Here is a 55,787-nt window from a genome sequence, read left to right as displayed (position 1 = left end):
CTCCTGGAGCTCGCGGAAGCCCTGGGTGGCGATGTTCGAGTAGTGGGCGAAGACGTCGGCGCCGCCGCCGTCCTGCTCGATGAAGCCGAAGCCCTTTTCGCTGTTGAACCACTTCACGGTGCCAGTAGCCATGTCCGTCTCCTTCACGGGGCAGTGTCCGGGACCGCACTGCGCGATCCCCGAGTCGCCGCGATGATTGCCCCGTCCGGAAAAAGCACCGGAAACAAGAAAGTGCGCCCACGGCACGGAATGCCGGTGGGAGCACTTGTAAGTCTTTGGGAACCACAACTGCAACTGAGATCGACAGTAGCACGGGGGAAGCGGCGGCGGGCGGAGGAATATCCGGCCCTCCCCGCACGGCGCCGCGCAGCCTCCGCGGACCGCCGGATTGTTCCTCTCCCCGCCACAGCAGATATCCGCACCCGCGCACCGGAGCACTCCCGGGCGCGGCACCGGACCGCCCCGGACCCGGCGGTCAGGAGCCGGCGGACCGGTCGGAAGCCGGCCCCGACCGGCGCAGCTCCTCGTTGATCCGCAGGGCCTCCTCCAGCTGGTCCTCCAGGATCACGATGCGGCAGGCGGCCTCGATCGGATTGCCCTGGTCGACGAGCTCACGGGCGCGCGCGGCGATGCGCAGCTGGTAGCGGGAGTAGCGGCGGTGCCCGCCCTCGGACCGCAGCGGAGTGATGAGCCCGGCCTCCCCCACGGCCCGCAGGAAGGCCGGAGTGGCACCGATCATCTCCGCGGCACGGCCCATGGTGTAGGCGGGGAAGTCGTCGTCATCGAGCCGGTCGGCGGTGTTCGGTCGGTTCTTCGCAGGCACCTGCACCTCTTGTCATCGGACGCACCGAAAGAGCCCTGGCGCCGTACGGCACCAGGGCTCTGGGAGTTTCAACACCATCTGCCGGCGCCGTACGCCGGCTTCCTGTTGTCCGCCCGGCCGCCGGTGGGGCGGAGGAGCGGGGATCGCGGATGTGTGACCGGGGACCACCTGCCAATTCCGGGGTCTGCGGTACCCGAGCGGTCAGGCGGCCGCCCAGGCGATCCTGATGGCGTCTGCTCCTCTCTGTCGGTTCTCTCCGGGTACTCCTCGCGGCGGTCCGCGTCTGTTCTGCCGCGCATCTCGGACTTCACTGGCTACGACGGAAATGGTAGGCCCGATGCATCCGGATGTCTACCGTGGACACGGTAGGTTTTCGGGTTCCGAGGAGACAGGATCACGTCGGGTGCCCCAAGTGGCCCTCACGCGCGGTGGACCCGGAGCCGGCCGAGGACGTCGGCGAGGGGGTCCTCCGGGGGCCGGTGTCCGAACCGACGCCAGGGCGGGCCGTACGCGGAGCCGGCCGGGGCGGTCGCCGGGACGGCGTCGCCATGGCCGGCACGGCCGTCCGCGCGGTCGGCTGCGGCGGGGAAGGGGTCCGGGGGCACGGCAGCCCGTCTGCAGCCCGTCCGTACCGCCGGCGGGAAACGGATCGTTCCCGCACGCCCTGGCGCAGAACGTCCCCTCCTGGGAGTGCCCCGAACGTTCTCTGCTTTTGACAACGGAACGGGAGTGAAGGACAAAAGACAAGACGAGGCCTCCTCCGGCCCGTGCGGCGGAGACGGACGGATGCGACCTCCGTGGTCGGCCACGCGTCGGCAGGACTCGCCGGAAGGCCCCGCGAGCAGGCACGCGGTGGTGTTCCGCACCGTCACGGGAGAAGCCCAGGGAGGAAGACCCGTCGCCATGACCACGCACACCACCTCCCCCCGCACGCCCGGCAGCGACTTCGCCCGGCTGTCGAAGAAGATCGCCGACGCCGGTCTCATGGAGCGCCGCCCCGGCTACTACGCCGTCCGGATCACGGCGGTGGCCGCGCTCTACGCCGCCGGCTGGGTCGCCTTCGTGCTCGTCGGCCCCAGTTGGTGGACCCTGGCCGTCGCCGCCCTCCTCGCCCTGGCCTTCGGCCAGGTCGCCCTGCTCGCGCACGACATGGCCCACCGCCAGGTGTTCCGTCTGCGCAGGCCCAGCGAGACGGCCGGGCGGATCGCCGGAGCGTGCATCGGAATGAGCTACGGGTGGTGGCAGGACAAGCACACCCGTCACCACGCCAACCCCAACCACGCGGGACTCGACCCCGACATCGCCCCCGACCTGCTGATCTGGTCCCAGGACCAGGCCCGCGCCGCCAGGGGGCTGCCCCGCCTGATCGGCCGCTGGCAGGCTTTCCTGTTCTTCCCGCTGCTCACGCTGGAGGGTCTGAACCTGCACGTGGCGAGCGCGCGGGCGCTGGCGAACCGCTCCCTGAGGAATCGCGCCTGGGAGGGAACGCTGCTGTTCGCGCACTTCGCGGTCTACCTGACCGCGTTGTTCCGGACGCTGCCGCCCGGCATGGCGGTCGCCTTCCTCGCCGTCCACCAGGGGCTGTTCGGTGTCTACCTCGGCTCCATCTTCGCCCCCAACCACAAAGGCATGCCGATCCTGACCGGCGAGGACCGACCGGACTTCCTGCGCCGCCAGGTCCTCACCTCCCGCAACGTCCGCGGCGGCCGGTTCGCCGACGTCGTGCTGGGCGGGTTGAACCACCAGATCGAGCACCACCTGTTCCCCAGCATGCCCAGCCCCAACCTGCGCAGGGCCCGTCCCATCGTCCGCCGGCACTGCGAGGAACTGGGAGTGGCCTACCTGGAGACCGGCCTGCTCACCTCCTACCGGCAGGCGCTCGCCGGCCTCCACCGGGCCGGAACCCCGATCCGCAGCACCCGCTCCCCCGGTTAGGCCGTCTTCTTCGGATCATCCGATCGTTGGTCGACGTGTGTCGTTGGCTGACGCCGCCGGGCACGCGTCGAGCCGTTGCGGCCGGACCGGACTCCGCAGCGGGGCACCCGGCCCGCGCCCGCGTACTGGCGCCTGGCGCAGGCCCCGGACCGCACCCCGGAGCCGCGCCCCCGGCGGGGGTCTCACGGAAGGGCGCGCTCGGCCCAGACCGCCTTCCGCGGCACGAGCCCCAGCCGTACCCCCGCTTCCCCGGCGGCATCTCGACGGCAACGGCCCGCTCCCGACTGCGACGGGGACCCGATCGCCCCGGTGTCCGTCACCTCGGCACGGGGGGCGGTGTCCGAATGGCCGGCCCCTCCGCCCTGCCGGCGGGGGAACCCCGCCCGCCGGGGGGCTGTTTTCGGCCTTTCACGTCCCGGCCGTCCCCGGGCACCGCGGGCAGGATCTCCCACCCCTTATGATTCTACAGCCGTGTAGAAAACACGAGAGGTGACCATGCCTTACCGGCCGTTCGCGGGCGCGTCCCGCGCAGAGGGGCACGGCGCGACGGGCGGCGTCCCCGGCCGGGGAGGCGGCGGGGCGACCGGTCAACGTACCGGCCGATCGCCCCGTTCCCCGGGACCGGCCGCCGTACCCGGCCGCGGGCGGGGCCGCGCAGCCGCACCGCGGTTCCGGCCCGGTCGCCTCGCTCACACACCATCAGCCTGGGAGGGCATGCGTGGCTTCGATCGACCTGGACAAGGTGCTGGACAAGGCGTGGGCGGACAAGGCCCTGCCGGAGATACTCCAGGCGCCCGTCTCCGCCCTGAAGGGCGTCTCGGACCGTGACGGCGAGCTGCTGGACGAGGCGTTCGGCGTGAAGACGGTGGCCGACCTGGCCGAGTTGAAGTACGTCCGCTGGGCCCAGGCCCTGGCCGCGCTGGACACCACGGCCAGGTAACCCGGCGGGGACCGATGCGGTGCCGCGCCGGCGCCCCCCTTCCGCCGGCGCGGCGCCACCCCCCTTTCGCACGCACACACAGAGGTAAGGAGAACGCCACGATGGTGTTCAAAAGGCTGCTCGGCTCGCTCGGCGTGGGCGGCCCCACGGTGGACACGGTCCTCGACCCCGGCCCGTTCCTGCCCGGCGGCGCCCTCACCGGGCAGGTCCACCTCCGAGGCGGCAGCGCCGACTTCGACATCGACCACATCGCCCTGGAACTGGTCGCCCGCGTCGAGGTCGAGCACGGGGAGGGCGAGTCCGAGGGCGGGGTCGTCTTCGACCGCTTCGTCGTCGGCGGCGGCTTCCGCCTGGCCGAGGGAGAGCAGCGCAGCGTTCCGTTCGCCGTGACGCTGCCGTGGGAGACCCCCGTCACGGAACTGCACGGCCGGCCGCTGGGCATCGTGCTCGGGGTGCGCACCGGGCTGGCGGTGGCCGGCGCGAGGGACAAGGGCGACCTCGACCCGCTGACCGTCGGTCCGCTCCCGGCGCAGGAGGCGATCCTGGAGGCGCTGGGGCACCTCGGATTCGGCTTCAAGTCGGCCGACCTGGAGTACGGGCACATCGGCGGCACCGGCCAGACCCTCCCCTTCTACCAGGAGATCGAGCTCACCCCCGCTCCGCAGTACGCGCACGCGGTGAACGAGGTCGAGGTGACCTTCCTGGCGAACCCCGGCGGGCTGGAGGTGGTGCTGGAGGCGGACAAGCGGGGCGGCCTCTTCGGCGGCCACGACGCCCTCACCCGCTTCACCGTCGGCCACCGGGACGCCCGCGACTGGAACGCCGAGGTCGACGCCTGGGTGCGGCAGCTCGTCGAACACCGCGCCGCGCACGGCACCACGGCCCCCTACGGGCACTACGCCTCTGGTGGCGAGGGGTACGCGCACAGGGACGGCCACAGCCACGACGGCCACGGGGACCACCACGGCGGTCACCGCTCCGGCCCCGGCATGGGCACCGCCATCGCCGCGGGCGCTGCCGGACTCGCCGTCGGTGTCGTCGGCGGCATGGTCGCCGCCGAGGTCGTCGACGAGATCGGCGACGCCTTCGAGGACGGAGGCGACGAGGAGGCGTGACGCCCCCGCGGCTCCTCCCGTCGCCGCGGGAACCGGCCCGGGGCCCGGGGCGCGCTTCCGCGCCCCGGGCCCCGGCGGCGGGCGGGGCGGCCGCGGGACCGCGGCAGGGACCGGCCCGGCCGGGCGCCCTTCGGGCCCTACAGCGGGGTGGCCGCCTTCAGCACGAGGAACAGGGTGACGGCGGAGTTGGCCGAGGACAGCGCCGAGACCGTAGTGCCGGCCGCGGCCGTCCAGGCCGCGAGTCCCGCCGTGGTGAACACCGGCGGCCACCTGCGCGCCGCCGGGGCCGGCTCCAGCAGCGCCGCCACGCGCCGCGGCACCGGCCCGGCCGCGGCGAAGTGGGCCGGTGCCGCGGCCGGGCCGGTGCCGCGGGAGACCAGGGCGGCCTTCCCGACCGCCCGGGCCACCACCCGCCGGCTGCCGACCGCGGCCGCCGCGTCCTCGTCCGCCCACCGCTCCGCCGTGTAGGACACCGCGGAACGCAGCGGCCGCAGGAAGGGGTTGGCCCGCGCGGCCAACTGCACGGCCAACAGGAACCGGTGGTGCCGCCCGGCCAGGTGTGCCCGCTCGTGCGCGAACAGCGCCCGCCGTTCCCCGCCCTCCAGACAGGCCAGCATCCCGGTGGACACCACGATCCGGCCCGGGGCGGCGGGCAGCGCGTACGCGTACGGCTCCGGATCGGACAGCACCGCCACCGCCGAGCCGCGCGCGCCCGCCAGCGCCCGCGCCGCCCGGCGCCGCACCCGGCGGCGCACCCACAGCGTCCGCGCACAGGCCGCCAGGACGGCGAGAAGGGCGGGGATGGCCGCCCGGCCCGCGACCTCGTCGTACGGGACCGCCTCGCGCACCTCCGGGTCCGACCAGCCGTCCGGCAGCGGGTTGCCCGGCAACTGCGCGGTGCCCACCACCATCAGCAGGGCCAGGCACAGCGTGCTGCACACCGCCAGCACCCCCGCCGCGACCGACAGCAGAACCGTGGCGGTGCGCGGGTGCAGGTGCTGTTCGGCCAGGCGCGCGATCGGCCAGGCCGTCAGCGGCAGCACCAGCGGCAGGAAGACGAAGACCCCCATGGCCGTGTCAGTCCTCCGGCTCTTCGGCCCGCTCCAGCAACTCCCGCAGCAGCCGCTCGTCCCCTGGCGGCAGCGAGGTCACGAAGCTCGCCAGCACCGCCTGGCGGTCGCTCTCCCCGTCCAGGACCCGCCGCATGCGCAGCGCTGCCAGGCCGGCCTCGTCCGCCGCCGGCGACCACACGAAGGAGCGCCCCGCCTTCTCCCGCGTCACCGCGCCCTTGCCCAGCAGCCGGGTCAGGATGGTGATCACGGTGGTGTACGCCAGGTCGCCGCCGAGCCGCTCCCGCACCCAGGCGGTGTCCACCGGCCCCGGCGCCTCCCGGAGCGCCGACAGCACCTGCACCTCCAGTTCGCCCTGGCCGCGCCGGCGCGCACGGGGTCGCCGGGACCGCCCGGTCGTGTCCTGGTCCACCATGCCGTCTCCTTCCAGCCGTGTCCCGTCGCCTCGGCCGGGTCGGCCGTCATCGTAAGTGAGCGGCGGCCGATCGACGCTCGCAGTCCCTCCCGCAGGCTTGTGGATCCACGGCGGCGTGCGGCGCGGGTGCCCGCTTCGCCGCGCGGGTCAGGCCGGCGCCCCGGCGGACGAGCCCGTCCGGGCCCCCTCCCGTACGACGCGGCGGCGGCGGGTCGGCAGGCCGAGGGTCGGGTTGGCGACGCCCCAGGCCGCGCCCTTGCAGACCAGTTCCTTGTAGACGGCGGCGAGCCGGCCGGTCAGGGCCGCGCCGACGGCCCGGTCGTCGGCGGTGACGTACTGGATCAGGCCTTCCCCGCGGCCCAGCGAGATGCACTGGTTGACGTAGCGGATCGGCACGTTCGGGAGCTTCCCGCCGGTCAGGCGCGCCGCGATGGCGTCGGCGGCCTGCCACGCGGTGGGGACGCCCGAGGCGCACGACATCCGCAGCGGCTTGCCGCCGGGGCCCGTCGCCATGGCCGCGTCACCGACCGCGTACACGTCCGGGTGCGAGACCGAGCGCATGGTCGCGTCGACCACGATCCGGCCCGTGCCGGTGACCTTCAGGGCGGTGGCCCGCGCGATCGGGTGGACCGCGAAGCCGGTGGCCCACACGGTGACCGCAGCCGGGACGGTCCCGCCGTCGGCGGTGGTGACGTGGTCGGCTCCGACGCCGGTGACGGCGGTGTGCTCGTGCACGGTGACGCCGAGCGTGCCGAGGACCTTCCGCAGGTGCCCGCGGCCCCTGTCCGAGAGCCAGTCGCCGAGGGCGCCGCGGGAGGCGAGGGCGACGGCGAGGTCCGGGCGGGCCTCGGCGATCTCGGCGGCGGCCTCCAGACCGGTGAGGCCGCCGCCGACGACGACCACGGGCTGCCCGGCGTCCAGGGCGGCCAGCCGCTCGCGCAGCCGGAGCGCCCCGGGCCGGCTCGCGATCTCGTGGGCGTGCTCGGCGACGCCGGGGACGCCCTGGTCGTCCCAGCCGCTGCCGAGGGCGTACACGAGGGTGTCGTACTCCAGTTCCTCGGTGCCGCCGTCCGCGCCGGTGACGGCGACGGTCCTGCGGTCGGCGTCGATGCCGGTGACCTCCGCGATCCTCAGCCCGACGCCGGTGCCCGCGAACATCTCGGCAAGGGGCCGGGGCCTCAGTTCCCGGCCGGCCGCGAGCTGGTGCATCCGGACGCGCTCGACGAAGCCGGGCCCGGCGTTGACGAGAGGTGATGGCGACGTCGTCGCGGTGCAGCCGCCTGGCGAGGCGGCCGGCCGCAAAGGCTCCGGTGTACCCGGCGCCCAGGACGATGATGCGGTGCTGCATTTCCCTGCTCCCATCTGCGCGGTTCCGCCCGTGTCCGGCGCGGTTTCACCCCTTGAACCGGGCAGTGCGCCGTTTCCTGACGGGAGCGCGGTGTGAGCCGGGCAACACCGGGGCCGGGGTCCCGTGCACCGGGCCGAGGGCCCTCGCGTCGTGGTCAGAAAGCGCGGAACAGGGGTTCCCCGTGGTCGGAGGCCGCCCACACCTCGGTCGCGCGTCCGAGTTTGTCGGGGTTGACCTGGCTGCGGAGCGCGGCGATGCCCTCGGGGGTGACCTCCGGGCAGATGATGCCGACGACCCGGCCGTCGACGACCGCCACGACGGCGGGGCCGCCGTTGGCGCTCGTGAGGTGGATCTCGGGCGAGCCGCCGACCAGGGCGCGCTTGGACCGTGCGGGTTTGAACAGGCCCCGCATGAACCTCGCGACCGCGAGGGCGCCCTCGAACGGCTTGGCGCGGGCCGGGACCTTCCCGCCGCCGTCGCCGATCGAGACGGCGTCGGCGGTGAGCAGCCGCACGAGCGGCTCGGTCCTCCCGCCGGCGGCGGCCGCCAGGAACTCCTCGACGACCCGCCGGGCGGTGGCCCCGTCGACCTCGGTGCGGGCCCTGCCGTCCGCGATGCGCCTCTTGGCGCGGTGGAGGACCTGCTGGCTGGCGGCCTCGGTGAGGCCGAGGATTCCGGCGATCTCCCGGTGCGGGTAGCCGAAGGCCTCCCGCAGCACGTACACCGCCCGCTCGTTGGGGGACAGCCGCTCCATGAGGGTGAGGACCGCGTACGAGACCGACTCGCGCTGCTCGGCGGTGTCGGCCGGGCCGAGCATCGGGTCCCCGTCGAGCAGCGGTTCGGGGAGCCACTGGCCCACGTAGGTCTCGCGCCGCGCGCGGGCCGACGCGAGCTGGTTGAGGCACAGGTTGGTGAGCACCTTCGTCAGCCATGCCTCGGGGACCTCGATGCGCTCGGCGTCGGCGGCCTGCCAGCGCAGGAAGGTCTCCTGCACGGCGTCCTCGGCCTCGCTCGCGGAACCGAGGAGGCGGTAGGCGATGGCCCCCAGGCGGGGTCGCGCGGCCTCGAACCGTTCCACGTCCTTCGCGGTCAGCGGCATGACGGGGATCCTAACGAGTCCGCGCACGGGCGGAGGGACGGGCGCGCTCCGGCCGGGGAGGAGGCCGCGGCGGTTCGCGGCGGCGCGACATCCGGGAGGGGCCGGAAGGAATGGCGGCATGTGTCCGGTTCGCCCGGCGCGTCCTCCGGTCCGGTCGGCCGCAGGCGGTGGACGGGGAGCGCGCGGGCGGCAGAATGGCCCCGTGAACGCTTCGGGCCCCAAGGCCGACCTCCGCTTCTACCTCCAGTCCGCCCGCGACGCCCTGCTGTGGAAGCTCGAGGGGCTCCCGGAGTACGACGTCCGCCGCCCGCTGACGCCGACCGGCACCAACTTGCTGGGCCTGGTGAAGCACGCGGCCAGTGTGGAGCTGGGCTACCTCGGCGACACCTTCGGGCGGCCGTCCGGGGAGCCGCTGCCCTGGTTCGAGGACGGTGCCGAGCCCAACGCGGACATGTGGGCCACCGCCGAGGAGTCGCGCGAGGCCCTCGTGGGGCTCTACCGCCGGGCGTGGGCGCACGCGGACGCGACGATCGACGCGCTGGCGCTGGACACGGTCGGCAGGGTGCCGTGGTGGCCCGACGGCAGGGACGAGGTGACCCTGCACCACGCCGTGGTGCGGGTGATCGCCGACACCCACCGGCACGCCGGCCACGCCGACATCGTCCGGGAGCTCGTGGACGGTGCCGTCGGGATGAACAAGGGCAACGACAGCATGGCGCCGGGCGATCCGGCCTGGTGGGAGGAGTACCGGGGCCGGCTTGAGCGGGTGGCCCGGGAAGCCGGCCGGGGGGCGTAGCCCCAGGAGCGGCTCAGCAGGTGCCGCAGGGTCACGTCCCGCGCCGCGGGCGGCAGTCCGCCGGCGGCGGTGCCGACGGGGCCGTCCGGGCCGAGGTCCCCGTCGGTGACCGGTTGCACGGCCGGCGACCCGGTGAACAGCTCGGGGACCGACGCCAACGGTGCGGGCCGCGGTGGGGAACGCGAATCGTGGCGCCGGCCCCTTGGTAGCCCCTGTCCGCCCAGCAGCGCACCCCGGCCGCGGCCACTGCCCTCACCTCGCCTCGGCGAGGGTCGGAGCCAAAGCGGTCAGGACGGCTCGGACTCGACACGCACCCGTCTGCCAGGAGCCTCTCCACGCCCGGACCCCGCTCCCACCCCAGTGGCACCGCTGCGCACGCAGGTTGAGGAAACCTCAGTGGGTGTTGGCGTGAGGGAGCGCGCGGAAGTGCTCGGCGCCGATCACGAGTGCGGGGCGGTGGCCGGAACGACACCGGTCCCCTTCGTGCCCGCGTCGTGCTCGGCCACCTGCGAGCCGGACGCGGTCGAGCTCGCGGCTCAGGGCTGACTCGAAGCCCCCTCCGGTGTGCTCGGCCGTGCTCGGCGAGGAGCGGTACCGCCCGGGGACTCTCCTTCCAGGAGGGCGAGCAGCCCGGGGAACCTCTTCTCGATGTCCGCGCGTCGTAGCCGGATGCCCTTGCGGTTGCCGTAGTCGATCTCGTCAATGAGACCTGCCTCGCGCAGGACGCGGAAGTGGTGGGTCTGGGTCTGCTTCGAGATCGGAAGATCGAACGAGTTGCAGCCCCGCTCGTCGTCGCTGCGGTCGGCGGCCAACTGCGTCACCACCGAACGACGGTGCTCGTCGGCGAGGGCGCGAAACACCGCACCCAGATCGAGCGCATCGGCCTCCGGGCCGACCAGGTTCTTCCCGGCCACGCGGCACCCCCTTCAGGTACGACTTGAATCGTACCCGAAGGATGTGCTCCACTGAGGTACGAAATATTTCGTACCTTGGTCCGGTTGCGCTGCTCCGCGCCGCCGCGCCCCGAGACCCGGTCCCGGCACTCGCCGGGGACCTGGTCATCGACACTCCGAGAGGTCATCGTCATGAAGAAGCCCGAGGTGCTGATAGTCGGTGCCGGAATCGCAGGGCCCGCACTCGCGTACTGGCTCTCCCGGAACGGCTACCGGCCGACGGTCGTCGAACACGCCCGGCAGCTGCGCTCCGGTGGCAGCGCGATCGTCGTGAAGGGGCCCGCGATCCCGGTCGCCGACCGCATGGGCATCCTCCCGCAGCTCCGCGGGCTCGCCACCCGCAATCGGTCGCTGACCCTGCTCGACCCCAGAGGCAGGCGAATCCTGCAACTCCCGCTCACCTCGGACGAGGCGCCGATGGTCGAGGTGACCCGAGCCGACCTGTCCGAGGTGCTCCACCGGTCGGCGCAGACCGAGGCCGAGTTCTTGTTCGACGACACGGTCACCGCTCTCGACCAGGACGGAGGTGGGGTCGACGTCACCTTCCGGCGGTCCGCGCCACGGCGCTTCGACTTGGTGGTCGGTGCCGACGGGTTGCACTCCACCGTACGGCGCCTGGTATTCGGACCCGAGCGGCAGTTCGCGAGCGACCTGGGCCTGTACGGCGCGACCGTCCCGCTGGAACCCGACGCCATCGAGGACCCGAGCGAGATGACGATGCTGACCGTCCCGAACCGGATGCTGGTCGTCCACCCCTCGCGGACCACTCCGCTCGCGATCTTCACCTTCCGGGCCGCACGGCTGGCGCCCCACGACCGCAAGAACACCGACCTTCACAAGCAGACCGTGGCCGACGCCTACGCCGACGTGCGGTGGCGGGCACCGGAACTCGTGGCGGCGTTCCTCGACCACCCGGCTCCGTTCTTCGACTCCCTGACCACCGTCCGGGTGCCCTCGTGGTCCCGCGGGCGGGTCGTACTGCTCGGGGACGCGGCGGCGGCGACAGCTCTGCTGGGCGACGGGTCCAGCATGGCGATGGCGGGCGCGTACGCCCTCGCGGAAGAGCTCGCCGCCCATCCCGGTGATCACGCTCGCGCCTTCGCCGCCTACGAGTCGCGGCTCCGCCGTGAGGTGGGTCCGCGGCAGCGACGCGTCGGTCTGCTCTCCAGGCTCATGGTGCCCCGCACCCGGCCCGGCCTCGCGGTGCGCAACGCGGTGGGCCGCGCGATCGGTCGCACGGGCCGGATCGCCTCTCGCGGAGCCGCGAACCGGTAGACCGGGTCCGCACCGACCGGTCACCGGTCGGTGCGCAGCTCCGCGGTGGCTCCCAGCCGGGTCGGCGCCGCCATGTCCGACGAGCCCGGCTCGGCGTGGCAGGTCATCGCCGATGCGGCAGGTCGGCTGCTGTCGGCCTCACCCACCGTGCCGTGCGCTCGCCACACATGGGGGCTGCCGGTGGCCACGCCCCCGCGACGCGGCGGTGGAATGCTGGGCGGACAAGGCGCACCAAGGCGCCGGCGGCACCATGCGGGTGCCCCTCCGCGGCCGGCGTCTCAAGCTGACACCAGCACCCACACGAGGATCCGTTGCCTCGGCGAGCGGGCCATGGCCGCCCGCAAAGGCCGGCGCCTCCCGCGGGAACTCCGCTGTAGCAGCAACCGGGTCCCACCGTCGTGAAGATCATCCCCCCTTCGTCGCGCCTCAGCCCGAGGTCGGAGAAAGCTCTGTGATTCCACGGGACTCCACCGCCGCTCGGGCCGGGAGCGCAGGAGAGGACGGAACGAGAATCGGGCGTCCCGCCGGACTGTTCGTCATGGTCGGCGGGGATTCCGACAAGGCGGGACCCGCCGGCCCGAAGCAGGCCGGCACCGGGCCATCCGGGGGGTCGGGGTCGTCACTGACTTCGGCTCGCCAGGGTGAATCTCTGCCAAGCCCCTGATGGGCCTGGAGCGGTGGCTGTGTCCCGTGGTGTGTGAGGTATGCGGACGGGGGTGGGCTGACCGCTGTGGGACGTCGGCGCCGGGAGTCGGTGCGGATGCAGGCGGCCGAGCTGTTCGAGCAGGAGATCGAGCCGTCGGAGGTGGCACGGCGGCTGCGGGTGAGCATGAAGCCGGCTTACCGCCGGCATCGGTTGTGGCGGGGCGGTGGTCGTGAGGCCCCGGCTTCCCGTGGCCCGAGCGGACCCCGCTGTCGGCTGTCCCCGCGCTGCCCGGAGAAACTGGCCGCGTACCTCGATCAGGGCCCGGCCGCCCACGGCTGGGTGGGGGACCAGGTGCGGGCCGCAGCGAGGATGGCCACGCTGATCGACGGTGTCCACCGGCTCGTCGAGGCACCCGTCGTGCTGGTCCGGGACCGTCTGAACACCCATGTCCCCCATGCCATCGACGGCTTCATAGCCGGCACCGGCCTGACTCTCGACGAACCAGCGACACCTTGACGAGCCGAAGCACTGAACGTTCGTTGTTCGCCGTGTCATGCCCGATCTACCGGCCGACCCGCCTGAGTCGCAGGTCTCGGTGGAGGAACCACGCCGTACCTGCGACGACCACCCCGCAGACCGTGGGCACGAACAACCACGGGAGGCCCGTCCACACGGCGGACAGACCCACGACGGCGCAGGTTGCCCCCGTGACGATGAGCAGCCATTTGCCGTACGGGCGCCAGGTGAAGAGTCCGGGGTCGCGCGGCCTGGCCAGATGCATCGCACCGAACATCAGCGCCCACGCTGCCAGCAGCCCCGCGAACGTGCCGACGGCGGCTATCATCTGGGGCTCGTCGCGAGGCGCATCGCTGGAATTCTGCCGGACGTCCCTCTCGGCAACCACCACGACGACGCCGCGCCACACGGTACCGGTGACCCGGTCCCCCCGCTGAAGCCCTCTCAACACCGGCTCCGTGTCGCCGAACGACACGACCATCCTCGAGAAGGGCTCCGGACCGAGCAGGGTCGCCGTTGTCCTCCTGGCGCCAAGCGAGGTGTCCTCAACGGTGAAAGTGATCTCCCGCAGGCAGTCCTCCGCTCTCGGTGTCACGCTGCGGGCGGGGCACGCCTCGGCCGCTTCGTACTCCCGGTACCGGGTGCGATCGCTGGGCAGCCAGCTGGTGAAAACGAAATGGCAGATCAGTACGGCAACCACGGACACGACGATCAGTGCCGCACCCACCAGTAGGTTCTGGCCGACCCTCGGCTGAGGCGGCGGCTGTCCGTCCGCCTCCCATGAGGTGCCGCTTCTCATCGTGGTCATCGCTCGTCTCCCGCCGTTCCCCACCGAAGGCCACCAGTCTTCTCCAGCCGCGATCAAGCAGGCAAGGAGATCGACTGGCAGTCGGAGGTCACTGGTCCTTGCCGTATCCGGGCAACGTGATCCTTGGACACTCTTGGGCTGGGCACACGTCAAACGCAGCCTGGCCAACCTCGCCGTCGTCGCCCTGGACCGGCTCGAGGCCCTCGTGCGCAACCGGCTCAAGCGGCTTCGGTACCGGCCCGACACCCTCGACGGCTTCATAGCCGGCACCGGCCTGACCCTCGATAATCCAGCCTCACCCTGACAAGCCGAAGTCAGTAAGTGAGCGTCTGGTTCTCGGTTGTTCGTTTGGTTTGTCGTTCAGGTGCCGCGCCAGTTGGGGGCGGCTTCGCCGGTGAGGCGGCGGCTCATGAGGTCGATCATCGCGAGGTGGATCATGGCTTCGGAGCGGGTGGGCAGGGTTTCGTAGCCGCGGGCCAGGCGGCGGTGGTGCATGAGCCGGCCCGGAGTGCGTTCGACGACCCAGCGCCAGGGATGCCGGTGCGGTCGACATAGAGGATGGCGTCCATCAGGTCGCGCAGGTCGTGGGTGGGGCGGCGGATGCCGGGCCGGGCCGCTCGCCGGGCTTCCAGGGTGGGGCGGACCAGCTCTCACCGGGCGTCGGGCGAGTCGCTGGGACAGCGTCGTCGCGGCTGCCTACTGCCGGGATACGGCAGGGCTTCGTCGGTGGGCGGGGCGTACGGGACCCGGTGGGGGGATCGGGGCGAGCTGGGGCATCGCTGGATGAGACGGCGTACTCCCGGGCAAAGGATCACGCCCGGCGGGTGGCTGCTCAGCGCCGTCGGCGGCATATCAGCGCAAACCGGATGCGGTCCACCGGGGAACAAGCCCGTGATATCGCAGCAAAGCCTGCGATATGCGAACCAAACACTCACCAAGCGGCAGCCGAACGACCCGGGTCGCCGCAGTGCCGCACGGCATCCGGCCCGCGCGGTGTGCTGGTTTCCGGTGACCGCCCTACTCGCGCAGGCCGATCACCTCCACGGGACGGGACCGCAGCGCCAGTTTCGTCGGCACCAGCACCGCCCCGGCGGCGAGCGCGGACGTGGCCGCGACGATTCCCAGGTACATGAAAGGCGGAATGTACGGGACCGGGGATTCGGTCAGGCCGAAGCTGACCGTGGTCAGCGGCAGCAGCGGGACGAGGGTGCCGACCACGACGGCGATGAGGACCAGCATGCCGGTCTCGGTCCGCATCATCCTCATCACCTGCTTCCGGGTGGCGCCCACCAGCCGGAGCATGGCGAACTCCCGTCCCCGGGCCAGGGTCGTCATCACCAGCGTGTTGGCGACGGCCACCGCGATGTAGCCGAAGACCAGCACGAGCGGCAGGGCGCTGCCGACCAGGCCGGCCACGGCCGTCCGGCGCTGGGCCGAGGAGAGGCCCCCCTCGTCCAGCACCTCGGTCCCGGGGTAGCGCTCGTCGAGCGAGGCCAGCGCGCCGGCGACCTCGTCCCTGTCGGCCCCCTCCGCCAGTCTCACCAGCACGGAGTCGTACATGTGCCGGGAGCTGTGCCGGAGCACCGTCTCGTGCGGGAGCGTGACGTCGCCGAAGCCCAGCCCGCGCGCGTAGACCGCGACGACCTTCGGCGTCACGGTGGCGCCGTCGGGCAGGTGCAGGCGCACCGGGTCCCCCAGGTCGGCGCCGAGCGTGGAGGCGGCGCCGGTGCTGAGCGCCACGGTGCCCGGGGACAGGGCGCCGAGGTCGCCCCGCTGGACGTCGAGGTCGACGACCTGGTCCAGTCCGCCGGGGGACAGGCCCTGGGCCTGGTAGTCGAAGACCTCCGGGGAGTCCAGCAGCTTCCGGGAGGCGAACAGGTCGACGCGCACGGTGCCCGCCGCCGCCGCGACTCCGGGCAGGTCCCGCACGTGCTCGGGGACGTCGACCGGCAGGCCCCCGGCGGCGCCGATGAGGGTGTAGTCGGCGACGACGCCCTGCGCCGCCTGCTGCTCCGCCGCGCGGGAGGTGGTGGTGGGGATGAACAGCTGCACCGAGGCGAAGCCGATGGCCAGGACGAGCGGGCCGATTCCGGCGGCCAGCCGGCGGGAGTCGGCGCGGGTGTTGGCCACGGCCAGGTATCCGAGGTTGCCGAAGCGCCGCTGGAACGGCCGCGCCAGCACACGGGTCATGCGGCCGACCACCGGAGGCGCCAGGACGAGGATCGCGATGACCATGATCAGTCCGCCGCTGCCCGCCCCCGCCGCCGCGAAGACGCTGCCGAAGAACAGGGGCAGCAGCGAGGCGGCCAGTCCCAGTACCAGCAGCAGCACGCCGACGAAGACCCGGACGCGGCCCAGGCGCGGCTCCTCGGTGTGGGACTCGCTCAGCGCCTCCACCGGCCGGATGGCGACCACGCGCCGCGCGACCGCGAACGCGGCCGCCTGGGCCGCCACGACACCGGTGAAGACGGCGGCGATCATCGGCAGCGGCCCGTAGGAGAAGGAGAAGTCCTCCGGCAGCACGCCGATCACGGAGAGCGCCCCGCGCATCACGCCCGCCGCCAGCACGCCGGGCACGCAGCCGAGCACCGAGGCGATCAGCGCGATCACCAGGGCCTCGCCGGCGATCATCTTGTGGATCTGCTTCGGGGTGGCGCCCATGGCCCGCAGCAGGGCGAGCTCCCGGCGCCGCTGGTGGATGTTCAGGGCGAGCGTGCTGCCCACCACCATCATGGTGATGAGGACGACCGTGCCGCCGAGCGAGCCCGCCAGCTCCTTGAGGCTCCCCCGCGCGGAGGCGACGTCGGGGTTCTCCACGCTGCTGCGCCCGTCGCTGGTGTAGAGCTCGACGCGCGCCCCGTCGAGGGCGTCCCCGACCCGGTCGGCCAGCCGCTCCGCGTCCGTGCCCTCGGCGGCGAGCACCCCGATGGCGCTGACCCGGTCGCCGCGGCCGTACAGGGCGCGGGCGTCGCCCTCCGCGAAGAACACCGGCGGCGTGCGCAGCGCGCCCCCGCCGCCGGTGTACGCCACCACGCCGACGACCCGGTAGTCGCCCGCCGGGCGGGTGGAGGCGATCCGCACCGTGTCGCCGGGCCCCACGCCCGCCCGTTCGGCCACCGACTTCTCCAGGGCCACCTCGCCGGCGCGCTCCGGTGCCCGGCCCTCCCGGTCGAACGGCCCGAGCGCGGCGCTGGCCCAGTTGACGCCGACCGACCGGTGGTCGTCCGCTCCCCTGACCAGACGGCCGTCGCCGTCGACGACCTCCGCGGGGAAGCGCAGCACGCCCACCGCCCCGGCCGCGCCCCCGGCCCGCGCCGCCTTGGCGACGAGGTCGGCCGACACCCCCACCGCGTCGTCGAGCGACGTGGTCCTGGTGCTGTCCCCCTCGCGGACGGAGAACGACTTCTCACCGCCGACGACGACCGCCGCGTCCGCGTAGCGCTGGACCGGGACGCCGTCGCCGATGCCCGACTGGAGGATGATCCCGAAGGCCGTGATCAGCACCGAGGCGCCGAAGAGCGCCACGAAGGCGCCGACGAATCCGGACGTGCGCTGTGCGAGGGTCTGCAGAACGAGACGGAACACGCCCTACCACTCCCCCAGCCGCGTCATGCGCTCGGCCACCTGCTCGGGTGTCGGCTGCGTCGTCTCCTCGGCGTAGCGCCCGTCGGCGAGGAAGACCACCCGGTGCGCGTACGAGGCGGCGACCGGGTCGTGGGTGACCATGATCATGGTCTGGCCCGTGCCGTCCACGATGTCCCGCAGCAGTTGCAGCACCTGCCGGGCGGTGCGGGTGTCGAGCGCGCCGGTGGGCTCGTCGGCGAAGACGACCTCGGGCCTGGCGGCCAGGGCGCGGGCGATGGCGACCCGTTGCTGCTGGCCGCCGGAGAGCTGGGCGGGCCGGTGGTCCAGCCGGTCGGCGAGGCCGACCCGACCCACCACGCGGTCCAGCCACTGCGGGTCGGGGCCGCGGTCGGCGAGCATCAGCGGGAGGGTGATGTTGTCCGCCACGGTCAGCGCGGACATGAGGTTGTAGGCCTGGAAGACGAACCCGACGCGCTCGCGGCGCAGGATCGCCAGGTCGGTCTCGCTCAGGGACGCCAGGTCCGTGCCGCCGAGCACGACCGTGCCCGCGTCCGGGCGGTCCAGGCCCGCGGCGCAGTGCAGGAAGGTGCTCTTGCCGGCCCCGGAGGGCCCCATGACGGCCGTGAACGAGCCGCGCGCGAAGGCCAGCGACAGGTCGCGCAGGGCGTGGACCGCGCCCGCGCCCTTGCCGTAGGTCTTGCGCACCCCGTCGAGCCGTACCGCCCAGTGCGCGTCGGGGGGCGGGCCGCTGTCGGCACGGCTGCGGGGAAGCGTGCTCCCCGCCGTGCCCTCGGCGTCCTCGACCCGTCCCGCCCGTCCCCTTCTGCTCACGTCAGGCCCTTCCCCGCGGTGGTGCTTGCTCCGGCTCTCGGGACGGTAGGCGCGCGGGGACGCGGGTGACCACGGCACGCACTGGAGACTCCGGGGTGCAGACAACTACCCCCAGGGCGGTCACACAGAGTGGTAGGGTGGCCACGATGTCGAGTCGGAGGGTTCGAACGGCGGTGCGGGCATCCGGGCTCCCCGCCGCACCACGGCGATTACAACCCGACGTCCGGATCCGGCAGACCGTACTCCGCTTCCCTTCCGCCATCGGCTACATCCTGGTCTGCTTCGGCACCGGTCTGCTCGGCGTGGTGCTGCTGTACCTGGTCGTCGTCGTCTTCGCGCTCTGCCTGGTGGGCATGGGGTTCCTGCTGCTGCCCACCGCCTTGCGCGTGCTGCGCCGCTACGCGGACTTCCACCGCGGCCAGGTCGGCCGGCTGACCGGGCGGGAGGTCCGTACCGCCTACCGCGACCGGGCGGTCCACGCCCCGCCCGACGCCGGACCGTCGCTGCGCGACCCGGCGGTGCGCAAGGACCTCGTGTGGCTGCTCGCCCACAGCAGCCTGGGCACGGCGCTGTGCGTGCTGGCCCTGAGCGTGTGCGGCGGCGTGGTCGACTGGCTGACCGCGCCGGTGTGGTGGAAGCTCGCCCCCGGCGAACGCGACGCGATCATCGCGCTCACCGTCGACTCCTGGGGCAAGGCGATCGCCGCCCTGGGCGTGGGGCTCGGGTACGCCGTGGTGGCCATGGCCGTGACGTGGCTGCTGGCCCGCGTGCACGGCGGCGCCTCCCGCCGGCTGCTGAGTGCGCGGCCGCGGGCCGGGCTGGCGCAGCGGGTCCGCGAGCTGGCGACCACCCGGGCCGAGGCGCTGGACGCCCACGACGCCGAACTGCGGCGCATCGAGCGCGATCTGCACGACGGCGCCCAGGCCGGGATCGTGGCCGTCTCGATGCGGCTGGGCATGATCAAGCGGGCACTCGCCGTGCGGCCCGAGCAGGTGCCGGAGATGCTGGACGCGACGCAGCAGCTGACCGAGCAGGCCCTGCAGTCGCTGCGGCAGCTGGTCCGCGGCATCTACCCGCCCGTGCTCGCCGACCGCGGTCTGGTCGACGCGGTGCGGGCGCTGGCGGGCCTGTGCGAGGTGCCGACGAGGATCGACGTCGACGACGCGGGCGGCCCGCCGCCCCGGGCCCCCGCGGCGGTCGAGGCGGCGGCCTACTTCGTCGTGTCCGAGGCGCTGGCCAACGTCGCCAAGCACAGCGGCGCGCGGACCGCGCTGGTATGGCTGCGCATCACCGAGAACACGGTCTCCATCAGGGTGGAGGACGACGGCCGGGGTGGCGCGTCGGAGGGTGCCGGAGGCGGAGTCCTCGGCCTCCGGCGCCGGGTGGCCGCGTTCGACGGCACCGCGGAGCTGTTCAGCCCGCCCGGCGGGCCGACCGTACTGAAGGTGGAGATTCCATGCGGATCCTGATCGCCGAAGACAACGCCCTCCTGCGGGAGGGGCTGGTGCTGCTCCTCGCCGGCGAGGGGCACGACGTGTGCGCGACCGTCGACAACGCGGACGACCTGCCCGCCGCGCTGCTGGAGCACCGCCCCGACGTGGCCGTGGTGGACGTGCGCCTTCCGCCCGACTTCCGGGACGGCGGTCTGCGGGCGGTGGTGGAGGCCCGCAAGCACCTGCCGGACCTGCCGGTCCTGGTGCTCTCCCAGTACGTCGAACGGGCCTACGCCTCCGAGCTTTTGGCGCAGAGCGCCTCCGGGGTCGGCTACCTCCTCAAGGACCGGGTGGGGCGCACCGACGAGTTCCTGCAGGCCCTGCAGCGCGTCGCCGAGGGCGGGACCGCCCTGGACCCCGAGGTCATCTCGCAGTTGATGGTCCGGAAGGTCGGCGACGATCCGCTCTCCCGCCTGACGCAGCGGGAGCGCGAGGTGCTGGCCCTGATGGCGGAGGGGCACAACAACGGCACCATCGCCGGGATGCTGTTCATCGCGGAGAGCTCCGTGAACAAGCACATCGGGAACATCTTCGCCAAGCTCGGCATGCCCACGCCCGAGAGCGGCCACCGCCGGGTGCTCGCGGTGCTGGCCTATCTGCGGGCATGACCGCGCGGTGCGCCCCGCCGCGCCTTCGAGCAGGCGCCGAACGACCCTGGGCAGCCGGGACGGGGTGCAGAGAACTGCACCCGGAGATCGGACGTCAGCCCCACTGAAGTGCGCGCGTGCGCGGTCCACGATGGAGGGGATGCAGAGCGCAGCGAGCGGTGGGCTGCTCACAGTCTCCCCGGCAGCTCCAGGAGGCAGCATGAACCCGGTGCGGAACCGCGCGTGCGGGACGAGCCGCCGGCGGCGCGCGGCGGCCCTGCCGGCCGCTCGCCACCGTCGCGGTCACGAGCGCGTGCGAGGTGAGCACCGGGACCGCCGACAGGGTACGCACCGCGGAGATCCGCGGTGCGGGAACCCCGCGCACCGTGGCCGGCTGCATCGCCGGACGGAACGACCGCATCAAAGCGCTGCGCCGGACATGCCTCGACCGGGACGGGTATCCGTGACGCGCGCGGTCCTGCACCGGCGCCCCTGACCGGTGCAGGAAACCGGCTTCACAGCCTGTTCCGCCGGCACCCCGTGGCCGAGTCCCCCGCCCGTCCCCCGTCTTTCGCGGGTCCGGCCCCCCGAACCGACATCACTCACCGAGCGAGGAGCAACCATGCCAGATTCCACCGGGTGGAAGCCGGCCGAGGAGCGCCCCATGTGGCCCTGGGTGGTCCTCGTGGTGATCGTGGTCGGCGTCGTCGTCAACGTCTTCCTCACGATCTGAGGACAGGGAGGGATCAGAGATTCCGAACCGGCCCGGCTGCGTCCTCGCGCAGCCGGGCCCGGTTGCGTCCCCGGTCCCGCCTCGGTGCGGAACGGAAACGGCCGGGCCGCCCCCCGGTGCAACCTTCCGGATCCCGCACCGGCGACGGGGAACCGCGGCCACGGGTCCTGCCCGATCCGGGCCTGCCTTCCACGAAGCCGTCGTCCAGCCCTGCCGGGCGCGCTTCTCGGCGCTCCCGGAAGCGGACCGCAGTGCCCGCGCCCCGGTCGCGACGAGCCGTGGGGCCGATCGACCCGGCAACGTCCTCCTCCCGCGCGACGGCAGCCTCGCGGACGCGCTGGGCAGGCCGTCGCCGCGGGGGCATCCCCGAGTGCCCGTGCTCGCCGGGCCGCCACGCCCGGTCCCGACCCGCCCGGGGGGCGGCCCGCACCCGGACACCGGCCCTCGTACGGGTGATGCCGCGGGCACGGCCGTTGCGGTCCCCGCCACCGCCTCCCCGTCCTGCTGGGGTTGGGGCGGGAACACCCCTGTCGCCGCGCGAAGGAACCATGCCCGTGACCATCTTCCCGCACGCGGACCGCGGACCCTCCGGCGGCGCCGGCGGCCTCGGCATCGCCGACCTCCCGTGGACCACCGCCGCGGAGGACGGTGAGCTCGTGCACCGGTTCGGGGAGGCGCTGCGCCGGCGGCGGGAGACCTCGATCGGGTATCCGGTCAACCTGGACGTGGACTACCGCGCGTTCGGCGGCCTGCTGGACGTGCTGTGGAACACCGTGGGGGACCCCGGGCCGGGGGACCCGTTCCGCCCCGACCGGCAGCCGTTCGAGCGCCCCGTGGTGCGCTTCCTCTCCCGCCTGGCGGGAGGCGATCCGGACCGCACGTACGGCTACGTCACCAGCGGCGGCACGGAGGGCAACCTCTTCGGTCTGCACACCGGCCGGGAACGCCTTCCCCGGGCGCCCCTCTACCACAGCGCGGCGGCGCACCACACGGTCGCCAGGGCCGCCGCGCTGCTGCGCATGGAGACCGTGGCCGTTCCCACCCGGCGGGACGGGAGCATGGACGTCCGGGCGCTGCGGGACGCCTGCGGGCGGCACGCCGGGCGGGGAGCCGTCGTGGTCGCCACCGTCGGCACCACCATGCTCGGAGCCGTCGACGACCTGCCCGCGGTGCGCGCGGCGACCGCGCCGGCGGGGGAGTGCCACCTGCACGTCGACGGGGCGCTGGGCGCCCTCGTGGCCGCCTTCGCCCCCAACCCGCCCCCGTGGGGCTTCGACGCGGGCGCCGACACCCTCGCCATCAGCGGGCACAAGCTGATCGGCGCACCCGTGCCGTGCGGTGTGGTCCTGGCCCGGGACCACCTGGTGCCCTTCCCCGGCGCGGCCGGCGAGTACCTGGGCGCCCGCGACGCCACCCTCGCCTGCTCGCGCAACGCACTGGCGGCCGTGTTCCTCTGGTACGCCCTCAGACGGCTGGGACGCGACGGGCTCGCCGCCCGTGCCGCCCACTGCCTGTCCGTCGCCGCGTACGCCGAGAGCCGCATCCTCGCCCTCGGGAGGCGCTGCCTGCGCCACCCGGCCTCGCTCACCGTGGTCTTCGACCGGCCCGCGCCCCACGTCTGCCGCCGGTGGCACCTGGCCGCCGAGGGTCCCCTGGCCCACCTCGTCGCCATGCCGCACGTCACCCACGACACCGTCGACCGTTTCCTGGAGGACCTGGCGCGGTGACCGGGCCCGGGGAGACGGAGAAGGGGTCCCCCGCCCCCACAGGAGGCGGAGAACCCCTCACGGAGCGCCCGGCAGGCCTTGCACCTGCATTTCCCGCCGGTTGGCGGACGTCTTTCCTTGGACCACGGACGCATCGCCCGGTGCCGGGCACCGGAGCTGTCCATGATCATACAGGGTTTCCCGGGGGCCGGCGACCGCCCTGCCGCCTCCCCCGCCGGCGGGGGAGGCGGCGGCCGTCCCGACCACCACCGCACTCCGTCGGGGAAAGAGGGCCGGACGCAACCGCTTCCCACTCCCGGCCCCCTGTACCCCGTGCCGGGGAAATTCCGTGCGACGGCCGGTTCCCCGGGCGGACGCCACCGGGTTTTCACGTCCACGGCTTCTCCCTCGCCGACCGGACGGCGGTGGTGCCCGTCCGGCCGGGGCGGCGGGCCGGGCGGCGGGGACGGCCCCCGCGCCGGAAACCGGCGGGCCAGGAGGCCGGTTGCCCGCCTCGGGCGGAGCGGCCCTCTTGCCGATCCGACCGCCACCGGAAAGTCAGATCGCAATATTCGCCACCGCGCACGGGGGGCGCTTCCACGCCGTCGCCGCCTTCCCCGCACCACCGGATCCGTCGTTCAGGGGGTTTGGCCCCCACGCCGTGTACCGAATTCGGCTTTCCCGTGATTCTGGTCCCGCACCGTCACGCCCCACGGCGGACACCCCCCATCGAAGGAGACGGTCATGTCTTTCGCTCGGAAGACGGCTCTCGGCGGCACGGCACTGCTCGCTCTGGCCTTCGCCGGCCTGGCCGGATTCCCGGCCACCGCCGCGGGACCCGACACGCCGGCCGCCCAGGCGGCCCCGCAGCTCCTGGTCCTGCACACGGTCGAGGACCCCAACCTCGTGGCCGACATGGCCTACGGCTCGCCGAACCCGGGCAACCCGGTCACCCTGTATCCCGCCCACGGCGGGACGAACCAGCAGTGGGAGGTCGTCCCCGTCCAGGGCAACTGGTTCCAGCTGCGGAACGTGGCGTCGGGAACGTGCCTGGTCAACGGCTACCACAGCGTGGAGAACGGTCACAAGCTGGCCGGCTACGGCTGCAACAAGGGCTACGAGGACCAGCTCTGGGCGCGGGTGGGCGTCGAGAACAGCAACCAGTTCACGCTGGTCAACAAGTACAGCGGCAAGTGCATGGACCAGACCTTCGACATCGTCGCGCTCACCCAGCTCACCCAGTGGGACTGCCACGGGCAGGTCCAGCAGCGCTGGACCGCCACAGCGGTCTGACGCGGACACCACCGCCTCCGCACGCCGTCCGGGTCGGCGTCGGCCCGGACGGCGTGCGGACCCCTGTCGCCGGTCGCTCCGGTCGCCGGCGAGGGCACGCGGCAGCGGCCGGTCCGGTCCGGGTCCGTGGCCCCGCCGGCGACCTGGGACCGCCGGTGCGCCGCCTCACTCCCGGGCCGGCTCGGCCGCCCAGCCCTGCGCCCCCGGCGGATGGCCGTACGAGGGGCGCCCCCGGGCACCACTGGTGCGGAACGGCACGCCGCGGTCGTCGATGCGGAGCGTCCCGCCGCGGTCGCCGCTGGACCACTCCAGCTCCAGATACCAGCTGACGTCGTGCGCGTCCGTGCTCGCGGTGACGTACAGCACCTCGGGGTCGCTCTCGCTCACCTTGAGGGGCAGGCCCCGCCCGCCGGACGCGGGGGCGGCGCTCGGGCGGGCGGCGTCCAGGTCCACGGCGAAGTGCCCGGTGGAGACCCCGCCGCCGCAGCCGACGCCCATCGCGTAGTCGTTCCACGGCAGAGGCGCCCCCCTGGCGGCCACGCGGACGTGGAGGTCCCTGAGGACGACCGTCTCCTCACCCGTGCCCTGGACGGCCAGCTCCACGTACTGGCTGCCGGAGGAGACCGCGCCGGTGGCGGCCACCCATCCGGGGGCGTCCTGCTCCATGGGCGGCGGGTCCACCTCGGAGGGCGGCCTGTCGACGAGGTAGTGCTGGCTGCACGGATCCTCCCAAGCGTACGGGCGCACGGAGACGGTCAGCGGGGCGCCGTCGCGCGCGGCGCCGTCGGTCGGCTCCGCCCGGGTCCCCTCCCGTCGCGCCGGGCCGTTCCCGCCGCCCTCCCCGCCGGCCGTGCGCGGTGCGGCGGACGGGCTCGTGCCGCCGGTGCGGGGGGCCGACGGCGGCACCGGTCGGTCCGGCCGGGCCGGCGCGTCCCCCTCGTCCCGACCGCCTCCGGCCGCGGTGGTGGCCGCCGGCCGCTTCGAGGCGGTCTGCTCCCCGCCCGTCGACGGCTGCACGACGAGGGCGGCGGCTCCGGCGACGAGCACGACGGAGACGCCGGTGAGCAGGGCGGTGCGGCGCCTGCCGCGGAGGGGACGGCGGGGGCGGCCGTCGCCGGCGGGGCCGGCGCTCCCGGGCCCCGGCCCGGAGTCGGGCCCCGGACCGGGTTCGGGGTCCGGCCCGGCCCCGGGCCGCGGCCCGGGAGCGGGGGCCGGCGCGCGCTCCCCCGGCTCCGGCTCCGGTTCCGGCGACGCGGCCCGAGCGGTCCCCTTCGCCGCAGGAGTCCTGGTCCGCCGCCCCCGCCGGTCGTCCGCCGCCCGCCACCGCCGGTGGAGTTCCGCCAGTTCCCGCGGCGTCGCCCCGCACGCCCGCGCGAACCGCTCCACGGGCGCGTACTCCACGGGCACCGCCTCGCCCCTGCAGTACCGGTGCAGTGTCGACGTGCTGATGTGCAGTCGTCTGGCGAGCATTCCGTAGCTCAGCCCCGAACGGTCCTTCAACTCCCGCAGCAGTGCCGCGAACTCGGCCGCGCCGTCAGCCGCCTCCACCGCTTCCCCTTCGCCGGATCCGCCCGTGCCGCATCCATCCAAGCACGGCCGTCCGGGCGGGCGGCCCGGATTCCGCGGCCCCCCGGACCCGCCGCGCCGCCTGCGCGAGGGCGGGGGCGTCCCGGGTGGGACGGCGTTTCGGCAGGTCCGGCGGGGGTGGGACATCCCGGCGTCCCGGATGGGCGGGCCGTTGTTGTCCCGGCCGGGGTGGGACGGCCACGGTGGTGGACATGCCGCGGCGATCGCCGCGGAGCCGATTGCGGCGCTCATCCTTCCCACCCGAAAGAGGACAAGCCATGTTCCGTACCCGACGCATGCCCCGGTTCGCCGTCGCCGCCGCGCTCGCCGCCGCCTCCCTGTCCGTGGCCGCGTGCCAGTCCGGCACCGGAGTGGAGCGGAGCGGGGCGCACGCCGAGCGGTCCGCGGCCCCCGCCCAGGGAGCGCCGCGCGGGAGCGCCGCCCCGGAGGGCGCCACTCCGGAGGGTGCCGCCCCGGAGGGGGCCGCCTCGGAGGGGGCCGCCGGTGCGGGCGGCGGCGAGGACGTCCGGGCGGAGCCGGCCGGCCACCGGCAGCAGGACGGCCGCGACGCCCGGGAGCCGCGGGCGGGCGGGGACGGCGCCTCCCTGCCCGGGAGGTGCGGTGCCTCCGACGTCGAGTTCACCCTCCGGTCCGTCCTCCGGCCCATCAACCACATGCTCCTGACGGTCACCAACACCGGTGGCACCGTCTGCGACGTCTACGGCTACCCGTTCCTGCGCTTCGACGGGGCCCAGGCCCCGACCCCTCCGGTGGAGGACAGCATTCCGCAGGCGGTGGTCTCGCTGCGGCCCGGCGAGTCCGCCCACGCGGGCATCACCACCTACACCCCCGACAACGGCGAGGCCGTCGAGGTCACCGGACTCGGCGTCCTCCTCGCCGACCGCGACGGCAGGGCGGTGGAGGGCGACCGTCCGGTGGCGCTCGCCCTGCCCGGCGGCACCGCCGTCAACGCCGGCGCCCGGGTCACGTACTGGCAGACCGACCCGGGCACCGCCCTGCAGTACTGAGGCCCCGCCCCTGCGGTGCCCCGGGTCGCGCCCGCCGCGGCCCGGGGCAGCGGGCCCGGAGCCGGGCACCGCCGGGCCCGGTCCCGTTTCCGTTCCCGTCCGGGACGCGGTGCGCCGCCGCGCGGGGCCCGCCCGGGCGGGCCCCGCGTGACGGGCGCCGAGGGCGCCGGCGAAGGCGGTGTGCACGCGCACTGCGGGGATCCCCACGGACGGCCCTGGGGGTGGCCGGATGGCCCGCCGGCGCGCGCGTCCCTATGGTCGGTCCATGCAGACCACACGACGACGGGCAGTCCGCACGGCGGCGGCGGCCTGCGCCGCCGCGCTCCTCGCCGTGCTCGTCCCCGCCGGTTCCGGGGCGGCCGCGGCCGGTCGGCCCGGGACGCTGCAGCGGGATGCCGACGCACTGCACGAAGCCGGGGTCACCGGGGTGTCGGCCAGGCTGGACGCGCCCCACGGGGTCCGCACCGCCCGCAGCGGGGTCGGCGACCTCCGCACCGGGCGGCCCGTCCCCCCGAACGGGTACGTGCGGATCGGCAGCACCACCAAGGCGTTCGTCGCGACGGTGCTGCTCCAGCTCACCGGCGAGGGGAGGCTGTCGCTGGACGACCCGGTGGAGCGGTGGCTGCCGGGCGCGGTCCGCGGCCGGGGAGGCGACGGCCGCCGGATCACCGTGCGGCAGCTCCTCCAGCACACCAGCGGGCTGCCCGACTACATCGCCGACGCCGTCCCCGAACCCGGCGCAGCCGGCTACCGGGAGAACCGCTGGACCACCCACACGTCCGAGCAGCGCGTGGCCTTCGCCCTGCGGCGCCCTCCCCTCTTCGAGCCCGGGACGGCCTGGGGGTACTCCAACACCGACTACGTCCTCGCGGGCATGGTGGTCGAGGCGGTCACCGGCCGCCCCTGGGAGGAGGAGGTGCGCGGCAGGATCCTGCGCCCGCTGCGGCTGACCCGCACCCTCGTGCCCGGCGACGATCCGCTGCTGCCGCACCCCCACGCCCGCAACCACCAGCAGTTCGAGCCGGGCGGGCCGATGGTCGACACCACCGTCGCCTACCTGCCCTTCGACGGCGACGCCGACGGGACGATGGTCGGCACGGCGGCGGACGTCAACAGGTTCTTCGGCGCGCTGCTGCGCGGTGAGCTGCTGGCCCCCGACCGGCTGGCCGAGATGCAGCGGACCGTCCCCGTGTCCGACGACCACGGCGGCCCTCCGGGTACCCGCTACGGCCTGGGGATCAGCCGGACGCCCCTGTCCTGCGGCGGCGGGTACTGGGGGCACGGCGGCAGCGGCTTCGGCTACGTCGTCCAGCCCGGGGTCGCCGCCGACGGGCGGAGCGCCGTCACCGTCGTCGCGCACAGCCGCCCCGGGGACGCGGCCGGCTCCGCACGGCAGTTCCGCGGCGTCACCGACATGGTCGACCGCGCCCTGTGCGGCACCTGACCCGGCCCTTCCGGGCTCGCGCGAGGGGGCGGCACCCGTCGGCGCGTCACGCGGGCGCGGCCGGGTCCCGGTTCGCCCGGGAGGGGTCCGCAGCGCCGCCGCCCCGGGCCCGCCCGGGGGCGAGGGGCAGGTGGTCGCCCTGCCAGCGGGCGCGCAGGCGGCGGTCGTGGGAGACCAGGACGAGGGTGCCGGAGTACTCCTCCAGCGCCTGCTCCAGCTCCTCGATCAGGGCGGGTGAGAGGTGGTTGGTGGGCTCGTCCAGGAGGAGGACGTCGACGGGGCGGCTGAGCAGGCGTGCCAGGGCCAGGCGCTGGCGCTGCCCGGTGGACAGCTCCGTGACGCGGGCGGTCAGTCTGTCGGGGGTGAACAGGCCGAGGGAGAGCAGGTGTTCGGCGTGCTCCTCGGGGGTGCCGGGGCGGCCCGCGGCGTAGGCCTGCAACAGGGTCTCGCCGGGGCGCCCGGGGTGGGGTTCCTGGGGGAGGTGGCCGATGCGGCCGCGGCGGGTGACGCGGCCGCCGTCGGGGGCGAGGTCGCCGGCCAGGACGCGCAGCAGGGTGCTCTTGCCGGCGCCGTTGCCGCCGGTGATCAGCAGCCGGTCGCCGGCCTTGACGGTGAGGTCGGTGGCGGCGAGACGGCCGGTGACGGTGACCGCGGAGGCGTCCAGGACGGTGCCGTCGAGGCGGCCGGAGCGCAGGTCCGGTGCGAAGCGCAGCGGGTCGGGCGGGGCGGGGACGGGATCGGCGAGGAGGCGGCGGAGGCGTTCCTCGGCGTTGCGCACGCGGCTGGCGAGCGACTGCTGGACGCGGCCCGCCGCGCGGTCGTAGGCCATCTTGTTGCCGTCGGTGATGGCGCGGCCGGGGGCGACGCGGCGGGCGGTGGTCTCGGCGGCCTCGCGCTGGGCGGCCACCTCGTCCTGCCAGCGGGCGTACTGCTGCTCCCAGCGCCGGCGGGCCGCCGCCTTCTCGGCGAGGTAGCCGGCGTAGCCGTTGCCGTAGCGGGTGACGGTGCGGCGGTCGGCGTCGACCTCCAGCAGGGCGGTGGCGACGCGTTCGAGGAAGGTCCGGTCGTGGGAGACGGCCACGGTGGTCCCTCGGCGGGTGCGCAGGTGCTCCTCCAGCCAGGTCAGGGCGTTGTCGTCGAGGTGGTTGGTGGGCTCGTCCAGCAGCAGGACCTCCGGTGCCGCGGCCAGGAGGGCGGCCAGGCGCAGCCGGACCTGCTCTCCGCCGGAGAGGCCGCCGACCGTGCGGTCGCGGGGCAGGTGGGCCAGGCCCAGGCCGTACAGGGCGCGTTCGACGCGGGCGTCGGCCTCGTAGCCGCCGCGCAGTTCGAAGGCGGTCATCAGATCGCCGTACTCGGTCAGCGCGGCCTCGTCGCCGCCGGTCATGTCGGCTTCGAGCCGGCGCATGCGGCTCTCGATGGCGCGCAGGTCGCTCAGCGCGTGGTCGACGACCTGCTGGACGGTGTGGCCGGGCGGGAGTTCGCCGTCCTGGGGGAGGTAGCCGACGCCGCCGTCGGACTGGACGACGACGTCGCCCTGGTCGGGTCGTTCGGCCCCCGCGAGCAGGCGCAGCAGGGTGGACTTGCCCGATCCGTTCTCACCGACGATGCCGGTGCGGTCGCCTGCGGCCAGGGTGCAGGTGACCGCGTCGAGGACGGTTCGGCCGTTGTAGGACTTGGTGACGGCGCGGACGGTGATCTGCGTGGGCATGGGGGTGCTCCGGGGCGTTCGGGGCCGGGGCCGCAGGGTGGGCGCGGTCGCGGGCACCGCCGGTGCGGTCCCCGCGACCGGTGGGTCACAGGTTGTCGCCCCACCCGCTCTGGATCATGGTCTGGAACGCCCAGGTGCCGTCCCTGCGGACGAGGACGTCGGCGTAGTGCATCCGGTGGGTCTGCCCCTCCGCGGTGACGACGGACTCGGTGAAGACCACGGCCATCGAGGCGGAGAGGAAGACGGGGGTGCGGGTGTTGCGGAAGGCGACGTCCTGGCCGCCCCCCATGACGTGGGCCATCGTCTCGACGAACTGCCTGCGGTCCCACTGCGCCGACCTGCCGTTGCCCGCGGAGTCGTCGCTGACCAGGTTGAGCGGGAAGACGGCCATGTCCGCCATGCGCTCGACGTCGTTCTTGGTGCAGTGGGCGTCGTACTCCTCGAACCAGGCGTCGAGGCTCGCGCGGTCCTCGGCGGTGGGGATGTAGCCGGTCTGGAGCAGGGTCACTCGGGCTCCCGTCGTGCCGTTGTCACTCATCAAGTTTGACTAGTCGTTCATGGTAGGACCCCCACGGGCAAGGCGCAAACGAATTCGAAGGAACCGCTGCCCGGCGCGCCCGCGGCGGTCGCCGGGCGCGGGTCTGGAGCGGCAGGCTCCGGGCCGGAGGACCCGGTCAGGCGGCGGCCGCACCTCCCGCCGCGTCGTTGCGCGCCTGCTGCTCCAGGCGCCGCTTGGCGTCGTCCCAGGTGATGGGCAGCTGCCCGGTGTCGACCTCCCAGAAGACGAAGGTGGAGGTGCGCATGGTCGACCGCAGGGACGTCATGATGCCGCGGTGCGGTTCGGTCCTGGCGTAGGCGTACAGGGCGTCCCGGTCCTCCCAGGCGGACAGTGTGTAGAAGACCCGCTTGAGGGGCTGCGCGATCAGCGAGGCGCCGTAGGCGCCGGGGGCGGTGCGCACCTGACGCCAGGTGGCCAGGGAGCGCAGGAAGAAGCGGGGGACGTCCTTGGCCGACCGCACCTCGAAGCGGGACGCCATGACGAACGCCGTACCGTGCGGCGGGGGCTGGTTCGGAGTGGTCCAGGGAAGTGTGGGCACCGTGCTCTCGCCTTCAGCTTTGGTGAGTGGCACTATCCATAATAGACAGCAGAACTATCCACTATCCACTGGAGAGCAGGATCCGGATGCGCATCTCCGAGCTGAGCCGCCACAGCGGGGTCCCCATCCCCACGATCAAGTACTACCTGCGGGACGGGCTCCTGCCGCCCGGGCGGGCCACGGCCGCCAACCAGGCCGACTACGACGAGGGGCATCTGCGCAGGCTGCGGCTGATCCGCGCGCTCATCGGCGTGCGCGGCCTGTCCGTCAGCGCCACCCGGGAGGTACTGGCTGCCGTCGACGAGCGGCAGGATGACCTGCACCTGCTGCTCGGCACCGTGCTCGGCGCCCTGCCGGCCGACCGGGACGCCGCCGACGACGACGACGCCGCCGATGCCGCCGACGACGACGCCAACGCCGCCGCACCGGACCTGACCGACGTCGAGGCGCTGACCGCCCGGATGGGCTGGAAGGTCTCCTCCCGCACCCCCGCGGCGCAGGTCGTCGCCGAGACCCTGGAAACCCTCCGCGTCCTGGGGGTGGAATTCGACTGGCGCTCCCTGCTGCCCTACGCCGAACTCGCCGACCGCACCGCGGAACTGGACCTCGACCAACTCCGGGACGCGGGCGGCCCTCTGCAGCAGGCCGAACGTGCCGTACTGCTGGCCGTCCTGCTGGAACCCGCGCTGCTGGCGCTGCGCCGCCTCGCGCAGGAGCACCACTCGGCGCAGCGGTACGGCGGCTGACGGGGCGGCGGCTGACGGGGCGCACGGGCACACCGCCGGCCGGCCCCGACCGGTACCAGGCGGCCGGTCGCGCGGTTCGCGACCGGCCGCCTGGTACCGGTCGACGACCCGGGGCGGGCTGCGGGGCGCACGGCCGGATGCGGCCGTGGAAGCACGAGCAGCCGGCGCGGGCGGAGCCCGGCGCCCGCGCCGGCTCAGGCGTCGCCGACGAGGTCGGCCAGGGCCTGTGCCGGGTCGGTCGCCGGGGCGCCCGCGGGCCACCAGGCGCCCTCCCGCTCGCGGTAGGGGTACCAGCGGCCGTCGCGTCCCTGGCGGAGCTGGAGGCCGCGGCCGGTCAGCGTCCAGCGGTTGCCCTCGACCGTGAACCGCGGCAGCTCGTCGTCCTCCCAGCCCGCCGCCAGGGCGGTGCGGGCCCGGGCGGTCTCCTGCTCGCCGGGGGCCCAGGGGTCCTCCAGGACCTCCAGGCCCGCCCTGCCGGCCGTGCGCCACGCGGCAGCTGCCCGGTCCAGGTCGCCGGGACGGTCGCAGGTCTCGCGCAGCCGGGCGGGGACGCGCGGGTCGGGATGGGTGGCAGCGATGCGCACGGTGTCCTGCCACAGGTCGAGCGGGGGAGGCGGTTCCGTGCCGCGGCCGAGGGTGTAGGCGAGCAGTTCGCGCGCCCGGACGGCGGCGTCGGACACGAGCCGGTCCAGCGGGTCGGCCTCGATGCCGGTGACGGGCTCCCCGGCGGTGGGCGGCGGCCCGGGCAGCGGGGGCAGGGCGGGCAGCGGGACGGCCGGACGGGCGTAGGCCGCGCGGTTGACGTCGTACGCCGGGCCGTCGCCGTCCTCCTCCTCGGCCCCGTGTTCCTCGTCGTACTCCCCGTCCCCGTCCCCGTCCTCGTGTTCGTCCTCGTCCTCCCCGCCCCCGCCCGTCATCGCCCGCAGCAGCAGGACGGACCGGAGCTCCTCGGCGGCCTCGCCGGCGTCCCGGCCGCGGACGAACGGCAGCAGCCAGGGGTCCTCGTCCAGCAGCCACGACATCTGGTAGCACAGGGCCGTGGCGTGCGGGCACGGGTGGTCGAGCTCGTCGCAGCCGCAGTCCGCGTCGAGGTCGCCGTAGCCGGGCAGCATTCGCACCCGCGCGTCCTCCACCGCTTCCAGCAGGTCCTCCGGCAGCTCGCCCGCCAGCACCGCCTCGGCCTCGGCGGGCCGGTCGGCGGTCCTCTCCCAGAGGCGGTCCCACTCCCCGTCGTCCAACTCCCGGAGGGTGAGGACGGTCGTGTACGTCTCCTCTCCCCCGTACACCTCGGCCGCGATCCGGCCCGGGCTGACGCTGATCGGGCCGATCCGGCCGGTGCGGGAGAAGGACCGGCCCTTCTTCAGGGGCTCCTCCTCCGGCCAGACGTCCTCCACCGCGCCCGTCCAGGCCCTGGCCCAGAAGGACAGGCCGCGGGTGCGGCCGCCGCGGCGCGCCGCGAAGGCGGGAAAGCCCCGTGCTCCGCTCCCCTGTGCCCCGCTCATCCCACGCTCCTCAGTTCCACCAGGTTGGCCAGCTCGTCGTTGGTCAGCTCCGTCAGGGCCTGCTCGCCGGAGCCCAGGACGGCGTCCGCGAGTTCCTTCTTGGCCTCCAGCAGGGCGGCGATGCGGTCCTCGACCGTCCCCTCGGCGATCATCCGGTGCACCTGCACGGCCCTGGTCTGGCCGATGCGGTACGCCCGGTCGGTGGCCTGGGCCTCGACGGCCGGGTTCCACCAGCGGTCGTAGTGCACGACGTGGTCGGCGCGGGTCAGGTTCAGGCCGGTGCCGGCGGCCTTGAGCGACAGCAGGAAGACGGGGGCCTCGCCGTCCTGGAAGCGCCGCACCATCTCCTCGCGCCTGGCCACCGGTGTCCCGCCGTGCAGCAGCAGGGCGGGCACCCCGCGTTCGCGCAGGTGCCGCTCCAGGAGCCGGGCCATCGCCACGTACTGGGTGAACACCAGCGCGGCGCCGCCCTCGGCGGTGATGGTGTCCAGGAGCTCGTCCAGCAGCTCCAGCTTGCCGGAGCGGCCCGCCAGCGGCCCGCCCTCCTCCTTGAGGAACTGGGCCGGGTGGTTGCAGATCTGCTTCAGCCCGGTGAGCAGTTTCAGGACCAGGCCGCTGCGGGCGATGCCGTCCCCGCCGGCGCGGATCTCGGCCATCACCTCCTCGACCTGCCTGCGGTACAGGGCCGTCTGCTCGGCGGTGAGCGCCACCGGGCGGTCGGTCTCGGTCTTGGGCGGCAGCTCGGGCGCGATGCCCGGGTCGGTCTTGCGGCGGCGCAGCAGGAAGGGGCGCACCAGGTCCGCCAGGAGCCGGGCGGTGGGGCGCTCCTCCTCCGGTCCCGCCGCCAGGGCGCGCTCGGCCTCGATGGGCGCGATCCAGCGCCGGCGGAAGTGGCCGTGCCCGCCCAGGAGTCCGGGGGTGGTCCAGTCGAGGATCGCCCACAGCTCCGAGAGGTTGTTCTCCACCGGGGTGCCGGTGAGCGCGATCCGCGCCCGGGCGCCGATCAGCCGCAGCGCCTTCGCGGTGGACGAGTGGGGGTTCTTCACGTGCTGGGCCTCGTCCGCCACCACCAGGCCCCAGGGGTGCGCGCCGAGCCGCTCGGCGTCCAGCCGCATGGTGCCGTACGTGGTCAGCACGAAACCGTCGTCGGCGCCGTCGAGGGTACGGCCCGGCCCGTGGTAGCGGTACACGCGGGTGCCCGGCGCGAAACGTCCCACCTCGCGCTCCCAGTTGCCCAGCAGCGAGGCGGGGCAGACCACGAGTGTGGGGCCCCGGCTCCCCTCGTCCTCCTGGCGCAGCAGGTGCAGCGAAATCAGCTGGACGGTCTTGCCCAGGCCCATGTCGTCGGCGAGGCAGCCGCCCAGGCCGAGCGAGGTCATCCGGTCCATCCAGCGCAGGCCGCGCAGCTGGTAGTCGCGCAGGGTGGCGGCGAGCGCGGCGGGCTGCTCCACCGGTTCGCCCCCGCCGTCGGGGTCGGCCAGGCGGCGGCGCAGGGCGAGCAGCCACTCGCTGGGCGCCACCCGCACCCGCTCCCCGCCGATCTCGGTGTGGCCGGTGAGGGCGACGGCGAGCGCCTCGATGGCGGTGAGCGGTTCGAGGTCGCGCTCGCGGGCCTTGCGGGCCGTCTCGGCATCGACGAGGACCCAGCGGTCCCTGAGCCGCACGGCGGCCCGGCCCTCGGCGACGGTCCCGGCCTCCTCCTCGGTGAGCGGCTCGCCGTCGAGGTGGAGGCGCCAGCGCAGGCCGACGGTGCCGTCGCCGCGGAAGAACGAGCGCAGGTCGCCGGGCGGGACCCGGTCGGCGCCGACGACGGCGCGGGCCGTCAGCGTCCGCGCCGCCTCCTGCGGCCACACCACGTCGACGCCGTGGGCGGCCAGCCGGTCCGCCGCCCCGCCCAGCAGCTCCCTCAGCTCCCGGTCGTCGAGGTCGGTCGCGCCCGGTACGGGCAGCAGCCGCTCCAGCGGCTCCCAGACGCCCGCGGCCCGGCGCACGGCCAGCACCAGGTCGGCCTGGGCGCGCGGCCCGAGCGCGTGGTCGGCGCGCGTGAACAGCTCCGCCGCGTCCAGGGCCAGGGTGGGGTCGGCCAGGCTGTGGGCGCGCGGGACCAGGCGCGGCACGGGCGGGCCGCCCGGCGCCTCGGCGAGTTCGACGCGCAGGGACATCCGCACCCCCGAGTCGAGGCCGGCGGAGATCTCCTCGGCCCAGGCGCGCAGCTGGGGCACGTGCTGGGGTTCGGCGGCCGAGAACGCGGCCCGGCCGGTGGCGGCCTCGGCGGCCGCGGTGCGCGGCAGCGTGTCGGCGACCGCGTCGAGGAAGGGCCGCACCAGCCCGGCCGGGTCCGCGCCGGGCGCGGCGACGGCCTCCGGGGGCGCGGCGGCGGTCAGCTCCCTCAGCCGTTCGACGTCCTCGGGGTCGAGCGGACCGGCCCGCCAGGTGTCGTACCCGGCCGGGGAGACACCGGGCAGCAGCCGCTCGCGGGCGGCCAGGTGCAGCCCGAGCGCGAGGACGCCGCCCCAGAACGCGGCGGCGGGGTGCGGGCGGGGCCCGGCGTCCGCGCCCGGCTCCGCTCCGCCGGCGTGCTCCCGGCGGGCCAGCAGCAGGGCGGGCAGGGCGTCGCCCACCGGGAGGCGCAGGACGGGCAGGGTGCGCAGGGCCACGCCGTCGCCGTCCCGCACGACCAGGTCCGCCTCGCCGCGTTCGCCGAGGGGCAGGTCGGGAGGGGCGCCGCCCGCCGGGTCCCAGAAGGCGATCCGGCCCGCACGGGCCGGATCCCCCGGCTCGAACACGGCCGCGCACCGCGCCAGCAGCACCGCCTGCCCACGCGTCATCCACCCCATGCGTCCCGCCCCTCCTGCCCGTCCCCGGCCGCCCGTCGGCGCGACCGACGGGCGGCCGGGGACGGGCACATCCCGTCGATGATCCACCATGCCGGACGGGCCGTGGTCCGGATCCGGACGAGGACCGGGTGCGCGACGGCCGCCGACCCCGAGGAGCGGTCCGGGACCACGTGCCCTCGGGGCGGGGTGCCGGCCCGCCGGGGGCGCGCCAGGCACCGTTCCCATGCCTCCGCACGCCCCTGCCACGTGTCACAGCGGCAGCGTGATGCCCAGCTCCCGCATGGCCGTCGAGGGCGGCCCGCCCTCGGACCGCTCGGTCTTGTACCCCTTGCAGCCGGGGGCCAGGGTGCGCGGGTCCACGGCCTCCGCCGGGGCTCCCGTGGTGTACAGGCCGTCGGGGTCGGTGTCCCGGTCGTGGGGAAGCAGCCAGAAGACGCGGCGGCGGAAGGTGCCGGAGGAACGGGACGGCTTGGCCTGCGGCCCCAGCAGCGCGTACCCGACCATGCGCCCGTCCCGGTGGTAGGCGGGCCTGCCCCGCCGGGTGGGCAGCCGGTCGAGGCTCTGACGCACGTAGTCGAGCCGGTCGATGTCCTCGAGCCAGACGAACTCGACCTCATGGACGATCTCGTCCTCTGCGATGAGAGCGCTCATGCTGTCTCCTCGTCGACGAGCAGTCCGATCCCCGGGTAGTACTTCCGCTGGTTGGAAAGGATCATCCCCTTGGGCGAGGCCAGTCCCACCACTTCGCGGACCCGGGCCGCGAAGGCACGGGACGAGACAGCCGGGGCCCCCTCATTCTGGCACCAAGTCCTGTAGGCCGCGTAGAGATGTGTTTGTTCCGCCCTGAGATCGGGCTCGATCCTGCAGGACTCGCCCAGGAACCGCCCGGTGTGGTCCTCCGTCTCGGCGTAGACGGTCGTGGCGATGCGGACCCGCTCGGGGCCGGTGAGGTCCCTCTCCCCCGCCAGGTAGCGGCGGGCCCCTTCGATGAGCCAGTTCAGGATGCCCGGGCCCTCCTCGGTGACGAGGATGTCCGCCAGGTTGTCGATCTTGCGGTCGTCGGAGACGACGCGCTCGAAGGGGATGAGGCGCATCCGCCGCCAGAACGCGAAGCCGCCGGTGCCGACTTCGGGCCGGTGGTTGCCCAGCAGCCAGAGTTTGTGCGTCGGCTCGAAGCTGAAGAAGTCCTGGCGCATCCGGCGCGCCTTGATGCGGTCCCCTCCGGTGAGGAGCTTGACCCGGGCCTCGTCGAACTTGTCGCCGGGCTTGACCTCGCTGCACACGATCACCCGGCGGCCGTGCAGCTCGGCCAGGTCGGTGGGGTGGCCCTCGTACGGACGGGCCATCAGGAAGCCGGGCGGAGCCGCGTCGGCGTAGTCGCCCAGCAGCTTCATCAACACGTCCAGCAACACCGACTTGCCGTTCTTGCCCGAGCCGAAGAGGAACGGCATGACCTGCCCGCCGACGTCGCCGGTGACGGAGTAGCCGAGCAGCAGGTGCAGGAAGTCGATCATCTCCGCGCCCTCGGGGCCCTCCCCGAAGGTGTCCGTCAGGAACCGGTTCCAGCGCGGTGTCGGCATGGGCTGCGGGGCGGTGGTGGTGGAACGCGAATGGAAGTCCCTGTCCGGGGAGGGGGTGCGGATCGCCCCGGTGCGCAGGTCCACGATGCCGGCGGGGGTGCACAGCGCGTACGGGTCGGCGTCCAGCCGTGCTGCGTTGAGCACCATGCCCGGGGCCGACTTGGCCTGGGCGAGCATCGCGTTCATGCCGCTGGTACTCAGCGCCCGTCTGCGGTGCTGGTGGAGCGCGGTGTCGGTGTACACGCCGCGCGGATCGGTGGTGGCGATGCTCTCGGCCAGGTCCCCCGCGGCCCACATCACCGTGTCGTCCTCGTCGATCTGCCAGCGGGTGCTGTCCCACCGGAACCAGCCGAGTCCGGGCACGTGGCGGTAGTCGTTGGCGTAGAGCCTGACGAACAGTTTGGCGTTGCCGCGGTCGGTCAGCGTGTCGGGGAGCAGTCCGTCCGCGGTGGCCTCTCCCCCGGTTCCGTCCATCGGTCCCGAACCCCCCTGTCGGGGCTGTGGCACGGGGGCCGCGAGGATCTGCGCGGCGACCGCCCGGGCGTCGAAGAGGGTGTGGTCACGCTCGGGGCTCACGAGCGGCTCCCCAGGGGCAGCGGACGCAGCGATCCGGCGCTCAGGCCGCTGCGGATGATGGCCAGGCTGCGCCTCTCCTGCCCGGGGCGGGCGTGCTCCGCGGCCTCGTTGAGCATCCGCTCGGCATCACGATGAGTCACGTGCCCCGCCGCGACCAGCCCGCCGGCCGTGTACGCGGCGCGGTTGAGCTTCTCGGAGAAGGCCGCTCCCTCGGGCACGGCGGCGCAGGCGGCCACCTCGGCCAGAACGGCACCCAGTACACGCTCCACGGCTCCGCGGCCGCCACCTGCGGCGAGGACGGCCTGACGGGCCCGCGGCGGGACGGGCCTCGGGGTGGGCACGTGAGCGGGCGGCAGGTGTCCGGTGCGCTCCAGTTCCCGGGCGAGCCAGGAAGGCAGCGGGGCGGGCTCGCGCACCGGTCCGACGGGGGTGTAGACGCCGGCCGCGGTCACGGTGCCGGGAGCGACGATGTAGCCGCCGTGGGCCCGCACGTCCACCTGCCAGGCCAGGGCGCGGGAGCCTCCCGCACCCGCGGAGCACTGCCACCGGTGGCCGCGGTGGGCCCGGTACCACACGTGGAGCCCCCCGGAGGGTGTCCGCACGCGCAGCGTCGACTCGTCGTCGGCCGGGCTGATGGCGCCCCGCAGGGCGGCCAGCACAGCGATGGTGTGGAAGCCGTTGGCGAGACCGGTCAGATCGACACCGGCCGGGATGCCGATGCCGGGCAGCAGCCGGTCCCGGTCGGGCAGCGGCCGGTCGTGTGCGTCGATGTCGATGATCACCAGGCCCGCGGGCCCGCAGGCGACTCCGACGCCGAGGTCGGGGTGGGCGCCCCACCACTGCTCGATCCGGGCGAAGTCCAGCGTCGCGGCGTGGAAGCCGTGACACCAGCGACCGGCCCGCGGGCAGCCGCAGCCCTCGCGGGTGTGACCAGGTCTCCGGCACGGCGCGCAGTTGCCCGCCGGGGTCTTGCGTCCTGGTGCCAGGGGATGGACGGGCCATCCTCGGCTCGCACACCACCTTGCGGCTGCCAGAGCGCGGGGGACGTTCATCGGAACATGAGCCCCCCGTCTTAAGTCGCTGTGCGAAACCGGCAGCTCAGAAGCCATACGCATCCCCCGTCAGCGACTGAAGCGACTCAACGACGGACACAGATTAGCGAAGCAGGAGGGATATGGGTGGCGCCTGTGGAAGAAGCTTCGGGAACCCCTGCCACGACGAACCCGCCTTCGCCAGCGACCGAGGCGGTGACGGCCAGCGACTGAGCATCGTTCAGTCGCTGTCTGGACTGTCTGCCAAAGATCCAGGTCAGAGAGGTTTCCTACCCTTCGGCAGCGACTGAAGCGACTCAAGGTCTCTATATATGACGCGCACGCGCATACGCGCACACGCGCGAATGTCCTCATATACCCGGACCTTGCGTCGCTTCAGTCGCTGTTCACCTTCAAAAACACTCCTGACCTGCGGGTTTACACAGCGACCCAAAATTTCGCCAAGAGCGACCCGACTCTGGCTCGGTCGCTGCCCGATCCGCCCGAGGAGCTGAGGCGGCCGCGACCGGGCCGGCTTGCCGTCCAGCGACTCAAGCGACTCAAGCGACTCTGCATCGGGGCTGTACCCGCGTCGAGTACCGCCGATCGGACTTCTCCCCTCGCGAGGAAGGACCGCTGGCGTCTGCGGCCCGGTCGGCAGCAGACCACCTCCTTCCTGAAGCCGGGATCCGGCCGCCCCCGCCACCCGGTGCGGCACGCCACCTGACGAACCGGCGGGTCGGCCGGAAGCGGGGTGCCCAAGGGCGGGGTGCCGAACGGGACAGCCACGGCCCCCCGTTGTCTTCCCCGCGGTCCTGCAAGAGGGCCGCCGGCCTCCGGACCCGGCATGGCTGCTGCTCCCTGTCGGACCGATGACCTGGGGGTGGTGTCACCGGACCCGAGGGACCCCGTCGGAGACGCTGATCAGAGGTCCGACCACCGTCCGGCCGGGCGCAATGCCCGGCTGCTTGCGGCCGGCAGGTCTCCATGACGTGGATGCGTGACGGCCCCGCTGCCGAGGCCGGCACGCATCGACGCATGCGGGGGCACGATGGTCGACATCGACACCGTGCCGCCGCCGGCGAAGTCGCCGGCCCCACGACCAGGCAGTCGGGAAGCTCGATCCACGGCGAACCCCTGAGGCGGGAACCGGCAGCTCAAACGGGCGCTGCTCCTCTCCGCGTTCGCGGCCCTGCACGATCCCGCCCCCCCGTGCCTGCTACGACCGATGCCGGGTCTGCGGCACAACCCACACCCATGCCCTCCTCCGCCTCGCCCGCCACCGCATCAGCATCCTGCTCGCCATGCTCCGCGCTCGCTTGACGAAGGGCATAGAGGCGCCCCCGGCATCCGGGCGCCGACTTCATTACGCCGTAATGAAGAGACGGAGGAGGCGGCCCGCCCGGCGAACCGTCTGGCCTGGGTTGTCATTACGGCGTAATGACAACCCAGGCAAAAGGATGAAACACACCCCCTCCTGCTCCTCCCCCAAGCCGAACGTAAGTATGGTGACGCCATGGCATCTCCGTACCCCGACGGCGACCGGGAAAAGGTAACGTCCAAGCTCCCGGCTGCGCTTCGCCAAGAACTCAAGATCCGAACGGCCGAGCACGGCATCGACATCCAGGACGCGGTCACCGAGGGCATCGACGCCTGGCGCACCGAGGACGGCCCCCACTCCACCGTGGACACCTCGGGAGCCGAGTCCTTCTCCACCTGGCTCCCCGCCGGCCTCTACGACCGCTTCAAGGCCGACTGCTCCGCACGAGGTGTCTCCTACACCCAGGGCCTGGCCCAGTCGGTCCGCCGCTGGCTCGAGACACACCCCTCCCCCGGTCGGCAGTTCCACACCGGGCCCCAGCGCAAGATCGTGTGCAACCAGAAGGGCGGCGTCGGCAAGACCGCCGTCGCCGCGGGCATCGCCCAGGCCTACGCCGAGGACGGCAAGCGCGTCCTCCTGGTGGACTACGACCCCCAGGGGCACCTGAGCGAACAGCTCGGCATCGCCCAGATCCCGCCGGGCCAGGACAGCCTGGTCGCCCACATGTGCGCCGAGGGCAGGGCGGATCTGCGCGCCCTGCTGGTCACCTTCGAGGACGATCGCTTCGGCAAGCGGCTGCAGATACTGCCCGCGTGCTTCGACGGTTTCCTCCTGGATGCCAAGATCGCGACCAACACCCGCATCCGCCGGCGCGAGGCCACCCTCGAAAGGGCCCTGGAACCCCTGGAGACGGACTTCGACGTCGTCGTCATCGACTGCCCGCCCTCTCTGGGCATCGCCATGGACGCCGCCATCTACTACGGCCGTCGCCGCGAGGGCGAACCCGAGGGCGTCTCCGGTGTCATCGTCCCCGTGCTCGCCGAGGACTCCTCCGCCACCGCCTACGCCATGCTCACCGAGCAGATCGAGTCGCTGAAGGAGGACCTGGACCTGGATCTGGACTACCTCGGTCTGGTGGTGAACCTCTACGACTCCCGCCGCGGGTTCGTCGCCACCTCCAGCCTCCAGCAATGGAAGTCCCTGGGTGACCCTCCCGTCCTGGCGGTCATCGGAGACCTCAAGGAACAGCGGGAGGCCGTCCGCATGGGCAGGCCCCTCCTGGTCTACTCGCCCCACTGCGACCAGGCCGAGGCGATGCGCCGGATCGCGAGGGCTGCTTCATGACCAGCAAAGCCGAACGGCTCGGTGCCTCCTCGGCGTTCGGCCGCGCCGGGACCGCGCGCAGCACCCGGGGCCGGGTCACGGAGAAGGTGCTCAGCGGCAGCGACGACGGGCCCACCCGCCTGGCCCTCCACCTGCTCAGTCACAACCCGGACAACCCGCGCGACTCACTGCCGGACGTCACCGACCTCGCCGCGTCCCTGCGGGACCACGGGCAGAAGTCCGCCGTCACGATCATGTCCCGTGAGGCGTATCTGGAGGCCAATCCGGGCCGCGAGGACGAGCTCGAGCCGATGGCCGCCTACGTCGTCATCGACGGCAACTGCCGTCTCGCCGCCGCGCGGCAGGCGGGTCTGTCCTCGCTGCGGGTGATGATGGACGAATCCCTCGGAGGGGATCCGGACGAACTGCTGGAATCCGCCCTCGTCGCCAACATCCACCGTCAGGACCTCGAACCGCTGGACGAGGCCCGTGCGCTGAAGAAGCTCCTGGAGGTGCACGGTACCCAGGAGAAGCTCGCCAAACGCCTCCACCGCTCCCAGGGCTGGGTCTCCCAGCGCCTGGCTCTGCTCTCCTTGACTCCGGAGCTGCAAAAGCGCCTGGAGAGCGGCGAAGAGCCCGTGGAGCTGCTGCGGGCGGTGGGGAAGAAGCCCCCGGAGCGGCAGGAGCAGGAGCTGGCCCGCCTGAAGGAGGAGCGGCTCCACCGGCAGGCCTCCCGGGAGCCTCGCCGACAGGCTTCCGCCCCGCAGGAGACCGGCGGCTCTCATTACGGCGTAATGAAGGAGGCCGCCCCGACAACGGGCGGCGGACAGGCGGCTGCTCGTCCGCGGGCCGCAACCGGCCCCGGCACCGGCGGTGTCCCGACGGTGCCCGCCCAGCCTGCAGCGGTGCCCGCCCAGCCTGCAGCGGTGGCCTCCCAGCCTGCGGCGGTGACATCCCCGGAGGCTCCTCCCACCAGGTCCGCCCCGGTCAGGATGCCCTGGGACGATCCGGGGGCGATGTGCGTGCTCCTGAGGGAGAACATGTCACCGGAGAAGTTGAGGAAGCTGCTGGAGATGCTGCAGCGCAACATCGAGGACAACAAGGTCTGATCTCCGGTCCGGTAGAGGCGGTCCCGTGTTCCCCTCCGGCACGGGACCGTCCGGTCGATCCGGTCACGGCTCCGGGAGGTCGACAGAGCCGAACGCCGGTTCCCCGGCTGGGGACGGGGCACACGCCCCGTCCCCAGCCGGCCAACCGGCTTGCCTCACCCGGGAACGCCGAGAACCTGGGCGGCCGGGTCCTGCACCGGCTGCGGTACCCGGTGCTCGTGTGCGACACGGAGGGCGGCATCCCCCTGCTGCTGTCGGCCCGATCCTGCCAAGTCTGCGTCCGCCGTCTGGAGCGGTACGCCAAGTAGTGCGGTGGGGTCTGCCGACAGCTCACCCGGGTCTCGGAAGCAGCCATGCCGGACTGGAGGTCGGCGGGCTGCTTGCCGCAGTGCGGGGAGGCTTGGTGGGGCAGCACACCGGACGGTACCGGTTCACCCCTCCTGAAACAGTTGCCAGGGTCTCCGGGGGAGGGGGACTCGAAGGACACCGCGAACCCGCTCTTGTCCGCTGGTGTGGACGAGGGTCGGCAGCTCCTCGGCCCTGGCGGGCCTGCGGTGCCCCGACGGAACACGTCCTCGCCACGGGCGTCCGCGGGTGGCGTCGGCTTTCCTCCAGGAACAGGTGGTCGATGCCGTCCCTGGCTGAGGTGACCGGTGGCTGTTCCGGTGAAACCTTCCCTTCCCTGTGGTCGGCCTTCAGTGGTGCGGGTATCGGTGGCGGGGAAAGAGCTGCCGTCGAGTGGGAGCGGGGGCCACGGCTGGAGGATGTGCCCCTGGGCGGTGCGGTCGAGGCAACTCCTGCCCCGCGCAGCTGTTCCGTCGGGTCCCGGAGCACTCGTGTGCCCTGGTTGCCCCCAGGGCCTCTAGTACAAGAGGGCTCCCGGCCCATTATGCCTCTGACCTGCTGTTATGCAGATCGGAGGGTGTCGGCGCCGACACATTAGGGGGTGCGAAATGTTAACGGGGAGCGCACATTTCGAGGGAAAGTCAAGTGTCGGTTGATTTTCTGTTTTCCCAGGTCAGGGGCGCGTCCTGCCGACCGCGGAGGGCGGTGAGGAGCTGCTGAAGCGTGTCGGCAGCAGCAATGTAAGTAAAGCGGTGCTTGATTTATGGGGCATAGGTGCAGCAAAAGGCAAGGGGGAGTGGACTTGCGGCCTCATGCGGCGCGTCGCCGGCGCGGCCCGACACCCGACGCGCGTGGAAGAAGCAAAAGACAAGAACCAGTTGTGTTTTGGAGTAGGGTCTCCCTCGCCTGAGTAGTGAAGGAGGTCCTGTGACATCTGATCCGCCCACCCCGCACCCGGTGGGCCCGCGCGCCGTGAGTCCCCAGGACGGGGGCTTGGGATTCGACGACATCCTCGTCGCCCTCGGCCAACAGCTGGGGGAGACCGTCGAGTCCACCCAGCAGTCCCCCGGAGCCCGCAAGAAGCTCAAGGGGGTCACCTTCGAGTACGAACAAGAACCCCGTACCGTCCACGACATGGCCGGCGACCAGGGCTACAGCATCGCCAGCAACTGGTTCACCCAGTTCCTCGCCCAACTGGCCGTCGCCAACAGCGTCACCAAGTCGGAGATGTGCGTCTTCCTCTACGTCGCCGGAGGACAGATCGCCGGAACCGGCATCGCCCAGTACACCCAGCAGGAGATCACCGACGGCCTCAACAAGGAGGCCAGACGCATCGGCGCCCGCTGCATCACCCGGTCGACCGTCAACCGCGCCATCAAGGCACTGTGCGAGTACGGATGGCTGGAGAAGCACGGCAACGGCAGGATCCGGCTCAACGTCCGGCTGTGGTTCCGCGGCAACAGCGCGGCCCAGCAGGCGGTCCTCGCCGACCTCGACCGCGAGCACGGGCACGACCCCGAGGCCTTCCCCCACCGGATCGGCCCCCACCGCGGTGAGCAGCAGACCCTCGACCTCACCCTGGACGACACACAACCCCCCGCCCGACAGGAGCGCACCGGGTGATAGCACGACGACACCGCGCACCAGGACCCAGCACGACAAGGAGGAACCCCTAGATGGCCGAGGTCATGTCCCCCCTGGTGGGCGAACGCATCTGGGCGCTGCCCATCTCGGGCAGCGCGATCAAGTTCCTGCAGTACCTGCTGTACCGCTCCGAGTTCGGCGGGCACATCCCCGTCAAGCAGAAGGACATGGCCCGCGAGTACCACCAGAAGACTCCGCAGGCCATCAGCGCCCTGATGGCGCCCCTGTGCGACCTGAAGATCGTGCTGCGCCCCCGGAGCGAGGAACGCAACGGCAACAGCTACCGGCTCCACCCCCTGGCCGCCAAGTACGAGAGCCACGAGGCGATGGAGGCCGCCTTCCGCCAGGCGCTCAGGGACATCAAGGCGGGGGACCTGCCCAACCTGCGGCTGCCCGCCTACGTCATCGCCCCGCCGGCGGAGGGCCGCCCCAACCTCCAGGTCGCCGTCTGAGCACCTTTGCCCGGCAAACCGAAGGCCCCGCCGGAAACCGGCGGGGCCTTCGAGCCTGAGTAGAAGGTCGTGGTCCCAATATACCCACTCCGGCCACCGTCACCACCCGCCGCCGGCAACCGGAGGGCTCCGGACGGCCGCCGCGGCCGGCGTGTCAGTCCGCCGGCGGGGCGGGCGCGCTGTTCAGGGAGTCCAGGCGCCGCTGGGCGGTCGGGACATGGCGCGGGTCGAGGGCGGGGAGCTGCCGCAGCAGGGCGATCAGGTCAGGTCCCAGGTTCCGGGCGGCGGTGGCGTCGGTGACGTGCTGCCAGCAGTAGTGGGCCCCTTGCGCGGCGGCCAGCAGTTCGGGGGCGTCGGGCTCCTGGTGGGCGAGGCGGGACCGGGCGGCGGCGATCCACAACCGGGTGGCCAGCGGGTAGTTCTCGGCGATCCGCGCGAGGTCGGCACGGATCTCGGCCCAGTGGATGGCCTCCGCGGAGTTCGGCCCGTGGCGGCGCATCGCGCTCTGCTCCCAGGCGGCGGCCATCGCTGCGGCCTCGTGGTGCCGCCCCTCCTGCGCGGCCTGCCAGATGACCGGGCGCGGGTCGGTCTCGACGGCCGGCTGCGGGAGCACGGCCGTCGACACCGCCGGCGGGGAGCCGGGGCGGGCCGGGGCGGGCCGGGGGGAGTCCTCCGGCCCCTGGCCGGCCGTCCGGTGGGTGGGTGGCGCGGCTGCGCGCGGCACCGACGGGGCCGGCTCATCGGGCCGGGCCGCCCGCCGCTGCCGTACCTGGGCCGGGAGGTGCCGGGCGTCGGCCTGCGGGGCGGCGGGCTCGGGCCCGGGGGCGAGCTGCCCGGTCTGCGGGACCACCAGGGTGCCCGGCGGCAGCGCGGCGACGGCCACCGTCGCCGCGTGCAGGTGGCCGTTTCCGGGCCGGACGGGCTGCTGCCGCAACTGCTCCACCAGGTGCCGGGTGTAGGGGCTGACACCGTCGGAGCCGGCCAGGCCGGGCGGGGTGACGACACCGCAGATCGGCAGGCGCTCGCTGAAGGTGTCGGGCTGCTCCTGCAGCCGTGTCCAGGCGTGCTTGTCGGCCGCGAGGTCGACGAAGACCGCGGTGGTCCCGGCCGGCCGGGTGCACAGCGCGGTACGGAGCCACGCCCAGGGCAGGGCGCTGTAGCGGACGGTCCCCGGGGTGGTGCCGGTCAGGGCCAGGTGCAGTTCGCGCCGGCGCCGGTCGGTGGTGAGGCGCCCGGACAGGTACAGCAGGACCGGTCCGGGGGCGGCGACGGCGGCCCGCAGGCGCAGCAGGACCGAGTTGGGGTCGTGGACGCCGTCGAGGTGCACCAGATCCGTGGGAACGCCGCTGCCCAGCAGCATCGGGGTGGGAACGGTGGCCAGGGCCGCCAGGTTCGCGCTGGGGGTGAGCTGCGGACGACGCCGGTGGGTGGCGCGGTCTCCGGCGATCAGCAGGACGTGCCCGCGTTGTTGCTGCTGGTACCCGTGCGTCTCCGCCCCGTTGACATGCATGGATGCACCGTACGCCTGCGGCGGGGCGGAGGGCGCCGCAGGGCGGGATGTTCGATGGCGGAACTCCGGGACGGGACCGTCCTGTTGCGCAGCGTCCGCACCTGCGTGTCGCACGGTGTGCGTGCCGCGACGGCCCGGTCCCGCCGGTGGAGGCCGGGATCGGGCCGGCAGCGGCGGCTCAGGCCCGCCGGCTCAGCGCGTCGAGCAGCTCGCGCTCGCGTCCGGCGCTGAGACCGGCGCGCCGTGCCCGGCCCAGGCCCTGCTCGCGCTCCCAGCGCAACGTGTCGGCCAGCAGCTCCTCCCGGGGCCGGTGGCGGAGTCCTGCGGCGCGCGCTGCGGAACCGTCCCGGGCCGACCACCCCTCCCAGCCCGGCGTCACCAGCCACATCGGCAGCGACTCGGCCCCCATGTACCCGGCCACACCGTTCGCGAGCAGCCATTCCGAGTCGGCGGCGACGACCGGGCCGGTGTGCCCGCCGGCGGCGCGGGACAGCTCCAGCCACCGTGCGAACGGGACGACCGGTCCGACGGCGTCATAGACGCCGGTGGTCCCTCTCTCTGCCGAGTCGAGCAGCCAGGCGACCAGGTCCCGCACGTCGACCACCTGGGTCGGCAGCTCCGGGGTGTCGGGTACCAGCATCGGTCCCTGCGGATCGCGCGCGGCACGGGCCACCCAGTAGCCGGAGCGTCCGCTGTGGTCGCCCGGACCACCGATGAGGCCGGCGCGTGCGGTGAGGAGACGGTCGCCCACGGCGGCCGCCGACGCCTGCTCACAGGCGACCTTCGCCTCCCCGTACAAGGTGCGGTCGACCTCGTTCCGGTCGGTCGGGGCGAGGAGCGCCGCGGACTCGTCCGCACCCGGCGTGGCGTGGGAGGCGTATGCGCTGCCGGAGGAGACGTAGGTCCAGTGCCCGGCCCTGTCGCCCAGTGCGTCGAGCGCGTCGCGCACGAAACCCGGCTGCCACGACACCTCGACGACCGCGTCCCAGTCGCGGTCGAGCAGTGGTGCGTACGCCGAGGGATCACGCCGGTCGGCGGCCACCAGCGCCGCCCCGTCCGCGGTCCTCCCGCTCTCACCGCGGGCCAGGCACGTCACCCGGTGCCCGCGCTCGATCGCCTGCCGGGACACCTCCCGGCCCACCCAGGCCGTACCACCCAGTACCAGAATCTCCATTCCGCCACCCAAGCACGGCGGCAGCCGGATCCCAGGGGAGTTCGCCGACGGCGGAGCCGGGTACCGTCCCGGGGCGAGGCGGCGCCGGCGCCGGGATCCGGGGCGGTGGTCGCCCAGGGGATCAGATGCGCCAGGCGCGGATGCGGGCGGCGGCCTGGTAGACAGTGGTCTTGCGGTTCTGGATGTCGCGGACCAGGTCCACCAGTGCACCGTAGGGCGGGTCGATGCCCTGGCCGCAGGCGTGCATGTAGGCGGCCGCGACCTGGCAGGCGTACAGGCTGTTGCGGTAGGGCAGCGGCTCCAGCCGTACCAGGGTGTGCAGCAGGGAGGCGGCGCGCCAGGCCGGGTCGGGGTCGGTGGCGTCGGGGTGGGGGATGCGGGTCCTGTGGCGGGCCACGGCGGCGACCAGGGCGGAGTAGTCGGCCACCGACAGGTCCTCGGGCACGGCTTTCTCCTGGACATCCAGCAGCCAGGAGACGTCGATGTACAGCGGGGCCATCAGGCGGCTTCGGCCCCCTCGGCGCGGTCGGCGGGGGGCACCTCGTCGGGGAAGGCCGCGTCGAACTCGGTGCGGTGCTCGTCCCCCCAGGTCAGGGCGTAGCCGACGAACTGCAGGCGCTGCTTCTCGCGCAGGGGGAGGTCGTGCACGTACTGCTTGAGGGACTTGCCCTCGGCGGCAGCGGCGGCACGGACCGCCTCCAGCTCTTCCTCGGTGAAGGTGATGTTCAGCGACGGCATACCCGCATGGTACCTACCAGGTACCTGAGGGGCCAGGGGAACATCCCCGCGGCCCGGCCCCCGCCCGGCCCCCGGCGGGCGCGGGGACGGCCGGACCGGCCGAGCGCGCCCGGCGCGGGACGCCCCGCCCCGACCGCGGGCCCGCCGCACGAGCTGAGCCCCGGACCCTTGCCGCAGGGAGCCGCCTGCCGGTGGCGCGGCCGGGAACGGGCCCGCCGGGGCGCCGCGGAGTGCGCACTCTGGAAGTGGCGACCGCAGAAGCCCGTGCCGAGGATGAGGAGCCCAACCACCCACGTCGGCAAGGGACGGGACGATGCCGCACATCGAGATCACCAACGGCCTTCCCGGCATCAGCGGACTTCTGGCCCAGTACCCCGGCACGGGCGCCGTGCTCTCGCAGCTGGCCGAGACACTGCTGCGCGGCGACGAGTCGCCGATCAGCCGCGGCGAACGCGAGCTGATCGCCGCGTACGTGTCGGAACTCAACCGGACGCGGTTCTGCTCCGACTCGCACAGCGCCTTCGCGGCGGCGCAACTGGAGGGCGGCGAGGAACTGGTGAAGGCCGTTCTCGCCGACGCCGCCGAGGCCCCCGTCACACCGCTGCTCAAGGCGCTGCTGCGGATCGCCGCCGAGGTCCGGGCACAGGCGCGGCCCGTCTCCGAGGAGGCGATCGCGAACGCCCGCGCCGAGGGCGCGACCGACGTGCACATCCACGACACCGTGCTGATCGCGGCGGCCTTCTGCATGTTCAACCGGTACGTCGAGGGTCTGGCCACCGAGCTGCCCTCCGATCCGGGCTACTACGGCTCGTCAGCCGAGCGCATCGTCGAGCACGGATACGGCGCCGCGCGCTGACGCGCGGTCCGCTTCCCACTCCCACAGGAGGCCACGTGGACTGGTCCACGGCGGACATCCCCGGCCAGCAGGGCAGGATCGCGCTGATCACCGGCGGTACCGGCGGGATCGGCCTGGAGACGGCCCGGGTGCTCGCGGCCCGCGGCGCCCGGACCGTCCTCGCCTGCCGGGACGTCGAGCGGGGCCGCGCCGCGGCGGCCGGTCTGGGCGCGGACGCGGACGTCGTGCGGCTCGACCTGGCCTCGCTGGACTCCGTACGGCGGGCCGCGGCCGAGGTGCGCCGCCGGTACGGGCGGCTCGACGTGCTCGTGAACAACGCCGGGGTGATGTTCCCGCCGCACCGGCACACCGAGGATGGCTTCGAGGCCCACTTCGGCGTCAACCACCTGGGGCACTTCGTGCTGACGGTCCTGCTGCTGGACCTGATGCGGCAGGTGCCCGGCTCGCGGATCGTCACGGTCACGAGCCTGGCGCACCGGGTCGCCCGGGGCGGATTCGACGCCGGCGGGGCCCGCTCGGGGGACGGGCGGCGGTCCCTCGCGGCCTACGGGCGCTCCAAACTGGCGAACCTGATGTTCTCCCGCGAACTGCAGCGGCGGCTCGCCGACGAGGGCGCGGCGACCGTCTCGGTCGCGGCCCATCCCGGTCTGTCGGCGACCGGGTTGTGGCACGGCGATGCGCCGGCGCCGCTGCGGCCGGTGAGCCGGGTCGCGCTGCGGTTCCTGGCCCGGCCTCCGGCCCGGGCGGCGGAGCCGGTGCTGCGGGCAGCCACGGACCACCGCGTGCCGGGAGGCACGTACCTGGGCCCGGGAAGGCTCTTCGAGACCCGGGGAGCGCCCGTCCCTGCGCGGTCCGCCCGGAGCTCGCGCAACGCACGCGCGCAGCTCCGGCTGTGGGAGCTGTCGGAGGAACTGACCGGGGTGCGCCACGAGCGCCCCTCCGGCGGGGACCGCCGGGACCGGCCGCCGCGGGTCCCCCGTTCCCCGGGATGAGCGGGTCCGCGCCGCCACTGGGCTGTTCGCCCGACTCCGCGCGGACGGGGGCGCACGGCCGTACGCATTCTGTCGACGCCAGCTCAACAGGGAGGTCTTCCCATGAGAACCAGTGGGGCGGCGAGGCCGCCTTCCGCAGGCCGTGAACCGCACGCCGAGAAGGCGCGGCGCCGTATGCGGCGCGTGCTGGACACCGCCGTGCGCGCCGATCCGTACCCGCTGTGGAACGGTATCCGTGAGCACGGGCCGGTGTGGCTGGACGGCGGCGTCGTGGTGTTCTCCTCCCACGCCCACTGCGCCGAGGTCCTGAGGTCGCCCGCCGCGCACGCCGTCGTGCCGCCCGCAGGCTGCCCCGTGCCGCACGGCCGGACACCCCTCCCGGACGCGCCCGGCGTCCGGGAGGCGTCCGCCCTCGCCCGGCGGGTCCTCACACCGGAGGTCCTCGCCGGCGTGGAGGAGTTCCTGCGGGGCCGCGTCGACGACCTGCTGGACTCGGTGGCGGCCCGCGGCCGCCTTGAGGCGGTGACCGACCTGGCCTACCCCCTGCCGGTGGCCGCGATCTGCCGGCTGTTCGGCCTTCCGCGAACCGAGGAGACGCGACTGCACCGGCTGGCCATGCCGCTGTCCCGGATGTGGGAGCCGCATCCGGCAGTCGACGGCACCGAGGCGCCGGGCGGCGCGGAGCAGCGGCGTGCGCAGGCCGCTCTGGACGGATACGTCGCCGAGCTGGTCGAGCGGCGCGGTGACGATGTCGGGCAGGGCCTGCTCGCACCCGTCCTCGCGTCCCTGCCGCCCGGGAGGCCGACGGCCCGGCAGGTGTGGGAGCTGTTCCGCGAGCTGCTGGTCTCCGGCCACGAGAGCACGGCCGCCCTGCTGTCCAACACGGTGATGGCCCTCCTGCGCGCACCGCACGTGCTGGACGCCGTCCGCCGGGAGCCGGGCTACGCGGAGCAGGTGGTGGAGGAGGTGCTGCGGGCCGACCCGCCCTTCCAGCTGCTGCAGCGCCGTGCCGCGGAGGACCTGGACGTCTGCGGCGTCCGGGTGCCGGCGGGGACGACGATGCTGCTGCTGCTGGCGGCGGCGCACCGGGACCCGGGCCTGCGCCCCGCCGCGGACGTGTTCGCCCCGGGGAGCGGCGCGGACGGAGGGCACCTGGCGTTCGGCCTCGGCGACCGCTTCTGCCCCGGAGCGCCGCTCGCGCGGCTGGCGGGGCGCCTGGTGTGCGTCCGTTTCGCCCAGCGGGTGGCGGCCCCCCGCTTCGCGACCGGCACGCCGTCCTACCGGCCCAACGTCGCCCTGCGCGGGCTGCGCGCGCTGTGGGTCGACGCCGACGGGTTCTCCGGCCGAGACCTGCCCTGGGACCGGCCGCTCCCTCCTCCCCGGACATCGCTCAGCCTCTCCGAGGGCAGGGCGTCGTGACAGCCGTCGACACGGAGGTCCGCAGCTCCGCGCCGCAGTGCGTGTTCGCCCCCCTCAGCGGGGAGGAGGACGCCGCGCCGGCCGCCGGCCGCCAGGTGCTGGGGCGCGTCGACTACGGGTTCCGCTCCGTGCCGCCCGGCCTGAGGGGAGGGGTTCCCGCCATGGGGGTGCACATGGCCTCCGAGGGGGCCGATCCGTTCACCGAGCTGTGGCTGACCGACCGGCCGGTGCGCCCGGGGGAGGACCGGGGGCTGGTGTACGCCGAGGACGGCGAGCACCTGTTCTGCGCAGTGCGCGTCGCGGAGCGCGGCGTGTACCGCGAGGCGGTCCGCCGGGCGTACGCCGCGGCCTTCGCCCTGCTGGTCCGGCGTGGCTACCCCCGGCTGCTGCGCATGTGGAACCTGGTGGGCGCGATCACCGGCGGCAACGCCGAGGGCATGGAGAACTACCGCGACTTCTGCATCGGCCGCGCACGGGCGTTCGACGAGTGGCGCGAGCACATCGGCCGGGTGCCGGCGGCCACCGGCATCGGGGCGCGCGGCCCCGGCATCGGCATGTACTTCCTGGCCCGCCGCGCGGGGGCGCCGCTCCGCCACCTGGAGAACCCGTACCAGACGCCCGCGTACCGCTATCCGCGCAGGTACGGTCCCAAGGCGCCGAGCTTCGCCCGCGCCACGTGGTCGGACGGGACGCTGTACGTGTCGGGCACGGCGAGCATCGTCGGCGACGGCACCGTCCACCGCGGCGACATCGAGCGGCAGTGCGACGTCACGTTCGCCAACATCGGGGCCTTGATCGGTGAGGAGAACCTGGCCCGCCACGGCGTGGCGGGCGGGTTCCGGCTCGGCGACCTGGACCACGTCAAGGTGTACGTCCGCGACGCGGCGCACCTTCCGGCGGTGCGCGCCCGGTGCGCCGAGCTGCTGCACGACCGGGCGGAGGTCCGTTTCCTCAACGTCGACGTCTGCCGCCCCGACCTGCTGGTGGAGATCGAAGGGATATGCCGATGAACGCCACCGCGCTCCGCTCCGCCGGGACGTCCGCCGCCGGCAGGGTCGGCGCCCCGAGCGGCAACCTCGTCGAACTGCTCGAACTGACCGCGCGCGAGCGGGGGTGGCTGGAGCGGCCGGCATACCTGGTCGGCGACCGGGCGTACCGGTTCGAGGACGTCTACCGGGGCGCCGCGCGCGCTGCGGCCGGCCTGCTCGAACGGGGTGTGCGGGCCGGCGACCGGGTGCTGATCGCCTTGCCCGACGGCATCGAGTTCGTCTGGGCGTTCCTGGGGGCGCTGCGGGCGGGGATCGTCGCCGTGCCCGTGAACACCATGCTCCATCCGCGGGAGACGGCCCGCGCCGCCGGGATCGCCGAACCCGCCCTGGTGGTGTCGGCGCCGGAGGCGGCGGGGGACTTCCCCTTTCCCGCGGTCCCCTTCGAGGAGCTGCCGGCGGACCCGGACGGCCTCGGCGCGGATCACGCCCCGTGCACGGCCGGGACCGCGGCGTTCGCGGCGTTCACCTCCGGGACCACCGGCGGCCCGAAATTGTGCTTCCACACCCACGGTGATCCGCCGGTGCTCGACGCTGCCGCCGGGTCCGCCATCGGTGTGCGCGGGGACGACGTCAGCTACTCCGTGCCGCGGATGAACTTCGCGTACGGGCTGGGCAACTCGCTGTTCTTCCCGCTGCTGCGGGGCGGCGCCACCGTGCTGACGCCGCAACGGCTGTCTCCGGGGGAGTCGCTGGCCGTCCTGGAGCGGCACGGTGTGAGCGTGTTCTACAGCCAGCCGACCTTCCTCGCCCACCTGCTGGGGCACCCGGACGCGCCGCGGGTACTGGGCGGTCTGCGGCGGGCGGTGGTGGCCGGCGAGGTCCTGCCCGAGTCCCTGGAGCGGCGGCTGCGCGAGCACCTGGGCGAGCGGCTGGTCAACGTCTACGGGACGACGGAGATCGGCCACGCGGTGCTGGCCAACGTCCCCGGAGAGCAGAAGGAGTTCACACTCGGCCGGGCGCTGCCTCCGTACCGGGTGCGCGTGGTGGACGAGGCCGGCCAACCGGTGCCGGCCGGTGTCGAGGGCCGGCTGGAGGTGTCCGGTCCCACCATCGGCCCCGGCGTCGCCCGGGGCGGCCGGGAGCCGGCCCGTCTGGCGCCCGGCGAGTGGTTCACCACCAGCGACGCCGCCGTCGTGGACGCCGAGGGCTACGTACGCGTCCACGGCAGGCTCGACGACGTCGAGATCGTCGGCGGGGTGAACGTGCACCCTGCCGAGGTCGAGGACTTGCTCCTGGAGCACGCGGCCGTCGAGGAGGCGGCCGTCTGCTCGGTGCGCCAGGACACCGGGGGCACGGTGCTGCGCGCTTTCGTCGTCCTGCGGGACGGTGTCGGGGAGGAGGAGCGCGGCGCGGTGCGCGACGAACTCCTGGCGGCGGCCCGGACCGGGCTGACCTGGTACAAGGTGCCGAAGGACGTCGTCTTCACGACCGAACTGCCCCGCAACCCCACCGGCAAGTTGCTGCGCCGCTCCGTGCGGGCGATGGCCTCCGAGGCGGCCTGAGCGCCCGCCCCGCGCGGGGACCGCCGGTGCGACGGGGCCCGCGGACCACGGGGGCGGCGGCCCGGGCGCCGTGTTCAGGCGCCTTTCTCCGGGATTGCCGTCCTCTGCCCGAGCCGCCGTCCGCTCGGTGAACACTCCTACGGTCGATACATCGTCAGACAACGGCAGAAAGGCCTTCCCCATGCATTCCGTTATGGACAGGACTTCTGGTACGCGGCGCATCCCTCCCGCCTCACCCGGCGACGGCCGGCCGCGCTCGCTCTTCGTCAACGGCCACTTCCCCCGCCGGCGCGGGATGGTCGTCTCCGTCGCCGCGTTGTTCGGGTTCGCGCTGACGGTCGTGTGGTCCCACGAGTTCGTCGACCAGACCATCGGCGCCAACGTCGCCGGCGCGCTGCTGGGCCAGGATGCCGCAACGGCGTCCCTGAGCGGCTCCCTGGTCGGCATCGCGTTCGCCCTGGCCACCGGCGTCGCGGGAACGTTCACGGCCTGCAACGTGGCGGTGTTCAGCGCGGTGGCTCCGCTGGCCGGGCAGGCACAGTCGCGGCGCGGCCGACTGGCCCGGTTGCTCAGGCCGCTGGGGTACCTGGCGGCCGGTTCCGTGGCCGTGTCCGCCGCCTACGGCGTGGTCGTCGCCCTGGTGGGCACCCGCATGCCGCAGTTCCAGCTCGGGTCGCCGGGAACGAGCGGCTTCTCGCCCCCCCTCGTGCAGGCCATGGTGACCTACGGGATCATCGGCGCCGTGCTGGTGTGGCTGGGACTGGCGTCGCTGGGCCTGGTGCCCGACCCGCTGGCGCGCGTGTCCGCGCGCTTCCCGAACGCCCCTCTGGTGGTGATGGGCGCCCTCATCGGCGGTTTCCTCATCGGCCGCCCCTACCCCCTGTTCCGGCGGCTGTTCCACGACGCGGCCGAGAGCGGCAACGTCCTCTACGGCGCGGCGGCCTTCTCGCTGCAGGCACTGGGCAACCTGGTGGTGATGGGCGTGCTGTTCGTCCTGATCTCCCTGGTGGCGGGCGAGCGGCTGCACCGCTGGATGTCGGCGCGCCCCGACCGCGCCTCCGCCGTGATCGCCGGGGCGTTCATCGCGGCGGGGGCCTTCATGGTCCTGTACTGGGACGTGCGCATGCTGGCCCGCCGTGACCTGATCTGGTTCCCCATGGCGCCCTGGGCGTGAGGCGTCCCACCGCCGCCGTCACAGGCCTGCGGCGGTGCGCAGGGCGTCGGTGCGGTCGGTGCGTTCCCAGGTGAAGTCGGGCAGTTCGCGGCCGAAG

General features: G+C 73.9%; 44 protein-coding genes and 6 pseudogenes. 25 read left to right on the top strand and 25 right to left on the bottom strand.

Annotated features, from left to right (window positions below; translation table 11 throughout):
* Together ACFSJS_RS26785 and ACFSJS_RS26780 are read right to left on the bottom strand one after the other, a co-directional pair.
* On the bottom strand, positions 1 to 132 hold a 132-nt coding region (locus tag ACFSJS_RS26785), incomplete at its 3' end, for a cold-shock protein (protein WP_380904876.1).
* Between the two features lie 343 nt (positions 133 to 475).
* Positions 476 to 757, bottom strand: a complete 282-nt coding sequence (locus ACFSJS_RS26780; RefSeq protein WP_380904874.1) for a helix-turn-helix domain-containing protein — start codon at positions 755 to 757, stop codon at positions 476 to 478.
* Positions 758 to 1,726: 969 nt separating this feature from the next.
* On the opposite strand from ACFSJS_RS26780, the gene ACFSJS_RS26775 reads away from it, so the two are divergent.
* The 3 genes from ACFSJS_RS26775 to ACFSJS_RS26765 all read left to right on the top strand — a co-directional run bounded on the left by ACFSJS_RS26775 (position 1,727) and on the right by ACFSJS_RS26765 (position 4,813).
* Complete coding sequence (locus tag ACFSJS_RS26775) at positions 1,727 to 2,758, top strand: fatty acid desaturase family protein (RefSeq protein WP_380904866.1); 1,032 nt, start codon at positions 1,727 to 1,729, stop codon at positions 2,756 to 2,758.
* Between the two features lie 718 nt (positions 2,759 to 3,476).
* Positions 3,477 to 3,698, top strand: coding sequence for a hypothetical protein (locus ACFSJS_RS26770; protein WP_380904864.1), 222 nt, complete (start codon positions 3,477 to 3,479; stop codon positions 3,696 to 3,698).
* Positions 3,699 to 3,799: 101 nt separating this feature from the next.
* Positions 3,800 to 4,813 (top strand): sporulation protein, encoded by a 1,014-nt coding sequence (locus ACFSJS_RS26765; protein WP_380904862.1) that lies wholly within the window; start codon positions 3,800 to 3,802, stop codon positions 4,811 to 4,813.
* A 137-nt stretch (positions 4,814 to 4,950) separates the two neighbouring features.
* On the opposite strand, the gene ACFSJS_RS26760 is transcribed toward ACFSJS_RS26765, so the two are convergent.
* The 4 genes and pseudogenes from ACFSJS_RS26760 to sigJ all read right to left on the bottom strand — a co-directional run bounded on the left by ACFSJS_RS26760 (position 4,951) and on the right by sigJ (position 8,745).
* Positions 4,951 to 5,883 (bottom strand): M56 family metallopeptidase, encoded by a 933-nt coding sequence (locus tag ACFSJS_RS26760; RefSeq protein ID WP_380904860.1) that lies wholly within the window; start codon positions 5,881 to 5,883, stop codon positions 4,951 to 4,953.
* A 7-nt stretch (positions 5,884 to 5,890) separates the two neighbouring features.
* Positions 5,891 to 6,298: a BlaI/MecI/CopY family transcriptional regulator gene (locus ACFSJS_RS26755; protein WP_380904858.1), complete on the bottom strand. Its 408-nt coding sequence runs from the start codon at positions 6,296 to 6,298 to the stop codon at positions 5,891 to 5,893.
* A gap of 147 nt (positions 6,299 to 6,445) precedes the next feature.
* Positions 6,446 to 7,646, bottom strand: a pseudogene (locus tag ACFSJS_RS26750) (NAD(P)/FAD-dependent oxidoreductase).
* Between the two features lie 154 nt (positions 7,647 to 7,800).
* On the bottom strand, positions 7,801 to 8,745 hold the full coding sequence (gene sigJ / locus ACFSJS_RS26745; RefSeq protein WP_380904856.1) for an RNA polymerase sigma factor SigJ: 945 nt from the start codon (positions 8,743 to 8,745) through the stop codon (positions 7,801 to 7,803).
* 202 nt (positions 8,746 to 8,947) lie between these two features.
* On the opposite strand from sigJ, the gene ACFSJS_RS26740 reads away from it, so the two are divergent.
* Positions 8,948 to 9,541, top strand: a complete 594-nt coding sequence (locus ACFSJS_RS26740) for a DinB family protein (RefSeq protein WP_380904854.1) — start codon at positions 8,948 to 8,950, stop codon at positions 9,539 to 9,541.
* A gap of 106 nt (positions 9,542 to 9,647) precedes the next feature.
* On the opposite strand, the pseudogene ACFSJS_RS26735 reads toward ACFSJS_RS26740, so the two are convergent.
* Together ACFSJS_RS26735 and ACFSJS_RS26730 are read right to left on the bottom strand one after the other, a co-directional pair.
* A pseudogene (locus ACFSJS_RS26735) lies at positions 9,648 to 9,803 on the bottom strand (IS5/IS1182 family transposase); the annotation flags it as partial.
* 274 nt (positions 9,804 to 10,077) lie between these two features.
* A complete protein-coding gene (locus ACFSJS_RS26730) occupies positions 10,078 to 10,455 on the bottom strand; it encodes an ArsR/SmtB family transcription factor (protein ID WP_380904853.1) in 378 nt (125 codons plus the stop codon).
* A 171-nt stretch (positions 10,456 to 10,626) separates the two neighbouring features.
* Between ACFSJS_RS26730 and ACFSJS_RS26725 the strand changes: the two genes are divergently transcribed.
* Complete coding sequence (locus ACFSJS_RS26725; protein ID WP_380904852.1) at positions 10,627 to 11,769, top strand: FAD-dependent monooxygenase; 1,143 nt, start codon at positions 10,627 to 10,629, stop codon at positions 11,767 to 11,769.
* Between the two features lie 697 nt (positions 11,770 to 12,466).
* A pseudogene (locus ACFSJS_RS26720) lies at positions 12,467 to 12,799 on the top strand (helix-turn-helix domain-containing protein); the annotation flags it as partial.
* A 178-nt stretch (positions 12,800 to 12,977) separates the two neighbouring features.
* On the opposite strand, the gene ACFSJS_RS26715 reads toward ACFSJS_RS26720, so the two are convergent.
* Entirely contained in the window at positions 12,978 to 13,739 is a 762-nt protein-coding gene (locus tag ACFSJS_RS26715; protein WP_380904850.1) for a hypothetical protein, read from the bottom strand.
* 139 nt (positions 13,740 to 13,878) lie between these two features.
* Between ACFSJS_RS26715 and ACFSJS_RS26710 the strand changes: the two are divergent.
* Positions 13,879 to 14,043, top strand: a pseudogene (locus ACFSJS_RS26710) (IS630 family transposase); the annotation flags it as partial.
* Positions 14,044 to 14,099: 56 nt separating this feature from the next.
* On the opposite strand, the pseudogene ACFSJS_RS26705 reads toward ACFSJS_RS26710, so the two are convergent.
* From ACFSJS_RS26705 to ACFSJS_RS26695, 3 genes and pseudogenes are all read right to left on the bottom strand, one after another.
* Positions 14,100 to 14,267 (bottom strand): annotated as a pseudogene (locus tag ACFSJS_RS26705) (IS5 family transposase); the annotation flags it as partial.
* Positions 14,268 to 14,756: 489 nt separating this feature from the next.
* Entirely contained in the window at positions 14,757 to 17,324 is a 2,568-nt protein-coding gene (locus ACFSJS_RS26700; RefSeq protein WP_380904848.1) for an ABC transporter permease, read from the bottom strand.
* Positions 17,325 to 17,327: 3 nt separating this feature from the next.
* Positions 17,328 to 18,029 (bottom strand): ABC transporter ATP-binding protein, encoded by a 702-nt coding sequence (locus ACFSJS_RS26695; protein ID WP_380904872.1) that lies wholly within the window; start codon positions 18,027 to 18,029, stop codon positions 17,328 to 17,330.
* A gap of 299 nt (positions 18,030 to 18,328) precedes the next feature.
* On the opposite strand from ACFSJS_RS26695, the gene ACFSJS_RS26690 reads away from it, so the two are divergent.
* The 4 genes from ACFSJS_RS26690 (at position 18,329) to ACFSJS_RS26675 (ending at position 23,967) form a co-directional block, all read left to right on the top strand.
* Complete coding sequence (locus ACFSJS_RS26690) at positions 18,329 to 19,624, top strand: sensor histidine kinase (protein ID WP_380904846.1); 1,296 nt, start codon at positions 18,329 to 18,331, stop codon at positions 19,622 to 19,624.
* Positions 19,612 to 20,256 carry a LuxR C-terminal-related transcriptional regulator gene (locus ACFSJS_RS26685; protein ID WP_380904844.1) on the top strand — a complete coding sequence of 215 codons (645 nt, stop codon included), beginning with the start codon at positions 19,612 to 19,614 and terminating at the stop codon, positions 20,254 to 20,256. The genes ACFSJS_RS26690 and ACFSJS_RS26685 overlap by 13 nt, the downstream gene beginning before the upstream one ends.
* A 1,266-nt stretch (positions 20,257 to 21,522) precedes the next feature.
* A complete protein-coding gene (locus ACFSJS_RS26680; protein WP_380904842.1) occupies positions 21,523 to 22,695 on the top strand; it encodes a histidine decarboxylase in 1,173 nt (390 codons plus the stop codon).
* A 723-nt stretch (positions 22,696 to 23,418) separates the two neighbouring features.
* Positions 23,419 to 23,967 (top strand): RICIN domain-containing protein, encoded by a 549-nt coding sequence (locus tag ACFSJS_RS26675; RefSeq protein WP_380904840.1) that lies wholly within the window; start codon positions 23,419 to 23,421, stop codon positions 23,965 to 23,967.
* Positions 23,968 to 24,132: 165 nt separating this feature from the next.
* Here ACFSJS_RS26675 and ACFSJS_RS26670 read toward each other — a convergent pair whose 3' ends face one another.
* Positions 24,133 to 25,515: a helix-turn-helix domain-containing protein gene (locus ACFSJS_RS26670; protein WP_380904838.1), complete on the bottom strand. Its 1,383-nt coding sequence runs from the start codon at positions 25,513 to 25,515 to the stop codon at positions 24,133 to 24,135.
* 296 nt (positions 25,516 to 25,811) lie between these two features.
* Between ACFSJS_RS26670 and ACFSJS_RS26665 the strand changes: the two genes are divergently transcribed.
* A complete protein-coding gene (locus tag ACFSJS_RS26665) occupies positions 25,812 to 26,561 on the top strand; it encodes a DUF4232 domain-containing protein (RefSeq protein WP_380904836.1) in 750 nt (249 codons plus the stop codon).
* 265 nt (positions 26,562 to 26,826) lie between these two features.
* On the top strand, positions 26,827 to 28,005 hold the full coding sequence (locus ACFSJS_RS26660; RefSeq protein ID WP_380904834.1) for a serine hydrolase domain-containing protein: 1,179 nt from the start codon (positions 26,827 to 26,829) through the stop codon (positions 28,003 to 28,005).
* Between the two features lie 46 nt (positions 28,006 to 28,051).
* Here ACFSJS_RS26660 and abc-f read toward each other — a convergent pair whose 3' ends face one another.
* From abc-f to ACFSJS_RS26645, 3 genes are all read right to left on the bottom strand, one after another.
* On the bottom strand, positions 28,052 to 29,713 hold the full coding sequence (gene abc-f / locus ACFSJS_RS26655; protein WP_380904832.1) for a ribosomal protection-like ABC-F family protein: 1,662 nt from the start codon (positions 29,711 to 29,713) through the stop codon (positions 28,052 to 28,054).
* 85 nt (positions 29,714 to 29,798) lie between these two features.
* Positions 29,799 to 30,221, bottom strand: coding sequence for a nuclear transport factor 2 family protein (locus ACFSJS_RS26650; RefSeq protein ID WP_380904830.1), 423 nt, complete (start codon positions 30,219 to 30,221; stop codon positions 29,799 to 29,801).
* Between the two features lie 166 nt (positions 30,222 to 30,387).
* The gene (locus ACFSJS_RS26645) at positions 30,388 to 30,810 is read right to left on the bottom strand and encodes a DUF3291 domain-containing protein (RefSeq protein WP_380904828.1); all 423 of its coding nucleotides are present in this window, start codon (positions 30,808 to 30,810) and stop codon (positions 30,388 to 30,390) included.
* A gap of 86 nt (positions 30,811 to 30,896) precedes the next feature.
* On the opposite strand from ACFSJS_RS26645, the gene ACFSJS_RS26640 reads away from it, so the two are divergent.
* Complete coding sequence (locus ACFSJS_RS26640) at positions 30,897 to 31,556, top strand: MerR family transcriptional regulator (protein ID WP_380904870.1); 660 nt, start codon at positions 30,897 to 30,899, stop codon at positions 31,554 to 31,556.
* Positions 31,557 to 31,750: 194 nt separating this feature from the next.
* Here the strand turns inward: ACFSJS_RS26640 and ACFSJS_RS26635 are convergent, their stop codons facing one another.
* The 5 genes from ACFSJS_RS26635 to ACFSJS_RS26615 form a co-directional block, all read right to left on the bottom strand.
* Positions 31,751 to 33,058 (bottom strand): SWIM zinc finger family protein, encoded by a 1,308-nt coding sequence (locus tag ACFSJS_RS26635; RefSeq protein ID WP_380904826.1) that lies wholly within the window; start codon positions 33,056 to 33,058, stop codon positions 31,751 to 31,753.
* Complete coding sequence (locus ACFSJS_RS26630; protein WP_380904824.1) at positions 33,055 to 35,895, bottom strand: DEAD/DEAH box helicase; 2,841 nt, start codon at positions 35,893 to 35,895, stop codon at positions 33,055 to 33,057. Before ACFSJS_RS26630 ends, ACFSJS_RS26635 begins: the two co-directional genes overlap by 4 nt.
* A 249-nt stretch (positions 35,896 to 36,144) precedes the next feature.
* The gene (locus tag ACFSJS_RS26625) at positions 36,145 to 36,546 is read right to left on the bottom strand and encodes a DUF6009 family protein (RefSeq protein WP_380904822.1); all 402 of its coding nucleotides are present in this window, start codon (positions 36,544 to 36,546) and stop codon (positions 36,145 to 36,147) included.
* Complete coding sequence (locus ACFSJS_RS26620; RefSeq protein WP_380904868.1) at positions 36,543 to 37,949, bottom strand: DNA primase family protein; 1,407 nt, start codon at positions 37,947 to 37,949, stop codon at positions 36,543 to 36,545. Before ACFSJS_RS26620 ends, ACFSJS_RS26625 begins: the two co-directional genes overlap by 4 nt.
* A 98-nt stretch (positions 37,950 to 38,047) precedes the next feature.
* Positions 38,048 to 39,103 carry a bifunctional DNA primase/polymerase gene (locus tag ACFSJS_RS26615; protein WP_380904820.1) on the bottom strand — a complete coding sequence of 352 codons (1,056 nt, stop codon included), beginning with the start codon at positions 39,101 to 39,103 and terminating at the stop codon, positions 38,048 to 38,050.
* A 1,074-nt stretch (positions 39,104 to 40,177) separates the two neighbouring features.
* Between ACFSJS_RS26615 and ACFSJS_RS28020 the strand changes: the two are divergent.
* The 5 genes and pseudogenes from ACFSJS_RS28020 to ACFSJS_RS26590 all read left to right on the top strand — a co-directional run.
* Positions 40,178 to 40,395 (top strand): annotated as a pseudogene (locus ACFSJS_RS28020) (IS110 family transposase); the annotation flags it as partial.
* A 203-nt stretch (positions 40,396 to 40,598) separates the two neighbouring features.
* On the top strand, positions 40,599 to 41,747 hold the full coding sequence (locus ACFSJS_RS26605) for a ParA family protein (RefSeq protein ID WP_380904818.1): 1,149 nt from the start codon (positions 40,599 to 40,601) through the stop codon (positions 41,745 to 41,747).
* The gene (locus ACFSJS_RS26600) at positions 41,744 to 42,835 is read left to right on the top strand and encodes a ParB/RepB/Spo0J family partition protein (protein WP_380904816.1); all 1,092 of its coding nucleotides are present in this window, start codon (positions 41,744 to 41,746) and stop codon (positions 42,833 to 42,835) included. Before ACFSJS_RS26605 ends, ACFSJS_RS26600 begins: the two co-directional genes overlap by 4 nt.
* 1,338 nt (positions 42,836 to 44,173) lie before the next feature.
* Positions 44,174 to 44,803: a hypothetical protein gene (locus ACFSJS_RS26595; RefSeq protein WP_380904814.1), complete on the top strand. Its 630-nt coding sequence runs from the start codon at positions 44,174 to 44,176 to the stop codon at positions 44,801 to 44,803.
* Positions 44,804 to 44,856: 53 nt separating this feature from the next.
* Positions 44,857 to 45,276 (top strand): hypothetical protein, encoded by a 420-nt coding sequence (locus tag ACFSJS_RS26590; protein WP_380904812.1) that lies wholly within the window; start codon positions 44,857 to 44,859, stop codon positions 45,274 to 45,276.
* 154 nt (positions 45,277 to 45,430) lie between these two features.
* Here ACFSJS_RS26590 and ACFSJS_RS26585 read toward each other — a convergent pair whose 3' ends face one another.
* The 4 genes from ACFSJS_RS26585 to ACFSJS_RS26570 all read right to left on the bottom strand — a co-directional run bounded on the left by ACFSJS_RS26585 (position 45,431) and on the right by ACFSJS_RS26570 (position 48,698).
* Positions 45,431 to 46,786 carry a hypothetical protein gene (locus tag ACFSJS_RS26585; protein ID WP_380904810.1) on the bottom strand — a complete coding sequence of 452 codons (1,356 nt, stop codon included), beginning with the start codon at positions 46,784 to 46,786 and terminating at the stop codon, positions 45,431 to 45,433.
* 178 nt (positions 46,787 to 46,964) lie between these two features.
* The gene (locus ACFSJS_RS26580; protein ID WP_380904808.1) at positions 46,965 to 47,960 is read right to left on the bottom strand and encodes an NAD-dependent epimerase/dehydratase family protein; all 996 of its coding nucleotides are present in this window, start codon (positions 47,958 to 47,960) and stop codon (positions 46,965 to 46,967) included.
* 121 nt (positions 47,961 to 48,081) lie between these two features.
* Positions 48,082 to 48,459, bottom strand: coding sequence for a toxin Doc (locus ACFSJS_RS26575; protein WP_380904806.1), 378 nt, complete (start codon positions 48,457 to 48,459; stop codon positions 48,082 to 48,084).
* The gene (locus tag ACFSJS_RS26570) at positions 48,459 to 48,698 is read right to left on the bottom strand and encodes a hypothetical protein (RefSeq protein ID WP_380904804.1); all 240 of its coding nucleotides are present in this window, start codon (positions 48,696 to 48,698) and stop codon (positions 48,459 to 48,461) included. The genes ACFSJS_RS26575 and ACFSJS_RS26570 overlap by 1 nt, the downstream gene beginning before the upstream one ends.
* Before the next feature lie 313 nt (positions 48,699 to 49,011).
* On the opposite strand from ACFSJS_RS26570, the gene ACFSJS_RS26565 reads away from it, so the two are divergent.
* The 6 genes from ACFSJS_RS26565 (at position 49,012) to ACFSJS_RS26540 (ending at position 55,690) form a co-directional block, all read left to right on the top strand.
* On the top strand, positions 49,012 to 49,554 hold the full coding sequence (locus tag ACFSJS_RS26565; RefSeq protein WP_380904802.1) for a carboxymuconolactone decarboxylase family protein: 543 nt from the start codon (positions 49,012 to 49,014) through the stop codon (positions 49,552 to 49,554).
* A gap of 35 nt (positions 49,555 to 49,589) precedes the next feature.
* Entirely contained in the window at positions 49,590 to 50,546 is a 957-nt protein-coding gene (locus tag ACFSJS_RS26560) for an oxidoreductase (protein ID WP_380904800.1), read from the top strand.
* Positions 50,547 to 50,720: 174 nt separating this feature from the next.
* Positions 50,721 to 51,965 (top strand): cytochrome P450, encoded by a 1,245-nt coding sequence (locus tag ACFSJS_RS26555; protein WP_380904798.1) that lies wholly within the window; start codon positions 50,721 to 50,723, stop codon positions 51,963 to 51,965.
* The gene (locus tag ACFSJS_RS26550; protein WP_380904796.1) at positions 51,962 to 52,975 is read left to right on the top strand and encodes an FkbO/Hyg5 family chorismatase; all 1,014 of its coding nucleotides are present in this window, start codon (positions 51,962 to 51,964) and stop codon (positions 52,973 to 52,975) included. The genes ACFSJS_RS26555 and ACFSJS_RS26550 overlap by 4 nt, the downstream gene beginning before the upstream one ends.
* A complete protein-coding gene (locus ACFSJS_RS26545) occupies positions 52,972 to 54,516 on the top strand; it encodes a class I adenylate-forming enzyme family protein (protein ID WP_380904795.1) in 1,545 nt (514 codons plus the stop codon). The genes ACFSJS_RS26550 and ACFSJS_RS26545 overlap by 4 nt, the downstream gene beginning before the upstream one ends.
* Before the next feature lie 181 nt (positions 54,517 to 54,697).
* Complete coding sequence (locus tag ACFSJS_RS26540) at positions 54,698 to 55,690, top strand: hypothetical protein (RefSeq protein ID WP_380904793.1); 993 nt, start codon at positions 54,698 to 54,700, stop codon at positions 55,688 to 55,690.
* The last annotated feature ends 97 nt before the right edge of the window (positions 55,691 to 55,787 follow it).

Origin of the sequence: Streptomyces desertarenae, from assembly GCF_042681365.1 — a bacterium.
Classification (GTDB): Bacteria; Actinomycetota; Actinomycetes; order Streptomycetales; family Streptomycetaceae; genus Streptomyces; species Streptomyces desertarenae.
Note: the sequence above shows the minus strand (reverse complement) of the source record. Positions and strands in the feature narration are given on the sequence as shown.

What these genes read in the sequence shown, in the direction of transcription:
- ACFSJS_RS26640 (WP_380904870.1), top strand. Translation starts at nt 30,897, where the DNA reads ATGCGCATCTCCGAGCTGAGCCGCCACAGCGGGGTCCCCATCCCCACG.
- ACFSJS_RS26775 (WP_380904866.1), top strand. Translation starts at nt 1,727, where the DNA reads ATGACCACGCACACCACCTCCCCCCGCACGCCCGGCAGCGACTTCGCC.
- ACFSJS_RS26685 (WP_380904844.1), top strand. Translation starts at nt 19,612, where the DNA reads ATGCGGATCCTGATCGCCGAAGACAACGCCCTCCTGCGGGAGGGGCTG.
- ACFSJS_RS26660 (WP_380904834.1), top strand. Translation starts at nt 26,827, where the DNA reads ATGCAGACCACACGACGACGGGCAGTCCGCACGGCGGCGGCGGCCTGC.
- ACFSJS_RS26780 (WP_380904874.1), bottom strand. Translation starts at nt 757, where the DNA reads ATGGGCCGTGCCGCGGAGATGATCGGTGCCACTCCGGCCTTCCTGCGG.
- ACFSJS_RS26570 (WP_380904804.1), bottom strand. Translation starts at nt 48,698, where the DNA reads ATGCCGTCGCTGAACATCACCTTCACCGAGGAAGAGCTGGAGGCGGTC.
- ACFSJS_RS26600 (WP_380904816.1), top strand. Translation starts at nt 41,744, where the DNA reads ATGACCAGCAAAGCCGAACGGCTCGGTGCCTCCTCGGCGTTCGGCCGC.
- ACFSJS_RS26635 (WP_380904826.1), bottom strand. Translation starts at nt 33,058, where the DNA reads ATGAGCGGGGCACAGGGGAGCGGAGCACGGGGCTTTCCCGCCTTCGCG.
- ACFSJS_RS26585 (WP_380904810.1), bottom strand. Translation starts at nt 46,786, where the DNA reads ATGCATGTCAACGGGGCGGAGACGCACGGGTACCAGCAGCAACAACGC.
- ACFSJS_RS26545 (WP_380904795.1), top strand. Translation starts at nt 52,972, where the DNA reads ATGAACGCCACCGCGCTCCGCTCCGCCGGGACGTCCGCCGCCGGCAGG.
- ACFSJS_RS26620 (WP_380904868.1), bottom strand. Translation starts at nt 37,949, where the DNA reads ATGGACGGAACCGGGGGAGAGGCCACCGCGGACGGACTGCTCCCCGAC.
- ACFSJS_RS26665 (WP_380904836.1), top strand. Translation starts at nt 25,812, where the DNA reads ATGTTCCGTACCCGACGCATGCCCCGGTTCGCCGTCGCCGCCGCGCTC.
- ACFSJS_RS26625 (WP_380904822.1), bottom strand. Translation starts at nt 36,546, where the DNA reads ATGAGCGCTCTCATCGCAGAGGACGAGATCGTCCATGAGGTCGAGTTC.
- ACFSJS_RS26725 (WP_380904852.1), top strand. Translation starts at nt 10,627, where the DNA reads ATGAAGAAGCCCGAGGTGCTGATAGTCGGTGCCGGAATCGCAGGGCCC.
- ACFSJS_RS26760 (WP_380904860.1), bottom strand. Translation starts at nt 5,883, where the DNA reads ATGGGGGTCTTCGTCTTCCTGCCGCTGGTGCTGCCGCTGACGGCCTGG.
- ACFSJS_RS26540 (WP_380904793.1), top strand. Translation starts at nt 54,698, where the DNA reads ATGCATTCCGTTATGGACAGGACTTCTGGTACGCGGCGCATCCCTCCC.
- ACFSJS_RS26675 (WP_380904840.1), top strand. Translation starts at nt 23,419, where the DNA reads ATGTCTTTCGCTCGGAAGACGGCTCTCGGCGGCACGGCACTGCTCGCT.
- ACFSJS_RS26615 (WP_380904820.1), bottom strand. Translation starts at nt 39,103, where the DNA reads ATGAACGTCCCCCGCGCTCTGGCAGCCGCAAGGTGGTGTGCGAGCCGA.
- sigJ (WP_380904856.1), bottom strand. Translation starts at nt 8,745, where the DNA reads ATGCCGCTGACCGCGAAGGACGTGGAACGGTTCGAGGCCGCGCGACCC.
- ACFSJS_RS26555 (WP_380904798.1), top strand. Translation starts at nt 50,721, where the DNA reads ATGCGGCGCGTGCTGGACACCGCCGTGCGCGCCGATCCGTACCCGCTG.
- abc-f (WP_380904832.1), bottom strand. Translation starts at nt 29,713, where the DNA reads ATGCCCACGCAGATCACCGTCCGCGCCGTCACCAAGTCCTACAACGGC.
- ACFSJS_RS26575 (WP_380904806.1), bottom strand. Translation starts at nt 48,459, where the DNA reads ATGGCCCCGCTGTACATCGACGTCTCCTGGCTGCTGGATGTCCAGGAG.
- ACFSJS_RS26765 (WP_380904862.1), top strand. Translation starts at nt 3,800, where the DNA reads ATGGTGTTCAAAAGGCTGCTCGGCTCGCTCGGCGTGGGCGGCCCCACG.
- ACFSJS_RS26590 (WP_380904812.1), top strand. Translation starts at nt 44,857, where the DNA reads ATGGCCGAGGTCATGTCCCCCCTGGTGGGCGAACGCATCTGGGCGCTG.
- ACFSJS_RS26605 (WP_380904818.1), top strand. Translation starts at nt 40,599, where the DNA reads ATGGCATCTCCGTACCCCGACGGCGACCGGGAAAAGGTAACGTCCAAG.
- ACFSJS_RS26630 (WP_380904824.1), bottom strand. Translation starts at nt 35,895, where the DNA reads ATGGGGTGGATGACGCGTGGGCAGGCGGTGCTGCTGGCGCGGTGCGCG.
- ACFSJS_RS26715 (WP_380904850.1), bottom strand. Translation starts at nt 13,739, where the DNA reads ATGACCACGATGAGAAGCGGCACCTCATGGGAGGCGGACGGACAGCCG.
- ACFSJS_RS26580 (WP_380904808.1), bottom strand. Translation starts at nt 47,960, where the DNA reads ATGGAGATTCTGGTACTGGGTGGTACGGCCTGGGTGGGCCGGGAGGTG.
- ACFSJS_RS26755 (WP_380904858.1), bottom strand. Translation starts at nt 6,298, where the DNA reads ATGGTGGACCAGGACACGACCGGGCGGTCCCGGCGACCCCGTGCGCGC.
- ACFSJS_RS26565 (WP_380904802.1), top strand. Translation starts at nt 49,012, where the DNA reads ATGCCGCACATCGAGATCACCAACGGCCTTCCCGGCATCAGCGGACTT.